This window comes from Micromonospora sp. NPDC049081, assembly GCF_040648835.1.
Classification (GTDB): Bacteria; Actinomycetota; Actinomycetes; order Mycobacteriales; family Micromonosporaceae; genus Micromonospora; species Micromonospora antibiotica.
Genome location: NZ_JBEZEK010000019.1, coordinates 57,217 through 113,342 on the forward strand (window position 1 = coordinate 57,217; position 56,126 = coordinate 113,342).

Annotated in this window: 53 protein-coding genes (1 of these 53 running past the window's edge); 24 read left to right on the forward strand and 29 right to left on the reverse strand. The window is 72.8% G+C overall.

Translation table 11 applies throughout. From position 1 onward, the window contains the following. Positions 1-167: 167 nt before the first annotated feature. Entirely contained in the window at positions 168-1,724 is a 1,557-nt protein-coding gene (locus tag AB0B63_RS23940) for an SLC13 family permease (RefSeq protein ID WP_219467539.1), read from the reverse strand. A gap of 48 nt (positions 1,725-1,772) precedes the next feature. After that, on the reverse strand, positions 1,773-3,326 hold the full coding sequence (locus AB0B63_RS23945) for a gluconokinase (RefSeq protein ID WP_357022379.1): 1,554 nt from the start codon (positions 3,324-3,326) through the stop codon (positions 1,773-1,775). 239 nt (positions 3,327-3,565) lie between these two features. Here AB0B63_RS23945 and AB0B63_RS23950 point away from each other — a divergent pair, with 239 nt between their 5' ends. Both AB0B63_RS23950 and yidD read left to right on the forward strand, forming a co-directional pair. Beyond that, a complete protein-coding gene (locus AB0B63_RS23950; protein ID WP_208569639.1) occupies positions 3,566-4,657 on the forward strand; it encodes a hypothetical protein in 1,092 nt (363 codons plus the stop codon). A gap of 109 nt (positions 4,658-4,766) precedes the next feature. Further along, a complete protein-coding gene (gene yidD, locus AB0B63_RS23955; RefSeq protein ID WP_357022383.1) occupies positions 4,767-5,153 on the forward strand; it encodes a membrane protein insertion efficiency factor YidD in 387 nt (128 codons plus the stop codon). A gap of 58 nt (positions 5,154-5,211) precedes the next feature. Here the strand turns inward: yidD and AB0B63_RS23960 are convergent, their stop codons facing one another. Continuing rightward, entirely contained in the window at positions 5,212-5,430 is a 219-nt protein-coding gene (locus tag AB0B63_RS23960) for a hypothetical protein (protein WP_255597905.1), read from the reverse strand. Between the two features lie 145 nt (positions 5,431-5,575). Between AB0B63_RS23960 and AB0B63_RS23965 the strand changes: the two genes are divergently transcribed. Together AB0B63_RS23965 and AB0B63_RS23970 are read left to right on the forward strand one after the other, a co-directional pair. After that, positions 5,576-6,301, forward strand: coding sequence for a TetR/AcrR family transcriptional regulator C-terminal domain-containing protein (locus tag AB0B63_RS23965; protein ID WP_357022386.1), 726 nt, complete (start codon positions 5,576-5,578; stop codon positions 6,299-6,301). Between the two features lie 95 nt (positions 6,302-6,396). Beyond that, the gene (locus AB0B63_RS23970) at positions 6,397-7,560 is read left to right on the forward strand and encodes a phosphotransferase (RefSeq protein WP_357022389.1); all 1,164 of its coding nucleotides are present in this window, start codon (positions 6,397-6,399) and stop codon (positions 7,558-7,560) included. 46 nt (positions 7,561-7,606) lie between these two features. On the opposite strand, the gene AB0B63_RS23975 is transcribed toward AB0B63_RS23970, so the two are convergent. Then, positions 7,607-7,975 carry a VOC family protein gene (locus AB0B63_RS23975; protein ID WP_208569635.1) on the reverse strand — a complete coding sequence of 123 codons (369 nt, stop codon included), beginning with the start codon at positions 7,973-7,975 and terminating at the stop codon, positions 7,607-7,609. A gap of 159 nt (positions 7,976-8,134) precedes the next feature. Between AB0B63_RS23975 and AB0B63_RS23980 the strand changes: the two genes are divergently transcribed. The 3 genes from AB0B63_RS23980 to AB0B63_RS23990 all read left to right on the forward strand — a co-directional run bounded on the left by AB0B63_RS23980 (position 8,135) and on the right by AB0B63_RS23990 (position 13,199). After that, the gene (locus AB0B63_RS23980; protein ID WP_357022393.1) at positions 8,135-12,436 is read left to right on the forward strand and encodes an AAA domain-containing protein; all 4,302 of its coding nucleotides are present in this window, start codon (positions 8,135-8,137) and stop codon (positions 12,434-12,436) included. 113 nt (positions 12,437-12,549) lie between these two features. Further along, positions 12,550-12,903: a type II toxin-antitoxin system RelE/ParE family toxin gene (locus AB0B63_RS23985; protein ID WP_357022396.1), complete on the forward strand. Its 354-nt coding sequence runs from the start codon at positions 12,550-12,552 to the stop codon at positions 12,901-12,903. Next, positions 12,900-13,199: a helix-turn-helix transcriptional regulator gene (locus AB0B63_RS23990; protein ID WP_357022398.1), complete on the forward strand. Its 300-nt coding sequence runs from the start codon at positions 12,900-12,902 to the stop codon at positions 13,197-13,199. Before AB0B63_RS23985 ends, AB0B63_RS23990 begins: the two co-directional genes overlap by 4 nt. 20 nt (positions 13,200-13,219) lie before the next feature. Here the strand turns inward: AB0B63_RS23990 and AB0B63_RS23995 are convergent, their stop codons facing one another. From AB0B63_RS23995 to AB0B63_RS24010, 4 genes are all read right to left on the reverse strand, one after another. Beyond that, the gene (locus AB0B63_RS23995) at positions 13,220-16,282 is read right to left on the reverse strand and encodes a DUF3427 domain-containing protein (RefSeq protein WP_357022401.1); all 3,063 of its coding nucleotides are present in this window, start codon (positions 16,280-16,282) and stop codon (positions 13,220-13,222) included. A gap of 268 nt (positions 16,283-16,550) precedes the next feature. Beyond that, positions 16,551-17,075: a hypothetical protein gene (locus tag AB0B63_RS24000; protein WP_357022404.1), complete on the reverse strand. Its 525-nt coding sequence runs from the start codon at positions 17,073-17,075 to the stop codon at positions 16,551-16,553. Positions 17,076-17,225: 150 nt separating this feature from the next. Next, positions 17,226-18,020 carry an inositol monophosphatase family protein gene (locus AB0B63_RS24005; RefSeq protein ID WP_357022407.1) on the reverse strand — a complete coding sequence of 265 codons (795 nt, stop codon included), beginning with the start codon at positions 18,018-18,020 and terminating at the stop codon, positions 17,226-17,228. After that, the gene (locus tag AB0B63_RS24010; RefSeq protein WP_357022410.1) at positions 18,017-18,838 is read right to left on the reverse strand and encodes a DUF5919 domain-containing protein; all 822 of its coding nucleotides are present in this window, start codon (positions 18,836-18,838) and stop codon (positions 18,017-18,019) included. The genes AB0B63_RS24005 and AB0B63_RS24010 overlap by 4 nt, the downstream gene beginning before the upstream one ends. Positions 18,839-19,202: 364 nt before the next feature. On the opposite strand from AB0B63_RS24010, the gene AB0B63_RS24015 reads away from it, so the two are divergent. From AB0B63_RS24015 to AB0B63_RS24025, 3 genes are read left to right on the forward strand one after another with little or no spacing between them, the layout of a single operon-like run. Then, positions 19,203-19,481, forward strand: a complete 279-nt coding sequence (locus AB0B63_RS24015) for a hypothetical protein (RefSeq protein ID WP_244253159.1) — start codon at positions 19,203-19,205, stop codon at positions 19,479-19,481. Then, positions 19,478-20,236, forward strand: coding sequence for an FAD-binding oxidoreductase (locus tag AB0B63_RS24020; RefSeq protein ID WP_357022415.1), 759 nt, complete (start codon positions 19,478-19,480; stop codon positions 20,234-20,236). Before AB0B63_RS24015 ends, AB0B63_RS24020 begins: the two co-directional genes overlap by 4 nt. Positions 20,237-20,260: 24 nt before the next feature. Then, on the forward strand, positions 20,261-21,265 hold the full coding sequence (locus AB0B63_RS24025) for a hypothetical protein (RefSeq protein WP_357022418.1): 1,005 nt from the start codon (positions 20,261-20,263) through the stop codon (positions 21,263-21,265). Positions 21,266-21,450: 185 nt separating this feature from the next. On the opposite strand, the gene AB0B63_RS24030 is transcribed toward AB0B63_RS24025, so the two are convergent. The 8 genes from AB0B63_RS24030 to AB0B63_RS24065 form a co-directional block, all read right to left on the reverse strand. Further along, the gene (locus tag AB0B63_RS24030) at positions 21,451-22,815 is read right to left on the reverse strand and encodes a hypothetical protein (protein WP_357022421.1); all 1,365 of its coding nucleotides are present in this window, start codon (positions 22,813-22,815) and stop codon (positions 21,451-21,453) included. Between the two features lie 3 nt (positions 22,816-22,818). After that, a complete protein-coding gene (locus tag AB0B63_RS24035) occupies positions 22,819-24,222 on the reverse strand; it encodes an OmpA family protein (RefSeq protein ID WP_357022424.1) in 1,404 nt (467 codons plus the stop codon). Continuing rightward, a complete protein-coding gene (locus tag AB0B63_RS24040; RefSeq protein WP_357022427.1) occupies positions 24,219-25,043 on the reverse strand; it encodes a hypothetical protein in 825 nt (274 codons plus the stop codon). Before AB0B63_RS24040 ends, AB0B63_RS24035 begins: the two co-directional genes overlap by 4 nt. An 11-nt stretch (positions 25,044-25,054) precedes the next feature. Further along, positions 25,055-27,370 (reverse strand): hypothetical protein, encoded by a 2,316-nt coding sequence (locus AB0B63_RS24045; RefSeq protein ID WP_357022430.1) that lies wholly within the window; start codon positions 27,368-27,370, stop codon positions 25,055-25,057. Continuing rightward, positions 27,367-28,185, reverse strand: coding sequence for a hypothetical protein (locus tag AB0B63_RS24050; protein WP_208569619.1), 819 nt, complete (start codon positions 28,183-28,185; stop codon positions 27,367-27,369). Before AB0B63_RS24050 ends, AB0B63_RS24045 begins: the two co-directional genes overlap by 4 nt. Before the next feature lie 84 nt (positions 28,186-28,269). After that, positions 28,270-28,974: a Crp/Fnr family transcriptional regulator gene (locus AB0B63_RS24055; protein WP_219467611.1), complete on the reverse strand. Its 705-nt coding sequence runs from the start codon at positions 28,972-28,974 to the stop codon at positions 28,270-28,272. A 61-nt stretch (positions 28,975-29,035) separates the two neighbouring features. Beyond that, a complete protein-coding gene (locus tag AB0B63_RS24060; protein WP_357022434.1) occupies positions 29,036-29,629 on the reverse strand; it encodes a Pycsar system effector family protein in 594 nt (197 codons plus the stop codon). Positions 29,630-29,703: 74 nt separating this feature from the next. Next, complete coding sequence (locus AB0B63_RS24065; protein ID WP_208569616.1) at positions 29,704-30,456, reverse strand: Crp/Fnr family transcriptional regulator; 753 nt, start codon at positions 30,454-30,456, stop codon at positions 29,704-29,706. Between the two features lie 573 nt (positions 30,457-31,029). Between AB0B63_RS24065 and AB0B63_RS24070 the strand changes: the two genes are divergently transcribed. Then, a complete protein-coding gene (locus tag AB0B63_RS24070) occupies positions 31,030-32,352 on the forward strand; it encodes an AAA family ATPase (RefSeq protein WP_208569615.1) in 1,323 nt (440 codons plus the stop codon). A 150-nt stretch (positions 32,353-32,502) separates the two neighbouring features. After that, complete coding sequence (locus tag AB0B63_RS24075) at positions 32,503-32,871, forward strand: globin (RefSeq protein ID WP_208569614.1); 369 nt, start codon at positions 32,503-32,505, stop codon at positions 32,869-32,871. 52 nt (positions 32,872-32,923) lie between these two features. Here the strand turns inward: AB0B63_RS24075 and AB0B63_RS24080 are convergent, their stop codons facing one another. The 5 genes from AB0B63_RS24080 to AB0B63_RS24100 all read right to left on the reverse strand — a co-directional run bounded on the left by AB0B63_RS24080 (position 32,924) and on the right by AB0B63_RS24100 (position 37,756). After that, complete coding sequence (locus AB0B63_RS24080) at positions 32,924-33,808, reverse strand: cellulose binding domain-containing protein (protein ID WP_357022438.1); 885 nt, start codon at positions 33,806-33,808, stop codon at positions 32,924-32,926. A 205-nt stretch (positions 33,809-34,013) separates the two neighbouring features. Continuing rightward, positions 34,014-34,865, reverse strand: coding sequence for an aldo/keto reductase (locus AB0B63_RS24085; protein WP_357022493.1), 852 nt, complete (start codon positions 34,863-34,865; stop codon positions 34,014-34,016). A gap of 163 nt (positions 34,866-35,028) precedes the next feature. After that, the gene (locus AB0B63_RS24090) at positions 35,029-36,225 is read right to left on the reverse strand and encodes an endonuclease (RefSeq protein WP_208569612.1); all 1,197 of its coding nucleotides are present in this window, start codon (positions 36,223-36,225) and stop codon (positions 35,029-35,031) included. A gap of 143 nt (positions 36,226-36,368) precedes the next feature. Next, the gene (locus AB0B63_RS24095) at positions 36,369-36,827 is read right to left on the reverse strand and encodes a Rho termination factor N-terminal domain-containing protein (RefSeq protein ID WP_208569611.1); all 459 of its coding nucleotides are present in this window, start codon (positions 36,825-36,827) and stop codon (positions 36,369-36,371) included. Beyond that, positions 36,824-37,756 carry an AAA family ATPase gene (locus tag AB0B63_RS24100; RefSeq protein WP_219467635.1) on the reverse strand — a complete coding sequence of 311 codons (933 nt, stop codon included), beginning with the start codon at positions 37,754-37,756 and terminating at the stop codon, positions 36,824-36,826. The genes AB0B63_RS24095 and AB0B63_RS24100 overlap by 4 nt, the downstream gene beginning before the upstream one ends. Before the next feature lie 59 nt (positions 37,757-37,815). Between AB0B63_RS24100 and AB0B63_RS24105 the strand changes: the two genes are divergently transcribed. After that, the gene (locus AB0B63_RS24105; protein ID WP_357022443.1) at positions 37,816-39,042 is read left to right on the forward strand and encodes a hypothetical protein; all 1,227 of its coding nucleotides are present in this window, start codon (positions 37,816-37,818) and stop codon (positions 39,040-39,042) included. On the opposite strand, the gene AB0B63_RS24110 is transcribed toward AB0B63_RS24105, so the two are convergent. The 4 genes from AB0B63_RS24110 to AB0B63_RS24125 are packed head-to-tail and all read right to left on the reverse strand — an operon-like array spanning position 38,930 to position 41,936. Next, on the reverse strand, positions 38,930-39,493 hold the full coding sequence (locus AB0B63_RS24110; RefSeq protein WP_208569608.1) for a heme-binding protein: 564 nt from the start codon (positions 39,491-39,493) through the stop codon (positions 38,930-38,932). The two genes, AB0B63_RS24105 and AB0B63_RS24110, sit on opposite strands and share 113 nt — an antisense overlap. Before the next feature lie 42 nt (positions 39,494-39,535). Beyond that, entirely contained in the window at positions 39,536-40,255 is a 720-nt protein-coding gene (locus AB0B63_RS24115) for a hypothetical protein (protein ID WP_357022446.1), read from the reverse strand. Between the two features lie 2 nt (positions 40,256-40,257). Then, positions 40,258-41,031 (reverse strand): ABC transporter permease, encoded by a 774-nt coding sequence (locus tag AB0B63_RS24120; RefSeq protein WP_357022496.1) that lies wholly within the window; start codon positions 41,029-41,031, stop codon positions 40,258-40,260. 5 nt (positions 41,032-41,036) lie between these two features. Next, on the reverse strand, positions 41,037-41,936 hold the full coding sequence (locus AB0B63_RS24125; RefSeq protein ID WP_357022448.1) for an ATP-binding cassette domain-containing protein: 900 nt from the start codon (positions 41,934-41,936) through the stop codon (positions 41,037-41,039). Between the two features lie 133 nt (positions 41,937-42,069). Here AB0B63_RS24125 and AB0B63_RS24130 point away from each other — a divergent pair, with 133 nt between their 5' ends. The 4 genes from AB0B63_RS24130 to AB0B63_RS24145 all read left to right on the forward strand — a co-directional run bounded on the left by AB0B63_RS24130 (position 42,070) and on the right by AB0B63_RS24145 (position 46,194). Next, positions 42,070-43,311, forward strand: coding sequence for a histidine kinase (locus AB0B63_RS24130; RefSeq protein ID WP_357022451.1), 1,242 nt, complete (start codon positions 42,070-42,072; stop codon positions 43,309-43,311). 115 nt (positions 43,312-43,426) lie between these two features. Beyond that, positions 43,427-44,116: a response regulator transcription factor gene (locus AB0B63_RS24135; RefSeq protein WP_357022454.1), complete on the forward strand. Its 690-nt coding sequence runs from the start codon at positions 43,427-43,429 to the stop codon at positions 44,114-44,116. Between the two features lie 70 nt (positions 44,117-44,186). Further along, positions 44,187-45,611: a DUF234 domain-containing protein gene (locus AB0B63_RS24140; protein ID WP_244253157.1), complete on the forward strand. Its 1,425-nt coding sequence runs from the start codon at positions 44,187-44,189 to the stop codon at positions 45,609-45,611. 145 nt (positions 45,612-45,756) lie between these two features. After that, positions 45,757-46,194: a hypothetical protein gene (locus AB0B63_RS24145; RefSeq protein ID WP_357022458.1), complete on the forward strand. Its 438-nt coding sequence runs from the start codon at positions 45,757-45,759 to the stop codon at positions 46,192-46,194. 92 nt (positions 46,195-46,286) lie between these two features. Here AB0B63_RS24145 and AB0B63_RS24150 read toward each other — a convergent pair whose 3' ends face one another. After that, the gene (locus AB0B63_RS24150) at positions 46,287-47,066 is read right to left on the reverse strand and encodes a D-Ala-D-Ala carboxypeptidase family metallohydrolase (protein ID WP_307799676.1); all 780 of its coding nucleotides are present in this window, start codon (positions 47,064-47,066) and stop codon (positions 46,287-46,289) included. Positions 47,067-47,378: 312 nt separating this feature from the next. Here AB0B63_RS24150 and AB0B63_RS24155 point away from each other — a divergent pair, with 312 nt between their 5' ends. Both AB0B63_RS24155 and AB0B63_RS24160 read left to right on the forward strand, forming a co-directional pair. Further along, a complete protein-coding gene (locus AB0B63_RS24155; RefSeq protein WP_357022499.1) occupies positions 47,379-48,020 on the forward strand; it encodes a hypothetical protein in 642 nt (213 codons plus the stop codon). Positions 48,021-48,063: 43 nt separating this feature from the next. Then, positions 48,064-48,528, forward strand: coding sequence for a PPOX class F420-dependent oxidoreductase (locus tag AB0B63_RS24160; protein ID WP_357022461.1), 465 nt, complete (start codon positions 48,064-48,066; stop codon positions 48,526-48,528). Positions 48,529-48,575: 47 nt separating this feature from the next. Here the strand turns inward: AB0B63_RS24160 and AB0B63_RS24165 are convergent, their stop codons facing one another. Continuing rightward, on the reverse strand, positions 48,576-49,808 hold the full coding sequence (locus tag AB0B63_RS24165; protein WP_357022464.1) for a serine hydrolase domain-containing protein: 1,233 nt from the start codon (positions 49,806-49,808) through the stop codon (positions 48,576-48,578). A gap of 77 nt (positions 49,809-49,885) precedes the next feature. Between AB0B63_RS24165 and AB0B63_RS24170 the strand changes: the two genes are divergently transcribed. The 3 genes from AB0B63_RS24170 to AB0B63_RS24180 all read left to right on the forward strand — a co-directional run bounded on the left by AB0B63_RS24170 (position 49,886) and on the right by AB0B63_RS24180 (position 52,110). Beyond that, entirely contained in the window at positions 49,886-50,479 is a 594-nt protein-coding gene (locus AB0B63_RS24170; RefSeq protein WP_357022468.1) for a pentapeptide repeat-containing protein, read from the forward strand. Between the two features lie 221 nt (positions 50,480-50,700). Continuing rightward, the gene (locus tag AB0B63_RS24175; RefSeq protein WP_357022471.1) at positions 50,701-51,597 is read left to right on the forward strand and encodes a hypothetical protein; all 897 of its coding nucleotides are present in this window, start codon (positions 50,701-50,703) and stop codon (positions 51,595-51,597) included. A 75-nt stretch (positions 51,598-51,672) separates the two neighbouring features. Beyond that, positions 51,673-52,110, forward strand: coding sequence for a nitroreductase family deazaflavin-dependent oxidoreductase (locus AB0B63_RS24180; RefSeq protein ID WP_208569599.1), 438 nt, complete (start codon positions 51,673-51,675; stop codon positions 52,108-52,110). Between the two features lie 162 nt (positions 52,111-52,272). Here AB0B63_RS24180 and AB0B63_RS24185 read toward each other — a convergent pair whose 3' ends face one another. After that, positions 52,273-52,998, reverse strand: coding sequence for an aquaporin (locus AB0B63_RS24185; RefSeq protein ID WP_208569598.1), 726 nt, complete (start codon positions 52,996-52,998; stop codon positions 52,273-52,275). A 238-nt stretch (positions 52,999-53,236) separates the two neighbouring features. Between AB0B63_RS24185 and AB0B63_RS24190 the strand changes: the two genes are divergently transcribed. Beyond that, positions 53,237-53,518 carry an iron-sulfur cluster biosynthesis family protein gene (locus AB0B63_RS24190; protein WP_208569597.1) on the forward strand — a complete coding sequence of 94 codons (282 nt, stop codon included), beginning with the start codon at positions 53,237-53,239 and terminating at the stop codon, positions 53,516-53,518. Between the two features lie 5 nt (positions 53,519-53,523). On the opposite strand, the gene AB0B63_RS24195 is transcribed toward AB0B63_RS24190, so the two are convergent. After that, positions 53,524-54,618: a beta family protein gene (locus AB0B63_RS24195; RefSeq protein WP_357022475.1), complete on the reverse strand. Its 1,095-nt coding sequence runs from the start codon at positions 54,616-54,618 to the stop codon at positions 53,524-53,526. A 202-nt stretch (positions 54,619-54,820) separates the two neighbouring features. On the opposite strand from AB0B63_RS24195, the gene AB0B63_RS24200 reads away from it, so the two are divergent. Further along, a protein-coding gene (locus tag AB0B63_RS24200; protein ID WP_357022478.1) for a cellulose binding domain-containing protein crosses the window boundary here: on the forward strand, positions 54,821-56,126 show its 5' portion. It continues 71 nt past the right edge of the window; the window shows 1,306 of its 1,377 coding nt (coding positions 1-1,306); the start codon lies at positions 54,821-54,823; its stop codon lies beyond the right edge, outside the window.

Below are 56,126 nucleotides of genomic sequence, written 5' to 3' on the forward strand. Positions count from 1 at the left end.
AGCCTGACCCGCCCCGCAACGACCCGGGCGCCTGACCCGCCCCGCAACGACCCGGGCGCCTGACCCGCCCCGCAACGACCCGGGCGCCTGACCCGCCCCGCAACGACCCGGGCGCCTGACCCGCACCGTCGCCGGCACCTGACCCGTCTCGTCGCCGGGTCGGGGTGTCACAGGAGCAGGTCGAGCAGGAGCACACCGGCGAAGCCGACCACCGAGATGATCGTCTCCAGCACCGACCAGCTCTTGATGGTCTGCCCCACGGTCAGCCCGAAGTACTCCTTGACCAGCCAGAAGCCGGCGTCGTTGACGTGCGAGAAGAACAGTGACCCGCAGCCCACGGCCAGCGCCAGCAGCGCCACCTCCGGCCGGTCCAGGGTGGCCGCCAGCGGGGCGACGATGCCGGCGGCGGTGATCGTGGCGACCGTCGCGGAGCCGGTGGCGACCCGGATGCCGACGGCGACCAGCCAGCCCAGCAGCAGCGGGGAGAGGTTGGCGTCCTTGGCCGCGTCGGCGACCAGGTCGCCCACCCCGGCGTCCACCAGCACCTGCTTGAAGCCGCCACCGGCGGCGACGATCAGCAGGATGCCGGCGATCGGCGGCAGCGAGCCGCCGAGCACCGAGGAGACCTGGCTGCGACTGAAGCCGGCCTGGTAGCCGAGGGTGAACATGGCGACGATCACCCCGGCCAGCAGGGCCACGATCGGGGTGCCGACGATGTCGAGGGCCTGTCGGGCGAAGGTCCCCTCGGTCAGGGCCAACTCGCCGACGGCGCGCAGCAGCATCAGCACCACCGGCAGCAGCACGGTGAGCACCGCCGGCCAGAACCTCGGGGCACGCCGGGCGGTCTCGGTGCCGCTGTCGTCGACCGGGGCGCCCGGCCGGCCGGTGCCCGGGTTGACCAGGTCGTCGTCGGTGAGTAGGTCGTCGTCGCCGGCCGGTCCCCGCCCGGCGTCCCGGCCGGCCGACTTCCGGTCGGGGCGGGCGTCGGGGCTGCCGGGTCCGCGCCGGCCACCGCCGGAGGTGGCCGGTTGCCGGGTGGGCAGCAGCGCGGCCGGGGCGGTGGCCGGCACGTACCGGGCGATGAAGTTGCCGAACACCGGGCCGGCGACGATCACGGTGGGGATGGCGATGATCAGGCCCAGCCCGAGGGTGAGCCCCAGGTCGGCGTTGAGCGAGGAGATCGCCACCAGCGGGCCGGGGTGCGGCGGGACGAGGCCGTGCAGCACCGACAGGCCGGCCAGCGCCGGAATGCCGATCTTCATCAGCGGTACGTCGGTCCGCAGCGAGACCAGCAGCACGATCGGCACCAGCAGCACCACGCCGACCTCGAAGAACAGCGGCAGGCCGATCAGCGCGGCGACCCCGGCCATGGCCCAGGGCAGGGCGGTGCCGGAGACCCGCCCGACGACCCGGTTGACGATGCCGTCGGCCCCGCCGGACTCGGCGAGCAGCCCACCGATCATCGCGCCGAGTGCGATCAACAGCCCCACCCCGCCGACGGTGGAGCCGACCCCGGCGCTGAACGACTCGATCATCGTGTCGGGGGCCATGGTGGCGACCACGCCCAGCACCGCGGCGCCGAGGATCAGCGCCAGGAAGGGGTGCACCTTGCCCCAGGCGATGAGCAGCACCACCGCGGCGATGCCCAGCAGGGCGGCCACGACGAGCTGGGCGTCACCGGCGCTGGTGGCCGGTTCCGCCGGTGCGGCGAGGAGAGTGAGCACGGTAATCACGACCTTCGGACGGTGTCCGACCCGGTGCGGTGCGGGCGGTCACATGGGTGCGGGGGTGGGCGGTGGCTCCGCCGGCAGGCTGGGGGCCAGCCGGCGCAGCGACGCGAAGGTGGGCACCAGCGCGTCGTACAGCTCGGAGTGCAGGGGGAGCAGGGCGGCGTAGGTGGCGGCGGAGGCCGGCTCGGGGCGTACCGTCTCGTCGATGCGGACCAGGTCGGCGGCGACGTCGATGGAGTCGATCAGGCCGAGCGCCTGCATGCCGAGCAGCGCCGCGCCGAAGCTGGAGCCCTCGTGGCCGGCGGGGAACCGCACCGGCATGCCGAGCGCGTCGGCGAGCATCTGCCGCCACAGTGGACTGCGGGCGAAGCCGCCGCTGGCCCGCACCTCGCGGACCTCGTTGCCGGCCGCCCGGACCGACGCCAGGACCAGGGCGAGCTGCTGGCACACCCCCTCCAACGCGGCCCGGACGAGATGCTCGCGGCGGTGCCCGTGGGTCAGCCCGACGTACGCCCCGCGCGGCAGCGCGCTCCAGTGCGGGGCCCGCTCGCTGAGCAGGTACGGCAGCATGATCAGCCCGCCGGAGCCGACCGGGGCGGTGGCGGCCAGCGCCAGCAGCTCCTCCTCACCGTGCTCGCCGAACTCGGGGGCGAGCGCGTCGCCGGCCCACTGGAGCACGATCCCGCCGTTGTTGATCGCCCCGCCGACGACCCACCGGTCCTCGGTGAGCGCATAGCAGAACACCCCACCGAGCGGGTCGACGGCGGGACGTTCGACGGCGACCCGCATCGCCCCGGAGGTGCCGATGGAGCAGGCGACGACGCCGGGGCGTACCGCGCCGAGACCCAGGTTGGCCAGCGGGCCGTCACCCGCGCCGACGACGAGCGGGGTGTCGGCGGGCAGGCCGGTGGCGATGGCGGCGCGGGCGGTCAGCCCCGGCAGCACGGTGGTGGTGGGGACGAGGCGGGGGAGCTGCTCCTCGGTGATCTGGGCGATCCGCAGCGCCTGCGCGTCCCAGGTGAGCTGGTGGATGTCCATCAGGCCGGTGGCCGAGGCGACCGAGTGGTCGGTGACCAGCGTGTCGGTCAGCCGCAGCAGCACGTAGTCCTTGATGCCGACCCAGTGGGCGACCCGTGCGTGCAGCGTCGGCTCCTGCTCGGCGTACCAGAGGAGTTTCGGCAGCGGGGCCATCGGGTGCACGGGGGTGCCGGTGCGCCGGTGCAGGGCGAGACCCCAGGGGGCGGCACGCAGCCGTTCGGCCTGACCGCTGGCCCGGGAGTCGGCCCAGGTCACCGACGGGGTGAGCGGTACGCCGTCCGGGTCGAGGCCGATCAGGCTGTGCATGGCGGTGCTGAACGACAGGCCGGCGATGCCGGTGCCCAGCTCGGTGACGACGGTGCGGATGGTCTCCACCACCGCGTCGAAGATGAGCTGGGGGTCCTGCTCGGCATAGCCGGGGTGCGGCTCGTCGAGGGGGTAGCCGACGGAGTGGCTGGCGAGCTGGTGGCCGTCGGTGTCGTACCCGACGGTCTTGGTGCTGGTGGTGCCGATGTCGACGCCGAGCACCACGCGGCGGCGCTGGTCCGGGCCGGTCACGGGTCCCCCTTGGCGTCGGCGGTGCGGGCGGTGCGGCCCGGCTGCGGCTGACGTTACCCACGCCGGCAGCACCCCGCACGGCGTCGGACCGGAAGGTGAGGCATCGTGCGGTGCGCCGCCCGGCGGGAAATCCATCCCCCGATCGGGTGGTAAATCGGCAATGCCGGGTCCGTCGGGCTTGTCCCTGCCGTTGAGCCGGGTGAACACCGGTTGGTGGCTCGCACGGCGGAGGGATCGGCGTGGCGATGACTGATTCGACGGGTTCCACCTGGCGCTACACCTGGGCTCGCCAGCAGAACGAACGACGGCGGCGGGTCTTCCGCACCGCCGAGCGGGCCTGGCGTCGCCGTGACGACGAACTGCGTCGGCTGCGGGCCCTCGCCGTCGGCCTGCGGGGCAGCGCGGCGGCCGGGGGTGGCCTGCCGCTGGCGTTGAGCCCCGGTGAGTCGGTGCTCTGGACGACGCCCGGCGTGCAGCTGGTCGAGCTGCGGCACACCACCGTGCTGCCCGCCCCCGACCTGGTCGTCGAGGCGGATCCGGGGCGGCTGCGCCACCGGTTGCCCGACGGGGTCCGGGTCACCGACGCCGGCATCGCGGTGGTCACCAACCGTCGGTTGGTCCTGGTCGGCGGGCGCGGCCGGCGCGACTGGGCGTACGGCAGGATGACCGGGTTGCTGCACGACCCGGCGGCCCCGGTGAGCCTGATCCAGGTCCTGGACCGGCGGCAGACCTCGGGTCTGCTGCTGCCGGCGGGTGTGGCGACCGAGTTCCGGTTCGTGCTGACCCTGGCCTTCGCCGACGCCATCGAGCAGCGGCCCGCCGTCCTCGCCCAGCTCGACGAGCTGATCGCCGCCCATGCCGAGGCCACGCCGTTCCGGCCGGAGATCGCCACTCCCGCGCAGGCCCGGATCAGCGCCCGGATCCCCGGTGGTCGGCGGACCGTCGCGGTGGCCGCCGCGCTGACCCTGGTGGTGCCAGCGGTGCTGGTCGAGTCGGACCCGCCGGCTTCCCCGGAGGTGGCGGCGGCGGCCACTGCCGCGCCCGGCCCCGTCCCGGCGCGGACCCGACCCCCGTCGCCGGTCCCGTCCCCGTCGGTGGTGCGGGAGCGACGCTGCGGGGCACCGGCCAACCCGATGGGGTACGACTACTGCGGCGGTGAGCGGGTGCGTAAGCCCGACCACCGGGTCTGCGACTGGTTCGACTGCGTGCCGCAGTTCTGGGCCGGGCGGGGTTACCTGGTGTCGTGCCGCGACGGCGCGGTCAGCCTGACCGGCGGCCAGCCGAAGCCCTGCGCCGGCCACGACGGGGTACGCCGCACCGTCCACCACTGATCCACCGGGGCTCCTCGCGGTTGGGGCGAAGTAGCGGTGTCAGGCCCGGGCCGGTACCGCTGCTCCGGCCCATCGGCCCCGACAGTGGGACTGGCGCGGCCGTCGCATCATGTACGGCGTGATCCATTTCAAGCGTAAGCAGCGCAAGAAGAAGCGCGACTGGTGCGATGCCGACTGCGACGGTTGCGACGGCTGTGACAGCCTGCCCTGCTGCGACTTCGGCCTGTTCTCCCTGCTGCTCACCCTCGGCGCGACCACGGCCCGGGTGAGCCGGGCACCGGTGGCCGACCGGGCGGGCCGGGCGGCGATCCTCGGTTACCGGCGGTGGTTGTCGCACCGCTGGCCGGGCCAGTGCCGCTACACCCCGACGTGCAGCGCCTACGGCCTGACCGCCGTCGAACGGCACGGCCTGGCCGTCGGTGGCCGGATGGCGGCGGACCGGCTGCGCCGCTGCCGGCCGGGCGTCCCGCGCGGCACCCACGACCCGGTCCGCTGACCGTCCGGTGGCCCCGCCGCCGACGGGCACCGGCTGCTGCTGACCAGCCCGGCCCGCCTCACGCCGTCACGTCGCGGTAGACCTCGACGTCGTAGATGAGCCGGACGGGTTCGCCGTTGGTGGTGCCCACGAAGACCGGTTCGCCGGCAGGGGTGCGCCCGCGCCGCCACACCTCGGCGCGGGCGGCATCCCGGGATTCGCGATGGACCTTCCCGGTCCGGTGCAGCTCCACCACCCGGCGGGCGGTCTGCCGGTCGCTGTCCAGCTGTATCCGCATCAGCGGCACGGGGTGCCACCGTCCCTCCTGGCATCGCCACTGCCCGCCGAGGGGTCCGGCGGGTCCGGCTCAGGCAGTTCCTCTAACACTGAACAGTTAACTTAACGACGTTAATTCAACTGAGCACTGTACTAGGCTGCTGCGGGTGGACGCGACTGAATTGAGTGGGGCTTCCGCCGGGCGGCACAGCGGCCGGTCCGATGCCAGGGCCGGCGCGGTCTGGCTGCGCGCGGAGCCGACCCGCAACCGCCGGGCCACCCCGCTGACCCGGGAACGGATCGTGACGGCGGCCGTCGCCCTGCTCGACCGGCACGGCATCGACGGGCTGACGATGCGCCGGTTGGCGGAACACCTGACGGTCACCCCGACCGCCCTCTACTGGCACGTCACGACGAAGGAGGACGTCCTCGACCTGGCCGTCGACCACATCTTCGGCGAGGTGCCACTGCCGGCAGCCGGCTCCGACTGGCGGGACGACGTACACCTGCTGACCTCGGGGTGGCGGGCGGCCATGCTCCGCCACCCCTGGGCGCCCGGCCTGATCGGCCGGCCGATGCTCGGCCCGCACGTCCTCGCCCGCACGGAGTTCCTCCAGTCGGCGCTGGTCCGCGCCGGCTTCACCGGCCTCGACCTGGCCGTCGTCACCCGACTGGTGGCCAACTACGTGATCGGCGCCGCGCTGACCGAAGCCACCTGGCACCAGACCGGCGACCCGGAGGTACGTGCCGAGGCCCGCCGGCACCTCGTGGCGAACGCCGCCAGCTACCCCACCCTCACCGCCTCCGGGCACCTCGACGATCGACAGTGGAGCGACGACGACCTCTTCCGCCGGGGCCTCGACGTCATCCTCGCCACCCGACCGGGCAGCTGACCGCAGCATCCCGGCCGTCGGCCGGACCACCGGCGGCATACGGACCGACGGTATTCGGCTCGCCTGTCGCGTGGACCGCCGCTACCGTCCGGGGCATGTCCCGCACCATCCGACTCGTCCTGGTCGACCCCGCCGGCCGCCTCCTCGGCGCACTGCCCGACTTCGACGTGCTGGTGCCCTGGTGGCATGACACGACGGCGGTCGTCGCGGGGGCCCGCGCCGCGTACGGCGTCGAGGTGACGGTGCTGCGGCTGCTCGCCGGGCAGCGCGGGCGGCCACCCGGGGGCCACGTCAGTTACCTGGCCGAGGTGGCCGCCCCGGTGCGCGTACCGCTGCTGCCGGCGGAGGCGGTGCAGCCGGCGGCGCATCCGCTGCGCGCGCCCTACGCGCAGCCGGGCGGGCCGGCGGCGAGCCTGGCCTGGGCCGCCGCACAGCTCGACCGGCTGGGTCGGCCGGCGACCGTGTCGGCCCAGGAGCGCACCTGGAACCTGTCGGCGGTATGGCGACTCGACGGGCCGCACGGCACCGCCTGGCTCAAACAGGTGCCGGTGTTCTTCCGGCACGAGGCGGCGGTGCTGCGGCTGCTCGCCGACGACCCGGCCACCCCGACGCTGCTCGCCGCCGACGACGGGGGGCGGATGCTGCTCGACCACGTGCCGGGGGAGGACCGCTACGGCGCCGACCCCGCCGAACGCGCCGCGATCGCCGTCGACCATCACGCCCTCCAGGTGCGCACGGTGCCCACCGTCGACGGGCTCGTCGCCGCCGGCGTGCCGGACCTGCGTGGTGCCGCCCTGGCCCGGTGGCTGCGCGCGAAGCTCGCCCCGCACCCCGCCGCCGACCCGCTCCTCGCCGGGCTGCAGGGGCGGCTCGACGAGGTGGCCCGGTGCGGGCTGCCCGACACCCTCGTGCACGGTGACCTGCACCCCGGCAACGTCCGCGCCGACGGGTCGCGGTACACCATCATCGACTGGGGCGACGCGTTCGTCGGTCACCCCGCCTTCGACATCCTGCGGCTGACCGAGCAGCTGCCCGCCGGGCCGGCCGCCGCCCTGGTGGCCGACTGGTGCGCACGCTGGCGGGCCGACGTGTCCGGCTGCCAGCCGGAACGGGCGGTGGCGCTGCTGCGGCCGGTGGCCTGGCTGCGGATGGCGGCGGTGTACGCGATGTTCCTCGCCGGCATCGAGCCGAGCGAGCGGATCTATCACGACCGGGACGTGCCGGAGAACCTGGCGCTGGCGGCGGCCGAGCCGGGCTGACCGGCAGCGCGTCGGGCCCGGTAGCCGTGGGTCGGGGGTGGACGCGTCACTCCGGCCGGTGGCAGACCGCCTCGACGTTGTTGCCGTCCGGGTCGCGGACGAACGCGCCGAAGTAGGTCGGGTGGTATTCCGGCCAGACCTTCGGGGCGTGCAGCACCTCGGCGCCGGCCGCCACCGCCGCGTCGTGGAACGCCCGGACGGCGGCCCGGTCGGCGGCGGTGAAGGCGATGTGCGCCTCGTGGGCCGGGCCGGACGTCGTGGTCGGACTGAGCCAGAAGTCGGGCCGCTCGACGCCGTAGCCGACCACGTCGCCGTACTCCAACAGCCGCCGGGCGCCCAGCGGGGCGAGGACGGCGTCGTAGAAGGCGAGGCTGGCGGGGATGTCGCGGGCCTGGATGCCCAGGTGGTCGAGCACGATGGTCTCCCTCGGGTGTGGTTGCCGGCCCAGGCTAGAACCGACCTCCGACAACGGACCACCGACACGGTCGCGGTCAGGAATGCCGACCGGAGGTCCCGTCCGGGAGGAATTCGCCGGTAGGGTGCCGGGGACCGCCACAGCCAGCAAAGGTGCCGCATGCTCCCCCGCGCCACGTCCGACACTGAACCGCCCGCGCTGATCCTGGAGCGCACCACCGCGCTGGTCGACTACCTGATGGCGGTCCGCGCCCAGCTGGAGAAACCGGTCCGGACGGTGCCCACGGCGGACGCGCTCTGGCAGCACGACCTGCCCGAGCACCCCGACTGCCAGGTGGGCGTCTCGGCCGACGGGGTGAGCTGGCTCCAGGTCGGCCTGCCGGCGGCACCCCGGCGACTGAAGACCCCCGTCGAGTTCGTCGCGCACCTCGCCGACACCCCGCCCTACCCGGCCGAGCCGAGGTTGGCCGGCGACGAGGAGACGGTCGCACGGCTGCGACCCCGCTTCGAGCAGTGGCGGGAGCAGGACTGGCGACCCTGGGCCGAGCAGGCCGCCCGCACCGACCGGGTACGCCAACTGCACCGCGCCCTGTTCGACCTGATGCACCGGGTCGACATGACCGCCGCCAGTCACGAACTCGTCTGGGGCCACGGCGTCATCCGCGTCGAGGTCGCCGGCCACCCGGTGCGGTACCCGCTGGTGGTGACCCCGGTCGCCGTCGAGTTCGACGCGGACCGGTCGGTCGTGCGGGTCGTACCGCAGGGGCCGGCCCGGTTGCAGACCGACCCGCTGACCGGCCTCGACGAGCGTTACCTGCGGCAACTGCTGGCCCTGGCCGGCGTCGGCGGGCAACTCGACCTCGACGTCTGGGCGGACCTCGACCGGCGGGAGTTCTTCGAGCGGGCGCTGCGCCGCCTCGGCCACGACCCGGTGCTGCGCGACGCCGACGCCCCCGCCCCCACCGGCGCGTACGTACACGACACCGGGGTGCTGTTCGTCCGGCCCCGGCAGCGGATGCTGCGCCGCTTCCTGGAGGAGCTGCGGGCCCGGCTGCTGGCCGGCGACACCACCGGCATCGGCGCGCTGGCCGCCATCCTCGCCCACGAGCCGAGCCGGCTGGAGATGCCGCAGGACCAGCCGCAACGGTGGCAGCCGCTGGGGGAGCGGCTGCTCATGCCGCTGCCCACCAACGAGGCGCAGGAGTCCATCGCCCGCCGGCTGGCCCAGCACCGCAACGTCGCCGTGCAGGGACCGCCCGGCACCGGCAAGACGCACACCATCCGCAACCTGATCTGCCACCTGATGGCACACGGCAAGCGGGTGCTGGTCGTCGCGCAGAAGGAGGACCCGCTGCGGGTGCTGCGCGACGGCCTGCCGGCCGAGATCCAACCGCTCTGCCTGGCGGTGCTCGGCCGCTCCGCCGACCAGTTGGTGCAGCTCCAACTCGCCGCCCGGGAACTCTCCGACCGGGGCGCCACCCTGGACCGTCGCGCCGAGCAGCAGCGGGTCGACCGGCTGCGCCGGCAACTGGAGGAGGCCGAACGGGACCTCGGGCTCGCCCTGGCCGGCCTGCGCGCGTTGGCCGAGCACGAGTCCGCCCGCTACGAGATCGACGGCATCCGGCTGTCCCCCGGCGACGTCGGGGTGTGGCTGCGTGAACGGGCCGACCGGTACGGCGACATCCCCGACCCGCTCGCCCCCGACCTGGACGCCCCGCTGACCGGCGAGGAGTTCAGCGAACTGCTCGACATCGCCCGGCGTACCCGGCGACCCGACCGGGCGCAGGCGCTGCGTCAGCTGCCGACGGCGGCCGACCTGCCGGCCGCCGAGGCGATCCGGGCCGACCGCCACGAGCTGGCCGCGACCCGACGCGAACTGGACCGGCTCGCCGACGCCGGGATGCTGATCGCCGAGGTGCGCGCCGTCGGGCAGCCCGCCATGGAGCAGCTCGGCGGGCAACTGCGGGAGGCGCTGACCCTGCTCACCGAGCGGGAGGGGGCGTGGACCGACCGGCTCGGCACCCTGCTGCAGGCCGACGCCAACTGGCGCATCCGGTGGGAGGACCACGTCGCCGCCAGCCAGCAGGCGCTCGCCGACCTGGCCACCGCCGCCCGGGTCATCGCCGGGCACGAGGTCACCGTCGCCGAGGTCCACCTGACCGAGCCGCGCCGGCTGCTGGCCCTGCTCGACGAGCTGCGGCAGCGGTTCGCCACCGGCAAGGGCGTCAGCAGGCTCTTCCAGGGCACCCTGGCCCGGATCGCCACCGAATGCCGGATCGACGGCGAGATGCTGCGCAGCGCCGACGACGTCGACATCGTGGTCGCGTACGTCACCCGGCGTCGGCTGCGGCAGGCGCTGGCCACCCGGTGGGCGGAGTGGCGGGCGTCGCTCGGGCTGCCCGCCGAGGTCGGCGACGAGCCGGAATACTGGACCGGCCAGCTGCTCACCGCCGCCGCGACCGCGCTGGACTGGGACCGGCGGCGCTGGCCGGCCCTGCTGGGCGCCGTCCGCCGGGTGCTGCCGCGCACCGAGCACACCATCGACGTACGCCGGCTGACCGCGCTGATCACCCTGCTCGGCCGGGCCACGGCGGTGTTCGCCCACGACGAGCTGGTGGCCGAGGAACACCGGCTCGACGCGTTGCTGCAACACGGCATGTCCGGCGTCGACGCCAGCGACCTGTGGCGGCTGCTCGACCACAGCTTCCAGGGCGACGTCGACGGCTGGGACGCCCTGCTCGACGAGGTGCGCCGGCTCGCCGCCCTGCGCCCCGAGGCGCAACGCCTCGCCCAGCTCACCGACCGGCTGCGACCCGTCGCCCCCGACTGGGCCGCCCAGATCGAGGACGGCACCGCCGTCGCCCTGCACGGCACCGGCGCGGACTGCCTCGACCGGTGGCGGTGGCGGCGGGCGCAGACCTGGTTCGACCAGGTCGTCGGCAGCGTCGACCCGGTGGCCCTGGGCCGGCGCGTGGACCGCACCCGGGAACGCATCCGCCAGCTCACCAGGGAACTCGTGGTCGCCTCCGCCTGGTTGGAGGTGTCGTTGGCGTTGGACGACCGGCGGCGGGCCGCCCTCGCCGACTGGACCACCGCGCTGCGCAAGATCGGCAAGGGGACCGGGAAGAACGCCGCCCAGTGGCAGGCCCACGCCCAGAAGGCGATGACCGCCGCCGTGGACGCCGTGCCGGTGTGGGTGATGTCCGTCGACCGGGCCATCGAACAGTTCGCCGGGGGCGCGCGCTTCGACGTCGTCATCGTCGACGAGGCGTCCCAGGCCGACCTGTTCGCGCTGCCGATCCTCAGCCTGGCCGAACGGGCCGTCGTGGTCGGCGACGACCAGCAGATCGGGCCGCAGCTCTCCTTCGTCGGCAGCGTCACCGGCCTGATCAACTCACACCTGGTCGACGTGCCGTCGGCCGAGCACTTCGACCCGGAGAGCAGCCTCTACGACCACGCCGTCCGCCGCTCACCCGAGCGGATCCTGCTCACCGAACACTTCCGGTCCGTGCCGGCGATCATCGGCTTCTCCAGCGACACCTACTACGGCGGCGAGATCGAACCGCTGCGCACCGACCGGCCCGCCGGCATCGGCGACCCCGTCGTCGCCGTGCACGTGCCCGAGGGCGTCCGCCAGGACCTGCCCACGTACGGCAACGTCAACGTCGCCGAGGCCGAAGCCCTCGTCGCCCGGGTCGCCACGATCGTCGCCGACCCGGCGTACGCGGGCCGCAGCATCGGGGTGGTCAGCCTGCTCAGCACCAGCGGGCAGGCCCTCTACCTGCTGGCCCGGCTGCGGGAGGAGATCGGCGAGGAGGAGATGGAACGCCGCCGGCTGCGCGTCGGCGACCCGTACACCTTCCAGGGCGACGAACGCGACGTGGTGCTGGTGTCGACGGTGGTCTCCCCGCACCAGGGGCCGGTCGCCGCGTTCACCAAACGCGACCACCACCGGCGGGTCAACGTCGCCGCCTCCCGGGCCCGCGACCAGCTCTGGGTGTTCCACTCCGTGCAACCCGACGACCTGCGCCCCGACGACGCCCGGGGTCTGCTGCTGCGCTACTGCCAGAACGTCACCACCGCCGAGGAGGCGTACGACAACCTGGAACAGCGCTGCGACAGCGACTTCGAACGCGAGGTGCTGCGACGCATGCTGCGCCGGGGGCTGCGGCCGTTGCCGCAGTTCCGGGTCGGCTCGTACCGGATCGACTTCGTGCTGCCCGCGCCGGACGGGCGGCGGCTCGCCATCGAGTGCGACGGGGACGCCTACCACGGGCCGGAGCAGTGGGAGAGCGACATGCGCCGGCAGGCGGTGCTGGAACGGGTCGGCAACTGCGTCTTCGTGCGCATCCGGGGGAGCGTGTTCAGCCGGGACCCGGACGCGGCGCTGGCACCGCTGTGGCAACGCATCGAGGAGCTGGATATCAGGGGGAGCCGGGTGGCGGAGGCGCCCTCCTGCTGAACGACCGCTTCCGGCTGACGCCTCTCCCGCACTCGCCGCCAAGCCGGACAACTGACGCGACACATGATCGCCGCTAAGGGTGTCTGATTACCTGGGGTAATAGCATCAACGCTATGGCTTGGGGTAGCGTGGAGCTGGAACCAGAAGTCCGAGACTGGCTGGAGGAACTGCCGAGCACAGACTTCGCCCGAGCGGCGTTTTATATTGATCTCCTTGCCAGTCGAGGTGTTCTCCTCGGCGAACCTCATACCAGGCAACTGGACGGCAAACTCAGAGAATTGCGCTTCTACCTGGAGCGCAGCGCGGTACGCCTGACGTACTGGATAGCTGCCGAGCGGAGGATCATCGTGCTGACGGTGTTCCGGAAGACGCGGATGCGGGAGGACCGGGAGATCCAGCGGGCTCGCCGGGCGCTTGAGCGGTGCATGGCGGATCGGCACACCGCGAACGAGGGGGCGGAACGATGAGTGATCGTGTCGACTGGAACGACCTGCGTGGCCGCCGGCTGGCCGAACCTGGAGCGGCTGAGGCGTACGAGGCGACCCGAATCGCCTACGAGCTGGGCCAGGAGGTTCGGCACCTGCGTGAGCGAAGTGGCTGGAGCCAGAGTCAGTTGGCGCGAGCTGCCGGGATGACGCAGTCCGCCGTGGCGCGGTTCGAGGCTGGCGGGACGATACCCACTCTGCCCGTCCTGGAGCGGCTGGCCGGCGCCCTCGATATGCGGCTCGATGTCAGGTTCACGCCGAACGTCGATGCGGCCTGAGTGATCCCGGGGGTACCCGGTCAGGCGGCGATGGTGCGGGCCGCCGCGTACAGGTCGGCGGGTAGCGGGGTCGCCAGCTCCCACACGATCCGCATCGGCCGTTCGCCGCTGTGCCGCTGGTAGGTCATCGGCCCGGCGTACAGGTAGGCGGGTGCGCCGAGGTCCCGGTCCGGCACCCGGGTCTCCCGGACGAACAGGTGCACCGTCGAGCCCAGCGCCGCGTGGTGGATGTACCGCTGCCCGGTGGGGGACGACTCCGAGGTGGTGCTCTGCGACTCCCACTGGAACAGCCGCTCGGTGATGGCCCGGTCGGCGTACATGGTGGTGGGGGAGTAGTGCTGCTCCGACTTGACCAGGGTGACGAAGAACAGGTCCGCCTGCTCGGCTTCCAACCATTTCACCCCTTCCCGTAGCGACCCGGGGTTGGCCATCCCGAACGCCGCGCACGCCTCGTTACGGCTGTACCGGGCGTGCACCCGCAGTACGCCGACGGGCGCGGTGACCCGGTGGATGCGCTCCCGCAGCACCTCGGCGACGTGGCGCAGTTCGGCGCAGCGGGCCGGTTCCGCCCACAGCCGTTCGAGGCGTTCCTCCTGGGCAGCCAGCGGCGCCTGCGGCCCCCACAGGTCGAAGTGCACCATGTTCCACAGCCGTCCGGCCTGCGGCGGGTCACCGGCGGCGACCCGGGCCAGCAGGTCGAGCCGGTCGACGTCGTCGAGGTGCAGCATCCGGCCGATGGCCCGACCCAATTCGCGGTCGGCCGGGCCGGGGGCCGAGGTGTCCAGGCCGGCGAGTCGCCGCAGCCCGGTCCACCCGCCGACAGAGGCCGACCGGTAGACGTCCTCCACCTCCAGGCCGGTCTCCCGCAGGAACTCGGCGAGGCTCACGTCGCCGAGTTGCCGCAGCTCGGCCACCAGGCCCTTCTTTGACGTGGGCAACGCGGTGCGCAGGTTGTCGAGCACGATCTCTTTGGCGACCCGGTCGAGCTGCACGTGGCAGCCGCTGGGCAGCGACGGGAAGTCCTGCTCGACGGCGGCTTTGACGGCCCGCCGGCTGACCCCGGTCAGCGCCCGCCAGCGCAGGTCGAACCGGAAGTTGGCGTGCTGCCCGCCGATGAAGTCGAGCACCGTCAGGCACGGCTTGTCGTCGTCGAGGCGCAGCCCACGGCCGAGCTGTTGCAGGAAGATGGTGGCGCTCTCGGTGGGCCGCAGCATCAGGATCGTGTCGACCATCGGCAGGTCGACACCCTCGTTGAACAGGTCGACGGTGAACAGCACCCGCAGCTTCCCGGCCTTGAACTCCCGCAGCAGCCAGTCACGCTCCGCGCGGTCCAACCGCGAGGTCACCGCCGCCGACGGTACGCCGTGCCGGGTGAACCAGTCGGCCATGAACTCGGCGTGCCCGATGCCCACGCAGAACCCGAGCGCCCGCATCCGGGCGGTGTCCACGGTGTCCCGGACAGCCCGGAGGATGATCCGCGCCCGTGCGTCGTCACCGGTGTAGACGCCGTCGAGATCCGCCAGGTCGTAACCCTGGCCGCGCCGCCAGCGCAGATGCGATAGATCAGTGTCGTCGTGCACCCCGAAATATTGGAACGGCGCGAGCAGTTGCCGCTCCAACGCCTCCCACAGGTGCAGCTCCACGGCCGCGCGGCCGTCGAACCACCGCCGCACGTCGCCACCGTCGGCCCGGTCGGGCGTCGCGGTGAGCCCCAGCAGTACGCGCGGCGCGAGCCGCTCCAACAGTCGGGCGTACGTTGGCGCTTCCGCGTGGTGGAACTCGTCGACGATCACCATGTCGTACGCCTGCGGGTCGATCTCCCGCCGGTGCAGCGACTGGATGGAGGCGAAGACGTGCGTCCAGTGCGTCGGCACCTGGCCGCCCACCAGGGTTTCGCCGAAGCTGCCGTCGCCCATGACCTGCCGGAACGTCGACAGGCTCTGCCGCAGGATCTGCTCCTGGTGGGCGACGAACAGCAGCGAGTCGACGGTCTTGTTTCTGTGAAGCCGCCGGTAGTCCAGGGCGGCGACGACCGTCTTGCCGGTGCCGGTCGCCATCACCACCAGGTTGCGGTGCCGGCCGTGCACCTGCCGCTCCGCGTCCAGGTCGGCCAGGATCTCCGCCTGGTACGGGTACGGCCGCACGTCCAGGTTGGCGATCTGCGTCGGCGAGTCCTCGCGCCGTTCCCCGCGCAGCGCGCGGCGCAGCCGTTCGGCGTCCCGCCCGGTGTCGTAGGTCTCGAACGCCGGGTCGCTCCAGTAGTCCTCGAAGGTGGCGGTGAACGTGTCGATGACGTGCGGCTGCTCGACGTTGGAGATCCGGACGTTCCACTCCACCCCGTCGACCAGCGCGGCCTTCGACAGGTTGCTCGACCCGACGTACGCGGTGGTCAGCCCGTGGTGGCGGCGGAACAGCCATGCCTTGGCGTGTAGTCGGGTGGTCCTGGTCTCGTAGGAGACCTTGATGTCGACCCCCAATTCGGCGAGCCGGTCGAGGGCGCGTTGGTCGGTCGCGCCCAGGTAGGTGGTGGTGATGACGCGTAGCTTGCCGCCGCGCTGGATCAGCTCACGGATGGCGGGTTCGACGATCCGCAGGCCGTACCACTTGATGAACGCGCAGAGCAGGTCGACCCGCTCCGCCGACGCCATCTCGTGAGTGACCTCGTGGCCGATGCGGGGCTGGTGCCTGCCGTTGACCAGCAGCGCGCCGGTGGAGAGCGGGGTGGTGGGGCGCTGCGGGAAGGTCGGTTGTGCCGGGGGTGTGGGTGGGGCGGCGATGGCGTGCAGGAGGTTTCTGGCGTCGGCGATCTGGTCGTGCTGGTCGGTCGCGGCGGGGCTGAGGGTGGCGATGGCCTCGGCGATCCGGTTGGTCAACTCGACCTGGTGGCGGAGCTTGTCCTCGCCGTTGGGGACGGCTTGCAGGGCACGGCTGATCAGGGCGGCGAGGTGCCGGGTGAGGGGGTGATGGGAGTCGGTGGGGTCCAGGGGCTGGTGCTGGACGTGAGTCGGGTCGAGGTGGTGGAGATGGGTGGCGAGCTGATCAGTTATCAGATTCTCGTAGGTACCTACCTCAAGATCCATCACTCGGGCAAGGTAGCGGTCGACATGGTTTCTCTGCATTGGCTGTCAGTTTTTTGACAGTTTAAGACTTCATCCAACTGAGGTCCCTATTGCTCTCGCTCGTCGTCGCCTGGTTGCCTCAGCAACTGGACTGACCAGCGAGAATCGCACCGCAATGCGAGTATGAGACCCGGCATTTCGGTCGGGATGGTTTTTCGTAGCCCAGTCCTGGTCCTCCAGGTGTAGCCAGGTTCGCTTGCCTGGATGTCCCCGATTTATTCAAGAATTTCCATCATCCCTCTATTGGTCGAGCCAACTCGATCCCATGGCGAGGTGATCCTTCGAACCGTGCTTCAAGCTGTTCGTTGCCGTAAATCGACTCGTACTGCACATGAATCCTGATCCGTTGCGTTACCGCTTCCCAAAAATCATCGTCTCTAGCTGGATCGTAAGACTCTACGGCAAGGATTATCAGTTCTCGGCCAACTGGAATGGGTTTGCCTCGGCGAAGGGATGTAAAATTAGGCCAGACTGCGAACGTGCCCCGCAGGGGGTCGACAGCCTGCTTCTCCCACGGCCCGACCTCTTCGCTGTCGAGATAAAGGGTAGCTTTTCGAATAATGGCCGGCCCGAGGCCGGCATTTTGGATCCGTATTCCTGTCAGGCCGCCGTCCGTCCGGAGGCAGTCCAGGCTCAGCAGCGGGCGAACCGATTGGAAGTTATGCCTTCGGCTCGCCCTTGCTTCGGTGATCGAGACTGCAAGTGAGGCGATGGCGATCACGGTCGCAGAAATTGCAGTGATCGAATTTGCGTCCACAGTTCTCCTGTTTGGAAGTGCGGGGCCACGTCATCAACTAGTAGGTGCCATCCTCCAAGCTACGTCGTTCGGGCAAGCTGGAATGATCGGAGCGCGCTCATGCCGCCGACCGTGCGCCGCGACGATGTGCGGAGGCTATGACGCCTCTGATCAGTCGTCCGAAGAGACTGCGCCGACCAGCGTCAGCATCTCCGCCACCAGGCGGGGAGTTAAGCCGAGGGTTACGGACGAGCGGGGGCAGTGCCCGCTTCCGTCTCGGTCCACAACGACAGCGCCCGCCTCCCGGGCGATTGCCGCTCCGGCCGTCATATCCCACGGATGGTTAGACAGGGTGAGCGCCGCATCGATCCGGCCTTCGGCCAGCCAGGCTAGATCCAGCGCGGCGGTCCCGGTCATCCGCACTCGCTGCACCGTCTCGGCCAACCGTGCTGTCAAAGCGAGACGCGCCCGGTTTTTGGTGGCAGCGCCCGACCCGACGGCATAGTCACCGATCGCTACGATCGCGTCGCGAAGCATGCTGGTTTCGCTCACCCGGATGGCTTTTCCGTCGACTGTCGCGCCGTTGCCCCGGGCGGCGACGTACCGGTTACCCAGGAAGGGCGCTTCGATGACGCCGAGGACCGCATCACTGCCGTGCAACAGCCCCAGCGACACCGCACACAGTGGGATGCCGCGTACGAAGTTGGCTGTCCCGTCGATCGGATCGAGCACCCACTGCATCTCGCCGGTTCCCTGGACCCCGTCTTCCTCGCCGAGGAAGCCGATCTCGGGGGTGGCGGCCTGGAGGAAAGCCCGAACCTCGCGCTCGATCTCGTAGTCGAGTTGCGACGCGAAGTCCCGCTCACCCTTGGCCGTGAGGGCACCGGGGGAGCGGTGCCGCATCATCTCCGCCGCCCGTGCCACTGCCTCCTCGGCCACCGGAAGCAGGTGTCGGTAGTCGTTCACAACTGCCGCCCTCGCTGCCATTGCGCCTCGAAGAACTGCTCGAAGATCGGATACAGGCAGGACCGGTCCTCCTGCCGCCTGACGACGAACGTCGGGGAATCGACCCCTCGACTCACCGGCAGGTACGGCTGGGCAACACAGAGGTCATCTGCCAAGACCACGTTGAAGCGGAGCGTGTCGTCGTAGACGGCCAGTTCCAGGTGGTCACGTAGTCCAACCGGCAGCCGCTCCCGGACCCGCATTAACGTCTCGATGTTCAGCTTGGTCAGGCCGGAGAGCTGACCTGGCGAGAATCCTTCCTCTGCCTCGCGTGCCTGGACGGCCGACCCTGCCGGATCGAGGAACAGGCAGCGGGCCCGTCCACCTGCGTCGAGAAGGTCACGCCACTGCCTGTCGGCGAAGCCCTGAGCAAGCAGGTTGAGCGAGAGTCCGACAGCCCGAACCATCGTTGCGCCACCCAAAAGATGGTCGGGTGAGATCCGGGTGGAGAACTCTGATCGGCTCGAAAAGACGGCGACGAGGTCACCGAGTTGTGTCGCATCGCTGACCGGCGGATCAGGCATATCGATGGTCGATGTTGCTGCTGCTCGCAGTGCGGCCGTGAAGCGGTCCCGTGCCTCCACCGGAGCCTTGCCGAGCATGGTGTCGAGGGCCGATTGCATCTCAGGGCGTGGCGTGACTCCAGCGCCGCCGGCTTCCCATTTGGACACCGTCCGTTCGGCCACGCCGAGATGTGACGCGAAGTCGCGGATGCTCATCCGGAGCGCGTGGCGGAGGGTTCTGCTCTCCCGACCGCTCCATCGCTGCACGGTCGTCATGGTGCCGCCTCAGCTCATGTCGAGGTAGGTCAACGTGCACTGTATCGACAGTTGGTGCAGCACGGTGACCGCGTAGGTGCAGTCCGTGGTCATGTTGTCAGTGGTGCCGTCTGACCAGGGTTGATGCATGGCCCGGGGCGGGTGCCGGGCTCCGGGGCGTGTCGACCCGTACGACGCGACCTCGTCCCCGCCCGCCCCGGCGCCCGTCACCCTCCCGCCGAGAAACAGGGGCCGCAGACACCATGAACACCGCCGCAACAGACCTCCCCGTCCGCGCCACCGACCAGGAGGAAGGAGCGCACACCCCGGCCCCGGGCCGGCTGTCCGATCGTGCGCAGGTCACGCCCGAGGGCGGTGCGCAGGCATGACCCCGGAGGAGATCGTCCACCGCTGGTTGCGGCTGGTGACGGCGGATGCGGAGCTGTCGCCGTACCTCATCGGGGTGGATCGGGTCCGGCTGGCCGCGCACCTGACGGCGAGCGTGACCGCCGCGCTCGCCGGGGAACCGGCGGACGCCTGGGGTGGGCTCGGCCTGTCCGAGGAGCAGCATCGGCGCATCGGCGACTACCTGGTGGGGGTGTGCTGGGCGGCCGACCTGCCCGACGGGCGGATCGCCCAGGTGCGTCGGGCGGTGACCCGGTGAGCGCCGCCGAGTTGGGGGCCGGTGACGGCGTGCCGGCGAGGGTGATCGGTCACGACCGGCCGTGCCCCGGCATCGCCATCCTGACCCTGCGCCCCTGGGTGCGGTTGCCGCACCGCCCCGGCCAGGCGGTTCCCGTCGAGACGCCACGGCATCCCGGTCGCTGGCGGTGGTACTGCCCGGCCAACGCACCCCGCCCCGACGGCACCGTCGAGCTGCACGTCCGCGCCGTGGCCGCCGGCACCGTCTCGGGCAGCCTCGTCCACGAGGTACGCCCCGGCGAGCTGCTGCACCTCGGCCCGCCCCGCGACACCGGCCTGCACCTGCGCGGCGGCGACCTGCTGCTGGTGGCCGGTGGCACCGGGCTGGCCCCGCTGCGCGCCCTGGTCGAGCAGGTCGCCGCCGCCCCCGACGGCCGCCGGGTCACGCTGGTCGTCGGCGCACGCACCTTCGTCGAGCTGTACGACGCCATCGCCCTCGACAAGCTCCAGTGCGCCCACGACTGGCTGACCATCGTGCCCGCGTTCTCCCACGACCCGCACGCGGAGTCGGCCGGGCGGGGTGACGCGCTCACGATCGCCCTCGACCACCTGCGCCCCGACCAGGTCGTCTACGTCTGCGGACCGCCTCCGATGCTGGCGGGTTCGCGGCTGCGGCTGCTCGCCGCCGGTGTGCCCGCCGACCGCATCCACCTGCCGCACCGGATTCCGGCGTCAGACCGTGGAGCGGGAGGGATTTTTCCGCAAACGTCTTCCTGACATTCCGGTCCTACGTTCCCCGTCATGACATTGAAGCCAACCCCCGGTCTGCGTCGTCGCGTCGGCGTCGCGGGAGCGGTCACCGCGCTCGTGACGACGAGTCTGACCGGGCTCGCTCAGCAGCCCGCCACCGCCACGCCCGGCCCGGTCGCCACCCACGCCGTGGCCGTCACCGCCGCCGAGCGGCAGGCGGTGCTGGCGTACTGGACGCCGCAGCGGATCGCGGCTCTGAAGACCCCGTCGGCGCAGGTGCCGCCCGTGGCGAAGCCCGACGGCGCACCCTGGACGCGGGCGGACGCCGTGTCGCGTACCGTCGGCAGGCTCTTCTTCACCGACCACGGCGAGGACACCAGCTGCACGGCGACCGTGCTGGACAGCGCCAACCGCAGCACGGTGGTGACCGCCGCGCACTGCGTCAACAACACCGACCTCCTCGGTGAGGACAACCAGTGGTCGGCCAACGTGCTGTTCGTCCCCGGCTACCGGGACGGCCGGGCGCCGTACGGCAGGTTCGTCGCCCGGCTGTCGGTGGTCTCCCCGACATGGCTGCTCAACGACCAGATCGAGAGCCTCTACGACTCGTACGACCAGGCGTTCGTGGTGCTCCACCCGGACGGCGACGGACGCCGGGTGCAGGACGCGGTCGGCGCTGCCCAGCGGATCGGCTACGACGTGCCGGGCGCGCGGGTGGTGCACCAGTTCGGCTACCCCCGGGCCAGCTCCGACGAGGCCCGCGAGGGGTTGCCCGAGTACACCGGTGAACGCCTCGCCTACTGCGTGGGCCCGGCGGTGGAGCAGCAGGCGACCGAGGAGTGGCCGGAGCCGCCCGGCCAGTGGGGCACCGCGTGCGTGATGGGCGGCGGCTCCAGCGGCGGCCCACGATTCGCGAACTTCGACCGGCACACCGGGCTCGGCACCGTCGTCGGCGACAACTCCCACGGCTACATCCCGGGGAAGCGTTACCTGGTGGGGCCGCAGTTCAGCACGGCGATCACCCGCCCACTCTTCCAGCAGGCGCAACACAGCTGATCCGGTGCGGTGGCCGGCCGGCAGGACCGCTCCCGGCAGTGATCCGGATCCCGCACCAGGAGCGCGGCGTGCGGGGGCCGGGGGCGGTGGGCGGCGCTGCCGGGTCGGCCCGCCGCCCACGACCTGACGGACCTGTACCCGCCCCGGTGCCGGCGGGGCACCCCCGCCGGCACCGGGAGTCACCGTCAGTGCTGACCGGTGGCCGGACCCCCATCAGTCGGGTCCGGCCAGGGGTCGACGGTGGCGGCGTCGAGCTGCGCGTTGAGCTGCTCGGTCAGGGCCGTCTGCTCCGCGCTGAGCATCTCGGGCCGGTGCCGGTCGAGCAGGTCCTGCGTCACCCGCAGCGTCTCCAGCCGCAGCGACGGGCCGGCCAGCCCCGCGAACAGGGCGCGGGTCGACGCGTCGGTGTCCGCGGAGGTGACGAAGCCGGGGGCGACCATACCGGTGAGTCCGTGCCGGGCCCGCCCTTCGGCGATCTCGGTCCAGGCGTCGGTCACGTGCCGCCAGACGCCGGTCACCGCGTCCTCCACCGCCAGGTGCAGCTCCTGCCAGGCCTTCTCGTGCTCGGCCAGCTGCTTCTCCGATCTGGCCTTGAGCCGGTCGTAGCGTCGCGTGACGTCCCGTCGGCGCAGGCCCACCCGCTTCGCCCGGTCGGCGGCGGGGTTGTGCGCGCCGGCCTTGAACGCGATGGCCGACACGCTGAGCAGCACCAGCAGACCGACCAGCGGCCACTTGAGGTCGGATTGGTGCGGGTCCAGGTGGCTGCCACGCAGCTTCGCCCACAACGCCAGCACCCCGACCACCAGCGTGGCGAAGCCCACCGGCAGCACCCAGCTCGGCCAGGGCAGCTCGCCCGGCTGCCGCTCCTCGTCCTCCGGGCGCCACATCACGAAGACCCGGCGGAGCAGGATGCGCCAGCCCAGCTGTCCCCGCCAGCGCCGCCGTTCGGCCCTGGCCCGGTGCCGGAACAGCGGCACCCCCAGCCAGTAGCCGGCGAGGGTGAGCGCCATGAAGATCCCGGCCCCCGGCAGGAACGCCACCCAGTATTCGACGGACCCGCCGCTGTCGAGGGCGTCGCGGAACGACTCGGCGAGGAAGACCGTGTCGTAGACCGCGCTGAGCAGGATCACCGTCCACACGAACGCCGGATGCTGCCAGCCCGGACGGTACCGCCGGTCCTCGACGCCGTCGGCGGCGTGGTCCGACTCCACCAGTCGTTCCTGGCGTGCCGCCGCGCCGAGTTCCCGCTCGGCGAGCAGCACCTCCAGCCGGTGCAACCCCAACTTCGCCCGGTGCCAGGCGTCGACCATCCGGTCGCCCGCCGTCTTCAACCGCTGGTGGTACGCCGTCAGCGCCTCCTCCGCGTCGGCCTTGGCCTGGACCAGGCGGGCCGACTCGGTGTGTGACAACTGGTCCGGCCGGTACGGCTCCGGAGTGGCGACCGGCTCGGCGAGCCGGGTCGCGCCGAGGGTCAACAGCGGGGGGCACTGCACTGAGGGGTAGCGGCGGCCGTTGCCGCTGTCGTGGTGGCGTACGAGATTGTCGGTCATCGCTCATCCGCTCTCTGTGCTGATCACGATTTCGACCCTTCGGTTGCGCTGCAGGCATTCCTCGTCCCAGGCGCCGCCCGGCCGCTGCTCGGTCAGGCAGATCCGGCCGGTCTCCCCGGCGCCCCTGGTGACCGGCGTGGGCAGCCCCAGGCCGTGCAGGACCGCCCCGACCGCTGCGGCCCGGCGTTCGGACAGGTCCTGGTTGTGGCGGTCGCTGCCCCGGGAGTCGGTGTAGCCGACGACCTCGACCCGGGTGACCCGGTCCTCGCCGATCTCCTTCCTGATCTGCCCGAGCCGGGCGATCCCGGCCGGCCCCACCTCGTCGGAGTCGGTGGCGAACAACGTGGCCGACGGCACCGGCCAGACGGTGCCGTCCGGCTCCGGCAGCGGCGGTCCCCCCTCGGGACGGAAACTGACCGGTGGGTCGGTGGGCGGCTGGCCGGCCCCGCCCCCCGTTCCCCCGGACCGCACGGGCACCGGGGCGGTGGAGACCTCGCAGGAGGCCGCCTGCGCCGCCGCGCAGAGCCGTCGCCAGTACTGCCGCAGCCAGGCCAGCTGCCCGGTCTCCGGAATCGGCTGGCCCTCGGCGGGATGCCCCACACCGAGCATCACCAGGTGGTTCCCGGCCAGCTCGGTGGGCCATCCGGCGCGCGCCGGACAGTCCCGGACGGCGGCTTCGATCATTGCCGCCCCACCGGCGGGGGCCCGGCTGAGGTCGGTGCAGCCGACGGTGCCCAACCCGTCCGTGGCGATCACCACCGTCCGGCGGGCCTCGCCGGCGGGGGCGGTCTGTCCACTGGCGACACCCAACGCGCCCAACACGTCGGTGCCGTCGGTACGGGCCGGCATCCGCGCCGCCTGGCTCACCGACCTGTGCAGGCAGGACCTGGTCTCGTCGCGTTCCAGCCGCTGGTTGTTGGGTCGGGTGCTGGTGGGTGCGGTCGCCCGGTCGCGGATCGCCCAGGCGACGGTGGACGCTGAGCCGTCGAAGGCGCCGATGGAGACCACGTCCCCACGGTCGACGGCGGCAGCCACCTGGGCGTCCACCTCCGCCGCCCAGTCCGGTGCCGACCCGGCCCCCCGGGTGGACGCCGAGACGTCCAGCAGCACGGCCGTGCGGCCCACGCCGGTCGGGGCCGCAGACCCGGCGGGGGTCACGCACGGGTCCGGCGGCTCTTCCTCGCCGCCGCATCCGGCACCGAGGCTGAGCGCCGCGACGGTGACCGCCGCCAGCGCGACCCGGCCGAGCGCCGTGCCCCTGCTGTGCCCGCTGCCCCGGCCGGCCTTCCCGACCGGGCCGGACCCGTCGAGCACGGCGAGCACGCCCGGCCCGTCGAGCATGCCCGGCCCGTCGATGCGGTCGGGGCCGTGGACGCGTTCGGGGCCGTCGGTGGGGTCGGGCCTCATGACTCGGCCCCGGATTCGACCGCCGCGATCGGGAAGCCGCCCTCGTCGAGGTGCATCTGCCGGCGCAGCGTCTGCAGGGCCGCGTCGTAGGCGCTGGCGAACTCGTAGAGGCCGACGTTCTCGTGGTCCTTGCTGGCCTGACGCAGCACGTCGACCAGCTGCACCGCGCTCGCCCGCCGGTGGTTGACCAGGCTGGTGACCACGGCCGAGACGGTCGGATCGGCGAGCTGCGCGGCGTACGCCACCATCGCGTCGTGGCCGAGGGTGTCGAACAGCTGCTGCCAGCGTCGCGCCACCTGCTCGAACCGGTCGGCGCGCAGCAGGGCCAGCGTGGTGTTCGCCTCGACGTCGAGTTTGCGCTGCTCGAACGGCAGCAGGTGGTCACGGACCCGGGGGTCGGGCAGCACCCGCACCTTGGCCCGGCACCGCACCATGCCGGCGGCGCCCCGGTAGCACCACTGCGGGTTGAGCGCCTCCTGGATCGCCTGCTCCGCCTCCACCGACTGGTAGGGCGAGAAGTTCCGCGCCACCTCCCAGATCCGCTCGCGGACGGTGTCCCGGGCGCTGGCGGTGAACTCACCCGCCTCGGCGACGAGGTCGTGGTAGGACAGGAAGGCGGACCACACCAGGGTGGTGTGCACCTGGAACTCGTAGACGTCACCCTGGCAGAGCGCGGTCAGCAGGGTGCTGTCGTCGGTCGGTTGGTAGGTGATCTCCTCGTCCCTGGTGACCTGCCCCCGTGGGGTGCCACGGAACCAGTCGACCAGCCGACGCCACAGACTGCGCCGGGCGACGGTACGGCCGGATGTCGGAATGCTCACGGGTTGCCTCCTCAGGTGGGCTGTGACGGATCGGTGGTGGCCCCGCCGACGGCGGCGGCGCCGGGCGGGGCGAGCAGGCGGCGGGCGGTGGCCGACTGCCGGGACCAGTCGCGCAGATAGAAGCGGCTGCGTCCGACCAGCCGGCCGACGAACACCGCGGAGAACAGGGCGACCAGCAGGTCGGCCAGCACCGGGTCCTCGTCGCCCAGTTGCAGCCACATGTGCAGCGTCTTCCAGGACCGGGGGGCGGTGGTCGGGTCGCCGAGCGCACCCCGCCAGAGCGCGGCCAGCTCAGCCGGCTCCGGGGTGAAGCCCTCGACGGCGGTGAGCAGCAGCGGCCACCCCTCGTGGGGGGCCGGACCGGCGAGCCGTCCCAGCAGGGTCATGCCCCGGGCGGCGTGGACCCGCAGCCGGTGCAGGTCCTCGTCGTTCCAGGCGACCAGCGTGCGCCAGGTCTCCTCGGGGGCGACGGGGTAGAGGTCCATCAGCGCCCGCGCCACCGAGGCGCTGCCGTTGAGGTCGTCCCGGCTGGCCAGGGTACGCAGCTCCCGCAGGGTGTCGGCGGGGGCGAGGCGGCCGATGCGGGTGCTGTAGACGCGGGCGGCGGTGTCGTGCAGCGCCGGGTTGGCGCTGCGTACCCAACTGAGCACCCGACCCTGGATGCGGGCGACGAGCCGGTCGTCGTACGCCGCGACGTGCAGCGCCCAGGCGGCGGCCTGCCGGCCGGTGCCCCGTTCGTCGGCCGCCCACTGCCGGAGCATCCCGTTGCAGACCTCGTCGAAGTCGTACGTGGCGAGCCAGCCGGTGATCTGTGCGGCCCGCCGCCTGACCTCGTCGCGGCGGGTGAAGACCAGCTCCTCCAACCAGACGAGCAGCGGCAACCGGACGCCGTCGAAGTCGTGCCACACCACGTCGAGGACGTCAAAGAGCAGGCGGGGATCGGCGAGCCGGGCCCGGCGGGGCTGCTCGCCGGTCTCGGCCGCCGCGAGGGGGGACTCACCGCCCCAGGCGTGCAGCATCTGCTCGACGCCGCCGTCGAACACCACCCGGAGCGGCCGTTCGGCACCGCTCTCCACCGCCTGGAGGATTCCCAGCAACAACTCGCTGGCGTCGAAGACGTCAGCCAACGGGAGGTCGTGCAGGGCCGCGTAGGCGAGCTGGAACGCCTGCCGGCGCGGGGCGGCCTGCGGGTCCTCCAGGACCTTCTCCGCGCTGTCCTGCTTGAGCAGGCGGGCGACGACGTCGCGGCGACGGCGACGCAGTCCGCCCAGGGCGATGCCCAGCTCCTCGTCGACCCCGCTCCAGCCGGCCAGCGACTGGGCGAGTTCGACGGTCTGCCGGGGGCGGGGGTGCGCGGCCAGCTCGGTGGCGATCCCTTCGTGCGCCACGCACCGGTCGATGAACTCCTCCCAGCAGTCGCCGTCGCACGCGGCGTAGCTGTCGGCGCAGCCCCGCTGCCGCAGCAGCAGCCGCCGCAGGTGCCGCCGGAGCACGTTCTCCGGCGGCGGCGGGGTGTAGTCGACGGTGTGCTGGGCGAGGGTCGGGTCGGCGGTGTCGCCGTGTCCGTCGAGGATCACCACGTAGGCCGAGTCGGTGCGGGCGAGCAACTCGAAGGCGCGCAGGGTGCCGATCGTCACCGCCTCGCTGGCGGGCAGCTCCAGCACCGTGCCGTGGTCCTTGAGCAGCAGCCCCTCCTGCCGGGCCAGCTGGGTGAGGGTCACCTCGGGGTCTTCGATGCCGACCACCCGGTCGAGCCCGACGACGTGCCGCAGCATCAGCTCGGCGGTGGTCCGCCGACCGGTGCCGACGCCGCCGCGCAGGACGACGACCCGCTTGTCCCGGAGGCGTTCGAGGGCGTCGTCGAAGCAGGCCACCATCACCGAGGTGTGCTCCGCCTCGAGCAGTTCGGCTTGGGTGCGCTGGGACCGCAGGAGGGTGATCCGACGCCCGTCGGAGAGCTGGATGTTGATGAGCATGGCGTGGTCGCCGTAGACGGTCTGCCCGACGTTGGAGAAGACCGGGTCGGGCCCGGTGCCGCCGCGCACCGGGTCGTCGGCGTGGTGCCAGCTCTCGTCCTTGCCGCCGGAGTCGCCGGGGACGGGCTTCGCGCCGGACGCGCGGATCTGGTTCATCCGGTTGCGGGCGTCGCCCTGCCCGGGGCCGGACGGGTCCGGCGCAGGGGAGCGACCGGGCTGTTCGGCCGGGGCCGGCGCGGCGGCCTCACCGGGGTCGGGCGACGACTTCTCCTCCGTGACGGGGTGGTCCGGCGTGCCGTCGCTCGCCGCGGTGTTCTTCTCGTCGCCGTTGGCGGGCGGGTCGGTGGTCATGCCGATCCTCCTCCCTTGCTGATCGGACCGTGGTTGGTCACGGTCGCGTGGTCGCCGTAGACGATCTGTCCCACGTTGTCGCCCTGCTGGCGGGCGTCGTGGTTGCGGTGGAGGCCGGCGGCCTGCCGGGCCAGGCGGGCCAGGTCCCGTGGGTCGCCGGCCGGCGCGGACGCGGACCGGTCGGGGGTCTGCGCCGTCGCGGGCCCGTCGACCGCCGCGCTGACCGCCGGCGGCGGCTGGGACGGCAGGTGGAGCCAGGCGTTGGCCTGGAACGTCTTGTCCGGCACCACCGCGCGGACGGACCGGAACATCCACGACTCCATGCCGAGGGCGTTGACCGGTACGACCCGGCGGTAGACCTCGTCGGAGACGACCGCCACCACGGGCGCGGCCGGCACCGCGACCGCCGCCTCCCGGCTGGCGCCGCAGTCGCGCAGTCGGGCCGCGTCCACGATCGCGTCGCCGCCCCGGGGCACGCCTGCGGTGTCGACGCTCACGTCTCCGCAGTCGATGCCGACCCGCAGCCGGAGCAGGTGGTCGGGGTGCTTGTTGCGGTTGTGGTCGAGGATCTCCTGTCGCAGCTGGGGCAGCAGACCGGCGAGGACCCAGGCGATCGGCACGTCGGCCGGAACGAGGATGAGTTCCCCGTCGCCGCGCTCGCGACGGATCCAGCGGCCCGGGTAGGGGCACCGGTGCTCGATCCGGCCGACTATCTGCTCCACCGTGGTCGCCAGATCGGACTGACGCGGGTATCCGCCCGCGCTGGAATTGACGATGTCCAACGAGACGACGGTCCAGTGTCGTGGAAGTTCCATGGCGATTGTTCGTCCTTTTCTACTGAGGGGTGGGCCGGTTTCGACTCTGCGGCGGGAATTGTGAAACCGGCTAGTTGATCTACATCAGGTGATGGGGTCGGCCGCCGAATCGGCGAACCGTCCCAACCCGACCTCGTCGACGATCACGATCGAGCCGTGCCGGGTCACCAGCAGGCCCAGGTGCGCCAACCGGCGCAACGCCCGGTGCACCGAGATCTGCGACGCGCCGACCAGTTGGGCCAGCTCCCGCTGGGTGGTGGGGGCGACCAGCTCGTCGTCCACCAGGACCGTCAGATCGGCCAGCACGGCGGCGACCCGGGTGGTCGTGTCGAACGACGCGGTGACGGTCCGCTTGTCAGCCGCCCGGAGCCGATCGGCCAGCAACCGGGCGAAGGACCGGTGTGCCGTCGGATGCCGCCGCAGGTAGTCGTCGAACGCCTCGGCCGGGATGCGGCGGACCACCACCGGCCCGACGGCGACCACCGAGGCCGACCGGGGACCGTCGTCGAGATAGGACAGCTCACCGACCAGGTCACCGGCGAACCGCAGCGCGATCCCCCGCGGCCCCTGCCGGCTGCCCTCGACCATGATCCGGGCCTGTCCGGTGGTCAGCAGCAGCAGGTGGCGACCCCGGTCACCCTGCCGCAACAGGGCGTGCGCGGACGGGAACTCCTGCCGCCCGCCGATGCGCAGCAGGGCGGCCCGGTCGGCATCGGACAGCCGGCCGGCGAAGCTCGTCCGCGACCACCAGGTGGACGTCCTGTTCGGTTCCTCGGTGTGGGAAGCCACCGGTCTCTCCTCTCCTCGGTCGGTCAGGTGTCGACGGGTCGGTCAGGTGTCGACGGGTCGGTCAGAGCAGCGCCAACGCGACCAGGACGGCGGCGAGCGCGATGAGCACCGTCCCGATGCGGACCCAGCGGTACTTGGTCATCACCAGCCGGCTGAGCCAGCAGAGCTGCGAGATCAGGCCCGGCATGGTGTCCTGTGCGGCCCGTTCGACGTACCGGCGGACCAGTGCCGGGTCGCGCAGCCGGTACACGTGCCCGAAGTACGCGACCTGCCGCACCTCGGCGGCGCCTGCCGTCCTCGGCAACAACGCCATGGCCAGGGCGAACAGGGCAACCGCGGCGCAGGCGCAACCCGACCACCAGGCCCAGGCCGCCGCGCCGGTCAACCGCCCCGGCGACCAGCGGGTGCCGGTCAGCACGGTCAGCATCGCCAGCACGACACCGCCCGACATGGTCAGCCACTGCGACGCCTTCGCGTCCGCCCGGCGCAGCTCCTCGCGGGCCTCGGCGATCAGCCGCTCCGCCAGCCGCAGCGCCGCCTGCCGGTCCCCCTCCGGCCGGCCGGGACGGTCGACGCCCCCGCCCGGGGCGGCGACGGCGGCGCGTACCCGTCGGTGCAGGACGCGGTCGTTGGGGACACGGGCTGCTCGGTACATGGGACTCCTCGGAACCGCAGGACTGCCGTCCCGATGAGGGTCCCGAAATCGGGCCCTGCGCTCGATGTCGAGCCCTACGGCTCGGATGTCGACATCGACACAGAACCGGCCAGGGACCGCAGCAGCTCCGGCTGCACCACCACGATCCGTCGCCGTCGGGTGAGCAGCACCTGCCGGTGCCGCAGCACCCGCAGCGTCCGGGCCACCACCTCCCGGGACACCCCGACGGACGCGGCGAGGTCCTGCTGGGTCAGCGGCAGGTCGAGCGCGATCCCCTCCGGCGTCGGCACACCGTGCCTGTCCAGCAGTTCCACCAGCAGGACGACCAGCCGGTGGTCGCCGTTGCTGGACCCGTACTCGACCCGCCGGCCGTCGGCCTCACGCAGGCTGGAGGCCAGGTGACGCAGCAGCGACAGGGCGACCTCGGGGTTGTCGGCCAGACAGCGGTGCAACCGTTCGGCGGTCAGCACCACGGCCCGGATCGGCGACAACCCGGTGACGGTGGCCAGCCGGGGTCGGGCGTCCACGGCGGACAGTTCACCGAGGATGTCGCCCGGTCCCCGGATGGCCAGCAGCGCCTCCCAACCCTGCCGTGAGGTGGAGGTGACCTTGACCCAGCCCTGCTCGATCAGCACCACGTGCCGGGACGGGTCGCCCTGGTGGAACAGCGTGGCGTTGGCCGGGTAGTCGTGCCGGGTGCCGGCCTGGGCCAGGGCGTGGCGGGCCTCGGGCGAGAGGCCGCCGAGAAAGCTGCCGGCCGGAGGGGAATGGGCGGGAACTGCGGCCGGGTCGCTGCTGGCAGAGTCGCTCCGAGAACGAGATGTCATGGGGAACGCTCTCCTCTTCGTGAATCGCGTGCTCCGCCTCGCCCGTCGACGTTGAATCGGGCAGTCCCGTGCACAGGACGCGGTGTGTGGTTCAGGTCCCGGGGCGGAAGAACGGGAAGGCGTCCTTTCTATCGTTGCCGTCAATAGCCTGTGATCCGCCGAATGGGTAAGCGGAGATGCGAAAGGGCGACCGCCGGTGGCAACTGTTCGGGGGCGGATCACACCGTTCGTGCCGCCGACGCCGACGTCGTCGCCGACCTCGGCGTCGCCCGGTGGGCGGACCGGAACAGTCCCGACGACACCGGCAGATCTGTCGACGTCGCTGGAATCGTGGAGAACGCGCCGGTCAGCCGGTCGCGCCGGGCCGGTGGCGTCCCGGTCGACAGCCCGGGCCCGGCCCGTCGCACCGGCCGCCGCCGGGAGCAGCCACGTCGCCCCACCGGCCTTTCCGATGCCGTGTCGGACACCGGACAAAACCGCCGTGTCGGAAAGGACCGTCCAACGCTGGCGGTCCGGCCGGCCGGTCGTACCCCTGCCGGTAGGGTCCAGACTCAGCAGGCAGGAGGGGAGCCGATGATCGGGCTTGAGGTGCCGCCCGCCGTCGAGGCGGAACAGGTCGTCGCGGCCGTCCTGGCCGACCTGCGTGCAGGCGACCACCGGGGCGTGGTGGTCGACTCCCCGCCCGGGGCCGGCAAGTCGACCCTCGTGGTGCGGGCCGCCGTCGAGCTGGCCGTCGCCGGTGAGCCGCTGATGATCGTGGCGCAGACCAACGAGCAGGTCGACGACCTCATCGACCGGCTCGCCACCAAAGCCCCCGAGCTGCGCATCGGCCGGCTGTCGGCGACCGACTACCGGCCGTCGGAGCGGGTCCGGGGCCACGACACGGTCCGGGTCGCGTCGAAGGTCGCCGACCTGGGCGACCCGGCCGTCACCATCGGTACGGCGGCGAAGTGGGCCACGGTCACCGCGGGCCAGTGGCCGTGGGCGATCGTCGACGAGGCGTACCAGATGCGGTCGGACGCGCTGCTGCGGGTGGCCGGGAGGTTCGAGCGGGCGCTGTTCGTCGGTGACCCCGGGCAGCTCGACCCGTTCTCCACCGTCGAGACGCTGCGCTGGACGGGCCTGAGCTGGGACCCGATGCAGGCGGCGGTGGCGGTGCTGCTGCGGCACAACCCGCAGCTGCCCGTGCACCGGCTGCCCGTGTCCTGGCGGCTACCGGCGTCGGCGGCCCCGGTGGTCGCGGCGGCGTTCTACCCGTTCACCGGGTTCCGTGCCGGCACCGGCCCGGCCGACCGGGCGTTGACGCTGACCCGACCCGGCCCTGGCGACGCGCTCGACGCGGCGGTGGAGCTGGCCGTCGGCACCGGCTGGGCGTTGCACGAGCTGCCGGCCCGGCACACCCTGCGTACCGACGCGGAGGCCGCCGCGGCGTGCGCCGCGCTCGCCCTGCGCGTGCTGCACCGGGGCGCGGTCGCGGTCTCCGAGCACGCGCCGGCCGGCACGCCGGTCACCGCCGACCGGATCGCCGTCGGCGCCGCGCACCGCGACCAGGCCGCCGCGATCCGCGCCCACCTCGGCCCGGAAGGGGCGGGCATCACCGTGGACACCGCCAACCGGCTCCAGGGCCGCGAGTACGACGTGACGATCGTGCTGCACCCGCTCTCCGGCCGGCGGGACGCGACGAACTTCCACCTGGAGTCCGGTCGGCTGTGCGTGCTGACCTCCCGGCACCGGCACGCCTGCATCGTGGTGGCCCGCGCCGGCATCGGTGAGCTGCTCGACGCCCACCCGTCGACGGAGTCGGTGCACCTGGACGTGCCGGTGAAGTTCCCCGACGGCTGGGCGGCCAACCAGACCACCCTGGCGTTCCTGGCGGACCACCGGGCGTCGACCTGAACCCGATGCGGTGCGCGCCGGGGTCGGGGCCGGTCTCGCCGGGGGTGACGACGCCCGACGGGACCGCTCCGGCCAGGTGACGACGCTGGCCGAAGTGGTCGTGCCTGCCCGGGATGAACTGAGCGTGCGCCGTGATCCGTACTGACGGGTGTGCGGACGACGGAGTTGGTCACCTGCCCCCGGAACGCGTTCGACTGGCTCGGCCCGGCCGGCGTACGGGCGGTGGTGATCCGCTGGCTGCGCCTGGTCGCGTCGGACGCCGAGCTGGCGCCGTACCTGATCGGGCTGGACCGGCCCTGGCTCGCCCGCCGGTTGACCGCCCTGCTGGCCGTGGCCCTCGGTGACCCCGGCGGGGACGGTGGGCGGGCGGCCGGCGGGGCGTGGCGGCGGCTCGGGTTGACCGACGAGCAGCACTGGCGGGTGCTGGACTACCTGGCCGCCGTGCTCTGCGGCCTCGGCCTGCCGGTCGACACGATCGTCGCGGCCCAGCGCGCCGTCGCCGGCGATGCCCGTGCGTGACGCATGCCGACGGTGGACGGCCGTCGGCGGGCAGGCGCACGCCTGACGGCGGTCAGCCCCAGTTGTCGCCGTACTCGCGGACCCCGTCGACGTCGAGGGTGATCCGGCTGTTGGGGGTCCACGCGCCGGTGGCCGCCTGCCAGCTCGGGTCGTCGCGTTCGTCGATCGCCGTCCAGTTCGGCCGGTGCAGCCGGAGCTGGATCGGCCCGGAGGAGGCCCCGGGGGCGAGGACGCCGGTGGTGAAGGTCAGCTCCACCCAGCCGGGGAAGGGGGTGCCGGGCACCGGGTAGACGGTCGGGGTCGGCGTCGGGCCGGGACCGGGCGGCGGCGCGGGCGGCGGAAAATACTGGAGGGTACGGCGGATGGTGGCGCAGCCCAGCGTCGCCCAGTCGCACTCGCTGCTCAGCGCCGCGTTGCCGTTCTCGAAGCGCAGGTGGTAGCGGACCCGCACGGTGGTCAGGTCCAGTGGTGCGGTGCCGGTGTTGGTGACGGCGAGCCGGAACTGGGCCTGGTTGTCGGTGGGTGCCCAGTCGAGGTTGAGATAGTCGACCTTCGCCCGCCCGTACGAGGTGCGCACGGTGGTGACCGCCGAGGTGTCGGAGTAGCCGCCGAGGGCGTACGCCTGGAGGGCGATCCGGTAGTCGGTGCCCGGGGCGAGGTCGGTGAGGGTGACGGCGTTGGTCTGCGTGCTGCCCAGTCCCCGGTAGGCGTTCGGCCCGATCGGCGAGCGCACGTCGTAGGTGATCGGGCCGCCTGGCTCGCCCTTCCACGTCGACGGGGTCCAGGTCAGACTGAGCCGGTGCGGGTCGTTGGCGACCACCACCGGTGCGCCGGGGGTGGTCAGTGCCGGGGTGTCGTCGGCGCGGGCGGCGCTGACCGCGACCAGGCTGACGAGCGCGGCGACGGTGGCGGTGGCGGTGACACGACGGGCACGCATACCCCGGATGGTACGGATATCGACGCACGTGCATCAATGACGGAGATGGTGCCGCTGATTCGCCAACGTCGTCAGCTCGACAGCGTCCGACCGCCCCCTGCCGTCCCGGCGGGGAGCGCCACCCGTTGCCGGGCACCACGGAGCGGGACCCTGGCCCGGGTCCCGCTCCGTGGTCGCGCCGCGTCAGGGCGGCGGAGGTGTTCGCTCAGGCGGGGATGTAGTCGAACTCGTCCGGGTTCGGGCCGGTCCGGCCCGACTCGCCCCGGTCCAGCCCGCTGAGCCGCTCCATCGCCGTGTCGTCCAGGGTGAAGTCGAAGATCCGGAAGTTCTCCTCGATCCGCTTCGGGGTGGTCGACTTCGGGAAGACGATGTCGCCGCGCTGCACGTGCCAGCGCAGCACCACCTGGGCGGGGGTGCGCCCCACCTGCTCGGCGACGTCGACGATCGTCGGGTCGTCGAGCACCCTGCCCTGGGCGATCGGCGACCACGCCTCGGTGAGGATGTTGTGCTCGCTGCCGTACGCGCGCACCTGCTCGTTGGTGAGGTACGGGTGCACCTCGATCTGGTTGACCGCCGGCACCACGTCCGCCTCGGCGGCCAGCCGCTCCAGGTGCGGCACCTGGAAGTTCGACACCCCGATCGAGCGGGCCCGGCCGTCGCGCTGGAACTCCTCCAACGTCTTCCAGGTGGAGACGAAGTCGCCGTCGTAGCGGGTCGGCAGCGGCCAGTGGATGAGGAACAGGTCGACGTGGTCCATCTTCAGCGCGGACAGCGTCGACTCGAACGCCCTGCGGGCGTCCTCGGGGTGGTGGAAGCCGTTGTTCAGCTTGCTGGTCACGAAGACCTCGCCCCGGTCCAGCCCGGAGGCGCGGACCGCCTCGCCGACCTCCGCCTCGTTGCCGTACATCTGGGCGGTGTCGATGTGCCGGTAGCCGACCTCCAGCGCCCGGCGCACCGCCTCGGCGGTGTCCTTCGGTTCGATCTGGTAGACCCCGAAGCCGAGCTGCGGGATGGTGTTGCCGTCGTTGAGGCTGATGTCGGGAACGGTGTGCGCCATGTCGGCTGTCTCTCCCATCGTCGTGTTCGCCCGGTTCGGCGCGTCGGTCGGCCGCCGGACCGCAGCCCGCACGCCCGCCGGGCGGGCGTGTCACGACGAGGGTGTACCCGGTCGGGCCGCGTCCTCACGGCCCGACCGGGGTGATCTGCGACAACCGGACCGTTCAGCCCCAGATCGCGGTGGCCCACTCCGGGTGGTCGACGAACGGGTTGCGGTTGCCCTGCCAGCGCTCGTAGATGCGCTGGTTGCGGCGCTGTTCGAAGGCGTCCGGCGGGTCCTGCCGGTGCCACTGGAGCAGCACCGGCAGCCGGCCCAGGTAGGGTGCGCTGCCGTTGGTGACGGAGTTGTTCATCTCCAGGTTCGGCCAGCCGTCGTCACCCTCGTACCGGATCGCCATATACATGATCATGCGGGCGACGTCGCCCTTGACCGCGTTGCGGGGCTCGAACGAGTCGGCGTCGGTGTAGCTGCCGGCGGCCTCGGCGACCGCGCTGCCACCGGTGTCGAAGTCCTTGTTGCCGCGCGCGGAGTTGACCGTCACGTCCTCCGGCCGCAGGTGGTGCACGTCGGTGCCCGGCCCGGTGGCGGTGCCGAAGTCACCGTGCGACTTGGCCCAGACGTGTTCCCGGTTCCAGTCGTTGGCCCCGCCGCCGTTGCTGCTCTTGCTCTGCGACCGTCCGCTGTAGAGCAGGATGACGTTGTTGGCGTTCGCCGGGTCCTGGTCGGTGTCCTTCAACGCCTCCCACACCTGGTCGTAGTTGAGCTTCGTCTGGGTCTTGATGATGGTGTGCAGGGAGGTGCGCAGCGCGCTGCCGCTCTTGCCGACCGCGCCGGCGTAGTACGTCGAGTCGTACGGCCCGGTGGAGCCGGTGGGCGCGGGGGTGGGGGAGGCGCTCGCGGTGGGCGTCGGCGTGCCGCCGCCACCGACGCTCATCGCGGTCGGGCTCTTCAACCCCCCGTGACTGAAGTACGCGGTCAGCGTCCCGGTCGCGGTGACCTGCCGGCCCCGCAGCGACGGGTTGGTCAACAGCCCGAACGTGCTGCGGTAGTCGGCGGTGATCTGGACGTAGAGCATCCGGCTGGTGCCGGTCTCGGTGGCCGTGTCGGCCAGGGCGATGGCGGTGTCGGCGGTGTAGCCGGAGGTGAGCACCGTGCTGGTGGCGGTAGGCTGGCCGATCACGTAGCCGGTGACCGTGGCGGTCCGGCCGTCCTGGGTGGCGAGGGCCTGCGCCACGGTCGACGTGGCCGCCGCGGACGCCGACGTGGCGGACACCGCCACCGGGACCGCCAGGGTGACGACGGCGATGAGCGCGGCGATCAGCCGCCCGGGTCGCGGGCGGGTGCTGCTCTTCATATCCATGCCCGGCGATGTTATCGGCCGGAACCCGACCGGCGGGAGGTCGACGAGGTGAATTCCCGGCCACCGCGAACCGTTGCGCGACAGGGTCCCGACAGGCGGGGCGACCGGCTCAGCGGGCGGGGTCCCGCCCGACGGCGACCAGCTCAGCGGGCACGGACGGCGGCGGAGGCGACGCGGAAACCGATGGTCCGCTCGACCAGCCGTTCCACCAGCTCCGCCTTGCGCAGGCCGCCCACCCCGCGCAACCCGAGGCGGGCGGCCAGCGCCCGCAGGTCCCGGATCGCCCAGGGCGTCAGGTACGCCGTACCGTCCCCGCGTCGTGCCATGGCGTCGAGCGCGGCCGACGCGGCGTCCAGGTCGACGCCCGACGGGGCGGGCTGCACCGGCGCGGTCGGCGACAGCGGCGTCGGGGCGGCCGGCCGGTCCGACGGGCCGTCGGCCGGTGCCACCGGGTCGCCGGCCGGCGTCACCGGGACGACGGCCAGCCGGGCCCGGCCCTGCGTCAGCGCGGCCACGTCGGCGGCCGACAGCCCGGCCAGCAGCTCACCCACCCGGGCCAGCACCCCGGCCGCGAGGTCCCCGCCGGGTGGCGTCCCGGTCACACCGTCACCTCACGGGGTTGCAGGTGGGCGATGAACTCCGTGGTGATCTGCCGCAGCTCCTCCTGAACCACCGGCGAGGTGACCCGGTGCCGCAGCACCACCGGCACCCCGCGCGGGGTGTTCCCGGCGAACAGGGTGATGTTCTCCCGCAGCGCGGTGGGAAAGACCGGCAGCCCCAGGGCGCGTACCTGGTCCAGGTAGCCCTGGTGGGCGGCGATGGGTCGCTGCGCGGTCAGCTGGATCATGGTGAAGACCACCCCGGCGATGTCCGGGGCCACCTTGTGGTGCCGGCGGCTGGTGGCGAACCGGCGGGCGTCGGCGTTGTAGCGGTCGACCAGCTCCCGGACGCTGCCGCAGAGGTGGTCGATGCCGAGGGTGGACAGGTAGTCGGCCTTCGCCGGGATGAGCAGGTGGTCGCTGGCGATGACGGCGGACTGGGTGACCACGTTGAAGTTCGGCGGGCAGTCGATCAGCACCAGGTCGTAGCCGTCGAGCGCCGCGTCGTGCAACCCCTCGGCCAGCGCGCCCCGGACCCGGAACAGCTCCCGGTCGTAGTCCTCCCCGTCGGCCACGCCCCGGGCCAGCGCCAGGTCGATGTCGGCCAGCCCGAGGTGCGAGGCGATCAGGTCCAGCCGGCCGGCCCCGGTCAGGTGCGCGTTGGCCGGGCCGGGGGAGACCACCAGCTCACCCAAAGTAACCGCCGGGGTGTCCCCGCGTAGCCCGTCGTACCAGCGTTTCACGGTGCGGCCGTCGCGCAGCCGCTCCCGCCAGTCGTCCGGGTCGTAGAAGCTGAACGTCAGGCTGGTCTGCGGATCGAGGTCGATCAGCAGCACCTTCATCCCCCGGTTCGCCAGTTCGGCACCGAGGTTGGCGGTCACGGTGGTCTTGCCCACCCCGCCCTTGTAGTTGATCACGGACACGACGTACACCGGCGGCACCTCCCCAGAGGGGGAACCGTAACCGTCCGGATGTCGTCTGACCATCCATGATGCCCACCCCGCCCGGTCACGCTCCGCGACCGGTCATCCGGCTCGCTGCCGTCGGCACCGGGCTCGCCGGCGTGGCCGTGGTCTGCTGGGCGGTCGGGATGACCCGCTGGCAACCGCTCACCGAACCGGCCGGCCCCTGGTCGGAGCGACTCCCCGGCGCGCACACCTACTGGGCCCGTGACCTGCGTTTCCTGGCGTTGGTGGCGGTCGTGTCCGGGCTGGTGCTGGCCGGCGGCGGCCGGCGCTCCTGGGCCCTGCCGGCCGTGCTGCTCGGCGGCGCCGCGCTGGTCGCCGACGTCGCCGTCGACCGGGCCGACCCCACCGGCCCCGGCGCGACCGTGCTGCTGGTCGCCGCCGGCTGGCTGGCCGTCGGGATCACCGCCACCCTCGGCGTACGCCGGGACGCGCAGACCGGTGTGGACGGTCCGGTCCACCGGGCGACCGGGGCCGACCCGGGAAACCCGCCCGGCGGGGCAGGAGTGGCGGCACCGGACAGTCGGGGAGGTCCGGCAGCGCGGCACCGGTCGGGCGTGGCCGGCCGGGACCGGACCATGCTGACCGGGATGGCCGTCGTGGCGGCGGTGTCGGCGCTGGTCGCGGTGCTGACCCGGTCGCCGACCGACCGGGAGCCCGCGCTCGGTCCGGCCACCCTGGTGACCGGCCTGCTCCTGCTGACGTTGACCGTGGCGGGCGCGCTGGCCGCCGTACCCGGGCGGGGTCGGGCCCGCAGCGCGGCGGGGTGCGGGATGGCCGCCGTCGGCGGGGTGGGTCTGCTGCTGGTCCGGCTCGTCGGGCCGGCCGACCGGCTGCTCCCGGCGGCGGTGCTCGGCGCGGTCCTGCTGGTGGGGGTGACGGCACTGACCCGGCCCGGTCCGGACGCCGTGCCGGCCTGGCGGCGGTACGCGGTGCTCGTCCCGGTGACCCTGGCCGCCCCACTGGCACTCTGGTACGTCGCGCTGCTGGTCAGTGCGGCTTTCCCGCTCGGCGCGTCGCTGACCGCGTTGGCCGGCAACAGCCCGGTCGGCGGCGGTGACCCGGACGTGCTTCCCGCACTGGCCGGCCTGTGCGCCGGCCTCGGCACCGCACTGCTGCTGACCCGGCCGCTGCCGGGGGTCACTCGACGACCGGCAGCACCACCTCGTTGTGCCGCAGGAACCACGGCTTCCACGGCGGGTCGAACCGGGCGTACCGGATCGCCCCCGACGGGGTCAGGCCGGCGTCGGTGACGGCCCGGCCCAGCGCGGTGGCCCGCTGATCGAAGGCCCGGTCGGTCCACCGCCCGGCGAACCGGACCGCTGCGGCCAACTGCTCCGGGATCTCCCGGACGGTGATCCGGGGGTCCTCCGGTTCGGGCACGGTGGCCGGGGTGAGTCGTGCGGGCAGCACGAACCACACCCGCCAGGCCCCGGGTCGGTCGCCCTCCTCCTGGACCACCGGCGCGGTCATCGCGATCTGCTCGGAGCCGGTCGCCGCCTGGACCACCGGCCCGTTCGTGCCCATCCGGCGGCGGGACCGGTTGGCCCCGGACAGATACGCGGCCAGCGGCCGGAACGCGGCGGTGCCGGCGGCGGCGAACCCGCCGTCGATGTGCAGTTCGGCGACCAGGTGGGCCGGGTACCGGCGCAGCTCGAAGCCGGGGTGCCGGCCCAGCACCCGGTACGGCTGCCGCTCGGTCATCGGACACGCTCCCGGTCGCGGGGGATCTTCTCCACCGCAACGCTACCGCCCGTGCGGCGTTTCCTCCCGGGGAAGCGGAACGGTCCGCCAGTACTGCCGTCTGCCCTCGTCCCGGACGACCACGCCGAGCCGGGCCAGTTCACCGCGCAGTTCCCGGGCGTCGCGCTGCCGGCCGGCCTCGACGGCCCGCTGCCGCGCGCCCAGCAGCGGGTCCGCCCCCGGCGGCAGTTCGGGCAGCCCCGCCACCCACCGGCGGTAGGTGTCCCGGTGCGGATCGCCGTCCTGCCACGGCCAACCGTGCTCACGGAAGGCGTCGCCCAGCCGTCGTCCGCTCAGGTCGGACCGTTCCCGGGCCAGTTCCGCACCGGCCGGGCCGAGCAGCACCAGCTCCTTGCGGTCGACGAAGACGGCGGTGACGGTGCCTCGGACCAGCTCGCGGTCGACGCCGTCGCGGCGTAACCGGACCCCGCCCCGGTCCACCGTGACGATCAACCGCTCCCGGGTGCCGACGTGGGCGAGGAGCAGCCCGGCCAGCATCCCGAGCAGCAGGCCCCCGACCAGTGCCCGCCGGTACGGCAGCCCGGCGACCAGTTCGAACCAGCCCTGCACCGGAGCCCAGGGCAGCCCGGCCACCCAGTCGGCGACCATGGGCAGCCGCCCGCCCAGGGCGCCGCCCAGCAGCGGGAAGCCGACCCACATCACCAGCAGATCCCCGAGGCCACCGCCGACCGTGGTCGGGGCGCCCGGCTCCCGTGCCCGCATGGTCAGTGCACCTCGCGCCGCAGTGTGCGCACCGTTCCGGCGGCGAGCGGCGCGACCACCCAGACCAGCAGGGACACCCCGAGCCGACCCCACTGCCCGGCGGTCACGTCCGGGCCGAGCAACGGCTCCATGGTGACCGAGGTGTCCAGCCAGCGGGCCGGGCCGTGCAGCGCCGCGATCATCGCGGACAGGATGCCCCACACGGTCGGCAGCAGCAGCGAGGTGACGATCGCCAGCGGGGTGTTGAGCAGCAGCAACCCGAACCCCGCGCCGATCAGCACGTTGATGACCTGGAACACGGCGGCGTGCCCGGCCAGTGCCGGGTCGAAGTTCCAGTCGCCCGCCCCGCCGGTGACCCCGGCCAGCAGGGTGCCGACGGCGGCGACGGCCAGGCTCACCAGCACCGACGCCAACGCGGCGAGCAGCACGGCGGCGAGCTTGGCGACGATCACCCGTTCCCGGCGCGGCACCAGGGCGAACGTGGTCAGTGCGGTGCGCTGGGACCACTCGGCGGTGATCGACAGGATGCCCAGCACCGGCAGCAGCAGCGCCACCGGCGCGAGCGACGCGGTGAAGAAGTTGGTGAAGGTCTGCGCGGTGTCGTCGACGAAGCGCAGTTGCAGCGCGACGATCGCGGCGGCGATCAGCCCGATCGAGGCCAGCAGCCAACGTCCGGCCCGGGTGTCGCCGAGTTTGCGCAGCTCCACCCCGATCAGCCGGGCCAGGGACGGGCCGGGGACCGCCCTGCGGACGGTGCCGGGGGGAGTGGTCGTCATGGTGGTCACTGCACGGCCTCCTTGGTGCTCGCGCCGGCGGTCAGGGTGAGGAAGAGCTGTTCCAGGCCACCGCCGCCGGCCGGCCGCAGCTCGGTGAGGACCAGCCCGGCGTCGGCGGCGGCCTGCCCGACGGCGTCGGATTCGGCGCGGACCACGCACCCGCCGTCGGCGTTGGCGGTGGCGTCCAGCCCGGCCCGGTCGAGGGTGAGCCGCAGGGCGTGCGGGTCGCGGGCCCGGACCAGGGTGCCCGCCCCGGCGAGCAGTTCGTCCTTGCCGCCCTGGGCGACGACCCGGCCGCCGCCGATCACCACCAGCCGGTCGGCGACTGCCTCCACCTCCCGCAGCAGGTGGGAGGAGAGCAGCACGGTGCCGCCCCGGTCGGCGAAGTCGCGCAGCAGGCCGCGCATCCAGAAGATCCCCTCCGGGTCCAGGCCGTTGGCCGGCTCGTCGAGGACCAGCACCCGGGGCTCGCCCAGCAGCGCCAGCGCCAGGCCGAGCCGCTGCCGCATCCCCAGCGAGTACGCCCCGACCCGCCGCTTCGCCGCCACCGCGTTCAGGCCCACCCGGTCGAGCACGGCGGGCACCCGGTCGGCGTCCACGCCCATGGTCCGGGCGGCCAGGGTCAGCGTCTCCCGCCCGCTGCGCCCGACGTGCTGCGCCGAGGCGTCCAGCAGCACACCCACCTCCCGGCCCGGGTTGGGTAGCTCCCGGTAGGGCCGGCCGGCGACGGTGGCGGTGCCGGAGCTCGGTCGGGTCAGCCCGCAGAGCATCCGCATGGTGGTGGACTTGCCCGCCCCGTTCGGGCCGAGGAAACCGGTCACCGTGCCGGGCTCGCAGCGGAAGGAGACGTCGTCGACGGCGGGGTGCGGGCCGTACCGCTTGGTGAGGTTCTTCACGGTGATCATGCCGTCGAGCCTGTCGCGACCACCCGGCCGGGCGCTGCGGCCGGCGGTCGAGTGTCACCCCTACCTAGGTCTACCGGCAGACCTCGACTTTGGTTGGTGTCCGGGCGGCCGGCCGGGTTTCTAGCATGGGTGGGTGAGTGCTGCCGTCGTACCCGATCATCCCTGGCTGCTGCCGGGGGCGCTGACGCCCGAGACGAGGGCATCCCGTCGTACGCCCCGGGACTGGCTGGTCGACACGGTGGCCTTCCTGCTCGCCGTCGGCTGGGCGCTGGTGGGCTTCGGCGACGCGGTGTCGCCCGACCCGCAGTTCGCCCACAACGCCGGGCCGCCCTGGCTGGTCGGGGTGGACCTGGCGGCGGGCCTGATCTTCTGCGCGGCCCTGTGGCTGCGCCGGCGCTGGCCGGTCGGGCTGGCCGTGGCCGGCCTGCCGCTGGCCCTGTTCTCGGTGACCGCCGGGGTGGCGCTGCTGGTCGTGGTGTTCACCGTGCTGGTCCACCGGCCGCTGCCGATCGGCGCGGCGCTGGTCGGCTTCCACCTGGCGGTCATCCCGCTCTACACCGTCGTACGCCCCGACCCGACGCTGCCCTACCTGGCGACGGTGGCCTGGACGGTGATGTTCGTCGGGATCGTGGTGGCGTGGGCGCTGTTCGTCCGGGCCCGCCGGCAGCTCGTGCTGTCGCTGCGCGACCGCGCCCACCGGGCCGAGGCCGAGCAGCAGCTCCGCATCGAACAGGCCCGGCAGCTGGAACGCAACCGGATCGCCCGGGAGATGCACGACGTGTTGGCGCACCGGATCTCGCTGCTCAGCCTGCACGCCGGGGCGTTGGAGTTCCGCCCGGACGCGTCACCGCAGGAGGTGGCGCGGGCGGCCGGGGTGATCCGGAGCAGTGCGCACGCCGCGCTACAGGACCTGCGTGAGGTGATCGGGGTGCTCCGCGCCGACACCTCCGGCGGCGACGCCGCACCGGAACGCCCCCAGCCCACCCTCGCCGACGTGCCCGCGCTGGTCGCCGAGTCCCGGGCCGCCGGGGTACGGGTCACCCTGGTCGACGAGGTCGCCGACCTGGCGGGGGTGCCGACGGCGGTGGGGCGCAGCGCGTACCGGATCGTGCAGGAGGGGCTGACCAACGCGCGCAAGCACGCCCCCGACACGGCGGTCGGTGTCCGGCTGGCCGGCGGGCCGGGGCGGGAGTTGGCCGTGGAGATCCGTAACCCCTGGCCGGTGGGCTCACCGGCTGCGGGCCTGCCCGGTGCCGGCACCGGGCTGGTCGGCATCGCCGAGCGGGTCAACCTGGCCGGTGGCCGGCTGACGCACGGCCGGGACGGCGCGACCGGCGACTTCCGGCTGGCCGCCCGGCTGCCGTGGCCGGCATGAGCCGCCCGGTTGCCGTGGTCGTCCCGGCCTGTCCGGTCGTCCTGGCCTGTCCGGTCGTCCCGGTGGGCACGGGCCGCCCGGTCGGGACTGCCGAGCGGGTGGCCGGTGGTGTCCGGTGACCGGCCTGCCGGACGGCGGCGACGGCCCGGTGCGGGTGTTGATCGTCGACGACGACGCGCTGGTCCGCGCCGGGCTGTCGATGATCCTCGGCGGGGTGCCGGACGTCCGGGTGGTCGGCGAGGCGGCCGACGGCGACGAGGTGCCCGCCGCCGTCGCCGCGTGCGCGCCCGACGTGGTGCTGATGGACATCCGGATGCCCCGGGTGGACGGGCTGGCCGCCACGGAGGCGCTGCGGGCGCTGCCGCACCCGCCGGAGGTGCTGGTGCTGACCACCTTCGACGCCGACGAGCAGGTGCTCCGGGCGTTGCGGGCGGGCGCGGGCGGTTTCCTGCTCAAGGACACCCCACCCGCCGAGATCGTCCGGGCGGTGCGGCGGGTGGCGGCCGGTGAGGCGACCCTGTCGCCGACGGTGACCCGCCAGCTGATCAGCCACCTGACCATCGGGTCGACGCCGGGAGCGGACCCGCGCCGGGACCGGGCGCTGCGGCTGCTGGCCGGGCTCACCGAGCGGGAACGGGAGGTCGCGGTGGCGCTCGGCCACGGCCGGAGCAACGCGGAGATCTCGGCGGAGCTGTTCATGAGCGTGGCGACGGTGAAGGCGTACGTGTCGCGGCTGCTGACCAAGCTGGCGCTCAACAACCGGGTCCAGGTGGCGCTGCTGGTGCACGACGCGGGCCTGGCCTGACGATCTGAAGCACTCAGATTTGATACCCTCATTTTTGGTGGTATCAAATCTGAACGCATCGGAGCGGGCTATGCACGGCTTCGTCGGGCGGGACCGGGAACTCGCCCTGCTCGACGGCATGCTGGCCAAGGTCGTCCGGGGCGGGCGGGCCGGCCGCCCCGGACGTGCGCTGCTGATGCGGGGGCGTCGTCGGGTCGGTAAGTCCCGGTTGGTCGAGGAGTTCGTCGACCGGGCCGGGATTCCCCACCTGTTCTTCACCGCATCCGCCCAGCCCACCGTGGCTGCCGATCTTGCCCTGTTCGTCGAGGCCGTGGTCGGGTCCAGCCTGCCCGGCGCGCAACTCTTCGCCGCCCAGCGCCCGAGCACCTGGGACGCCGCGCTCACCCTGCTGGCCGCCGCGTTGCCGACGGACCGGCCGGCCGTGGTGGTCCTCGACGAGCTGCCCTACCTGATCGCCACGGATCCCGGGTTGGAAGGCACCCTGCAGAAGGTGTTCGACCGGGAGTTGTCACGGCTACCGGTGCTGTTGATCGGCATTGGCTCCGACCTGGCGATGATGGAGGCGCTGAACGACTACGGGCGGCCCTTCCACCAGCGGGCGACGGAGCTGGTCGTGCCGCCGCTGAGCCCCACCGACGTCCGGGACATGCTCGGGGCGGCCCCCGCCGACGCCTTCGATGCCTATCTCGTCTCCGGCGGCCTACCGCTGATCCTCGACGAGTGGCCCGCCGGGGCCGGCCTCGCCGACTATCTCGCCGACGCGGTCACCGACCCGACCTCCGCCCTTCTGGTCAGTGCGGAACGGGCGCTGGCCGCCGAGTTTCCGACCCAGTCGCAGGCCGGTCTGGTGCTGCGGGCCATCGGTTCCGGTGAGCGCACCTTCTCCCTGATCGCGCGGGCTGCCGGTGACCTGCCCCAGGCCTCGCTCAGCCGCGCGCTGCGGTTGCTGGCCGACAAGCGCATCGTCGAGGTGGCCACCCCGCTGTCCATCCGCCCCTCCCGGGAGACCCGGTACACCGTCGCCGACCCGTACCTGCGCTTCTGGCTGACCTTCCTCGGCCCGTACCTGCCCGAGATCGAGCGCGGGCGGGGCGATCTCACCCTGGCCAGGATCCGCGCCTCCTGGACGTCCTGGCGGGGACGGGCGATCGAACCGGTGGTACGGGAGGCGGTGCGGCGACTGCCGGCCGGCTACCTGCCGGAGGACACCGGCGTGGTGGGCGGCTACTGGACCCGGTCCAACGACCCGGAGATCGACCTGGTCGGGGCGGACCGTGGCCCGGTCGCCCGGCGGATCACCGTCGTCGGCTCGGTGAAGTGGCTGGAGAACCGGCCCTTCGACGGGCACGATCTGGGTCGGCTCACCCTGCACCGGTCCCGGCTGCCCGGTGCCGACGAACAGGTGGCGCTGCTGGCGGTCGCCCGGGCCGGTGCGGTGGTGGACGGTGTGCAGGTGTTGACGCCGGAGGATCTGCTCACCGCCTGGGGGGATTGAACCGACGCCGGTCACCGCCCGTACCACTGCGCGAGGATGCGTTGCGGCGATTCAGCCGCAACTGCTGCCGAGCTGCGGGAGGCCTGCCGTGCGAGTTGGTGAGCAGTCGACGGACCCCATCGATCAGGTTCTGGGTGAGGTGCCGGTGCCCGTCTCGTTGACACCCGAGGACGTCCGGCTCGCGGTACGGGCGGTCGTGGTGCATGCCGCCGAGGAGTGGCCCAACGGGCCGCTGTGCCGCAACGACGGGTCGTCGTACCCGTGCCGGTTGCACCGTTGGGGACGACGGGTGCTGGAGAACCACGGGTTGAACGATCGTCAGATCGACGCGCTGATCCGGCACGGAAATCCGTTCGTGCACGTGCCCTTCCCGTTCACCTACACCACGCCCCGGCCCGGGACGGCACCGGCGCGGACCGCCCCGGCGGCGACCGGCTATCCGGCCCGTGGCCAGGTCGGCCGGCCCGGGACACCCGGGGCGCGGCCGTCCGCTGCGGGGATGCGGCCCGCGGTGCGTGGCGGCGTGCCGGGACGGCCGGCGACACCCCCCGCCGCCGCGCCGCGCTGGCCCCGGGCGAGCTGAGCGGTCAGGCCCGGCCGACGCCTCCGGTACCCCGATGCCGGTCCGGCCCCGATGATCCCGTGGGGCCGGGCCGGCATCGGCTGCCGCGCGGGTCAGCGGCTGACGCCACAGTCGGGCGCCGCCCAGCTGGTGCGGTTGGTCGACGTGTCGCGGTTGTTCTCCCGCCGGGAGTCGACGTGGACGTGGTCGTCGTGGCCGGCGTACCCGGGGCCGTAGATGCCGCTGAACCCGTGGTCACGGGAGGCGCGGGCCACCTCGCACAGTGACCTGCTCCCCGAGGTCAGGTCGGCGGCGTTGCCGTAGAGGTGCTGGCTGTCCGAGGCCCCGCCGACCTGCTTGTTGCAGCGGGAGTCGCGGAAGCCGCTGGTGACGTTGAGCGGCTTGTCACCCAGGCTGCGCCGCAGCGCCTCCAGTTTCCACATGGTGCGCACCGCGGTGGCCTTGGTGTCGGTGGCGGAGAGCGGGCCGCCGCTCCACCCGCCCTTGCCGCAGCCGTCGTCCAGCTCCCGGTAGCTGAAGTGGGCCGGCGTGCAGTCGTTGTCCTGGAGCTGGTAGAGCTTGGTGAAGGTCTGCTTGCCGGCGATGCCGTCGCTGCGCAGCCCGTACGCGCTCTGGAAGCGCTTGACCGCGGCGGCGGTCTCGGGGCCGAAGTCCCCGTCGATCCGGACGATTCCCCCTCGTCCCGCCCAACCGGCGACCCGGATCTGCAACTGGCGGACGTCGTCCCCGGAGCGACCCTGGTAGAGGTCGCGTTTCCAGGTGTAGCAGCCGTCGGCGTGGGCCGCTGGCGCGGCGGCCACCGTGGCGATCGCGGCTCCCGGCAGAGCCAGGGCGAACGCGACGAGTGCCCGCTTCACAGTGTTCTGGCGCACAGAAGTCCTCCCGATTGGAAGTGATTGGGGTGGTGAACAGGGCATCGCCCGGGACGTCCTGCGACCTCCACCCTGACAGCTGGCGAGCTGATTCGTGGTGATAAAGGAGAATTGTCCTCACGATTAGCGATACCTGGGTATTGCCTGTGAAATGCGGGGAATGGTAATTCGGTCAGGCCGTACCGACCGGGGACGGATTTCGCCACCAAGGCGAAGCCTGTCGAAACTGACCAGTCGGGCACCGAGGGCGATAGGGGTTCGTGACCGGGACCCGGTAACGTCGTCCCGGCCGGCGAGGTCGGGGAGGTGCACGTGGCGCGGGGCGGGGTCTTCTGTGTCGAGGGGCAGTGGCATCGCGACCTCAACGAGCGCGGCTCCGTGCTGCCCACCCTCGAACTGCTCGAACGCCTCGGCCGCATCCGCTACATCCACAAGGACGCCGCCACCCGCGACGAGCTGTTCTACTTCCTCGACCGCTGGCTGCTCAAGCAGTACGCCGATCACCGGGTCGGTTTCTTCGCCATGCACGGTGAGCCCAGCCGGCTCTGCCTCACCGACTGGGATTCCGTCGAGCTGTCCGATGTCGCCGAGCGGATGGCCGGCCGGGGTGAGGGCCGGCGGCTCTACTTCGGCAGCTGCTCGGTGCTGCGCGCCTCCGACGCCACGCTGCGCGACTTCCTCGACGTCACCGGCGCGGCCCTGATCTGCGGCTTCACCCGCGAGGTCGACTGGGTCGAGTCGGCCGCCTTCGAGACGGTGCTGCTCGACGTGCTCGCCAACGGCCAACGGCACAACGCCGCCGAGCTGCGGATGGGCTCGGCGCACTGGGCGCCGCTCGCGGCGTACCTCGGCTTCCGAGTCATCTATGCCAACGGCCGAGCCTGGCGGCCCACCGTCCGTCCCCGGGTCCCCGCCCAGCCGGCGGGGGGTCGGGTCACCGGTCGCCCCGGCTGACGCCACCGGGGCCACCGGGGGGCGGACCTGGTAGAACCGGGGGATGGCACGCAGCATCGCAACGAACACCCGGGTCGACCGGGACGCCCTGATCGAATTCGTCCGCCCCCGCCACCGGGTCCTGCTGATGACCACCCGGGCCGACGGCCGGCCGCAGTCCTCCCCGGTCGCCTGCGGGGTCGACGCCGCCGGGCGACTGGTCATCTCCAGCTACCCGCAGCGCGCCAAGGTCGCCAACATCCGCCGGGACCCGCGGGTCTCCGCCTGCGTGCTCTCCGACGACTGGGACGGCCCCTGGGTGCAGGTCGACGGCACGGCCGAGGTGCTCGACCTGCCCGACGCGCTGGACCCGCTGGTGGAGTACTTCCGCAGCATCTCCGGCGAGCACCCGGACTGGGACGAGTACCGGACGGCCATGGTGGCGCAGGGCAAGTCGCTGATCCGGGTCACCATCGGAAGCTGGGGCCCGATCGCCACCGGCGGCTTCCCGGCCAGCCTCGCCGACTGACCCCGCCGGCCCCGGGCCGGCACCGCCGTCGCCCGGCCCGGCGCGGCTCAGCCGACCAGGGCGGCGTAGACGAGCTGGCGCAGCTGGGAGCGCAACGGGTAGGTGCTCGACGGCATCAGCTGGGTGAACAGCAGGGCGGTGATCTCCTCGGCCGGGTCGACCCAGAACGCGGTGCTGGCCAGCCCACCCCAGTAGTACTCGCCGACGCTGCTCGGCACCTTGGCCGGGACCGGGTCCTGCACCACGGCGAAGCCCAGGCCGAAACCGATGCCGTCGAGCACCGTCTCGGCGAACCCCTGCGGCTGCAACGACGCCAGGTCACCGCCGCCGGGCAGGTGGTTGCGGGTCATGTAACGCACCGTGCGGGGCCCGAGCAGTCGTACGCCGTCCAGCTCGCCGCCGCGCAGCAGCAGCTGGGTGAACCGGTGGTAGTCGGCGGCGGTGGAGACCAGCCCGCCCCCGCCGGAGAAGCACTCCGGGCGGGTCAGCGCGGCGGCACCGAGCTGGTCGGCGCGGACCGCCCGGCCGGTGCCCGGGTGCGGGGTGTAGAGGGCGGCGAGCCGTTTGGCGTCGGCCGGGTCGACCCAGAACCGGGTGTCCGTCATGCCCAGCGGGGTGAGGACCCGCTCGGTGAGGAAGTCGGCCAGGCTCTGCCCGGAGAGCACCTCGATGAGCCGGCCGAGCACGTCGGTGGAGACCCCGTAGTTCCAGCCGGTGCCGGGCTGGAACAGCAGCGGCAGCTGCGCCATCCCGGTGCTCGCCCCGGCCAGGTCCAGCCCCGGCGGGACGCCGAGGTCGTAGCCGGCGGCCCGGTAGAGCGCGTCGACCACCGAGGTCTGCGCGAAGCCGTAGGTGAGCCCGGCGGTGTGGGTGAGCAGGTGCCACACCCGGATCGGCTCGACCGCCGGCACGGTGTACGGCTTGAGCGCCGAACCCCGGTCGAAGACCCGGACGTCGGCGAACTCCGGCAGCCAGCGGCTGATCGGGTCGGTCAGCTCGAACCGGCCCTCCTCCCACAGCATCATCGCCGCGACCGAGGTGATCGGCTTGGTCATCGAGTAGATCCGCCAGATGGTGTCCGGCTCGACCGGGCTGCCCGCCTCCACGTCGCGCAGCCCGTGGACCGAGGAGTGCGCCACCTCGCCGCGACGGGTGACGACGATCTGCCAACCGGCCAGCCGCCCGTCGTCGACGTACCGGCCGAAGTGTTCGTCGATGCGGGCCAGCCGGGCCGGGTCGAAGCCGGTACGGGCCGGGTCGGTGCTGGGTGCCACGCTCACCCGCCGAAACTACTAGCCGGTACGCGCCGGACGGAAGGTGCGGTGGTGGTGTCGGTGCTCGCACCTAGGGTGGGGTGGTGCCGCAGACCATCGAGGACGAGACGTTCCGCCATACCGACTGGTACGCCGAGGAGCTGGTCGACCGGCATTTCGTGCGGTGCGTCTTCACCGACGTCGACCTGACCGAGGCGGTCACCCGGGGCGCCTCGTTCACCGGGTGTGACTTCGGCGGGGTGTCGTTCAACTCCTCCCGGCACACCGACTCGGCCTTCGTCCGCTGCGGGTTCCGCCGGTGCAACCTGTTCGAGGCCGAGTTCACCGGTTGCAAGCTGGTCGGCAGCACGTTCGACCAGTGTGCGCTGCGTCCGTTGCGGGTGTCGGGCGGGGACTGGTCGTTCGTCGGGTTGCCCGGGGCCGACCTGCGGGGCGCGCAGTTCAGCGACGTCCGGATGCGGGAGGTCGACCTGTCCGGGGCGGACCTGACCGGCGCGACCCTGGCCCGGGTGGACCTCTCGGCGGCCCAGCTGCGCGCGGTGCGTCTCACCGGGGCCGATCTGCGGGGCAGCGACCTCACCGCGTTGGACCCGACGGCGGTCGAGCGGGCCGGCGCGGTGATCGACCCGGCCCAGGCGATGGTGCTGGCCGGGGCGCTGGGTTTCGAGATCCGCTGACGGCCCCCTATCGTTGATCTTCTGGCCATTTCGCGGCTGAGCTGGGGTTTCATATTAGGTAGGAAACTTTCCACGGCACGCACTTGGTAACAAACTGGAAACGCCCACCCGCTGGCATATGGCGCATGGCGGCCCTGGAATGAAAACGTGAGAACGCTCACGGCGCGACCGCACCCCCTCCCCGACCGGTCGCGGGCGTCGGGCTGGGGAGTGGGACACACGTGAACGACCAAGAGACCTGGCGGATCGGGCCGGGCCCGACGACGCGCATCGCCCAACGGCGGGAGGCCCGTCGCCGGCAACGCCGCCGCTGGGCGATCGGTTCGGTGGCCGGTCTGGCCTGCCTTGCGGTGCTGGTGACCTATCTGGGCCCGGACCCGGACCCGGCGGAGCCCGACCTGGTGCTGCCGGCCGGTGCGCCGACCCCGGCCGGTTATCCGACCGGGGCGACGGGGGTGGGCGTGTCGGGCGAGGCCGGGGTCGCCGCACCCGGCCTGCAGCCCCGGGAACGCACCCCGCCGCCGCCGAGCGAGCCGCCGACGCCGACGGCCACCCCGGCGGCGTCCCCGGCCGCGCCGACGCTGAGCGTCTCCCGGGCCGAGGTGCCCGCCGAGGTGGACCTGACCGCCCTGGGGGCCCGGGACTGGGTGCACTGGGGCCTCAACCGGCCGGAGACCCTGATCCGTAAGAACGGCGGCACCGGTGAGATCCGCGACGAGGGCGGCCGGGGCGCACGCGACCGGTACGACACCAATCCCGAGTTGTTCGGGTGGCGTGACGGTGCCGGGGTGCCGGCAGCCTCCGCCACCGCCACCGGTGTGTTCGTCTGCGGGGTCGGTAACGGGTTCGCGCTGGCCGTGACCGGCGACGGTGAACCGCGTACGGTGCACCTCTTCGCCGGGACCTGGATGGCCCAGGGTCGGTTGGACGTGCGGCTGTCCACCGGCGGCGCGACCCGCACGCTGCGGTTGGAGGACCCGCACACCACCCACACCGCCCAGTTCGTCATCCGGTACCGGGTGCCCCGGGGTGAACAGCTGCTGATCCGCTGGACCGTCGAGAAGACCTTCAACAGCAGTTGCGGCAACGTGAACCTCCAGGCGGCAGCGGTGCGTTGAGTCGTTCGCCCGCCTTTGGGGTTTATGTCGGGATAGCGTGGCCGGGTCGATGCCACGAGCTACCCGGAGGCGCAGATGTCGACCGACGAGCAGGTGCTGGACAGCCCCGAGGGCTGGGTCGCCGATCACATCCGGCGGTACGTCGCGACCGGCGGTGCCGAGGGGCACGAGTGGCAGCCGGGCGTCTACACGCTGCTGCTGACCACCCGGGGTCGGCGCAGCGGCAGGCTACGCCGCACGGCGCTCATCTACGGGCGGGACGGCGACGACTACCTGATCGTCGCCTCCCAGGGTGGTGCGCCCCAGCACCCCTCCTGGTATCTCAACCTGCTCGACGAACCCGACGCGCAGGTGCAGGTGGGCCCGGAGACGTTCGCCGTCCGGGCGCGGACCGCCGAGCCGGCGGAGCGGGCCCGGATGTGGCCGAGGATGACCGGCATCTGGCCGGCCTACAACGAATACCAGAGCAAGACCGACCGGGAGATCCCGGTGGTGGTGCTGCAACGGCGCTGACCGCCCGGGTGGCGTCCACCGGTCGGGCTCAGCCGGTCGGCTGACCCCGGTCGGGTGGCCCTGGTCGGGGTGGTCGTGGTCAGCTGACCCCGGTCGGGTGGCCCCGTTGGGGTGGCCCTGGTCGGGTGGCCCTGGCCGGGTGGCCCGGTGGGGTGGTCGGGGTCAGGTCGGGTCCGGCGCGGCCGGATCGGGCGCGTCGGGTTCGGCACGGAAGTGCCGGCTCGGCGCCACCAGCAGCGGGGCGGCCAGTGCGGCCAGCGCCCCACCGAGCAGCGGAAAGACGATGAACACCCACAGCTGCCGGAGCGCGGCACCGCCCTCGAACACGGCCGGACCGAACGACCGGGCCGGGTTGATCGAGGTGCCGTCCAGGGTGATTCCCACCAGCAGCACCGCCACCAGGGCCAGGCCGATCGCCAGACCGGCGAAGCCGGCGTGCTCGACCCGGCTCGTCACCACCAGCACCACCAGCACGAACAGGAACGTCAGGATGACCTCCAGCACCGCCGTGCCACCCCGGTTGATGTGCACCCCGTAACCGTTGGTGCCCAACGCTCCCGTCTGGTCCGCCACGCCACCCCAGCGGACCAGCCCCCAGATGACGAAGCCGGCCACCGTGGCCCCCACGAACTGCGCGATCCAGTACGCGACCGCGCCGACCACGGAGATCTTGCCGGAGAGCAGCACCCCCATCGTCACCGCCGGATTGAGGTGCGCGCCGGAGAGCGGGCCGATCGCGTACACCAACCCCACCAGCACGAACCCGAAGGCCAGCGCCACGGCCACCACGCCGCCCTGGAGTTGGGCGAAGACGGCGGTGCCCACCCCGGCGAGGACCAGCAGCAGGGTGCCGAGCAGTTCTGCGGCGTACCGTCGGGCAGCGTCCATGCGCTCAGGGTAGGAAAGATCAGGGGGCTGAGGAGCGGAAACGTGGATGTTCTGCGGATTCGCCGATAGCCGGCGCTCTATTTGACGAACCTCCGGGCGGCAGGCACCGTGGGTGGGGAGGGCAGCACGAAGACGCCCCGAATCACCCGGCGGGCACCGGTTCGCCGCAGGGAACCCGCACGTGTCGTCGCGCGACGTTCCGACCCTGATGATCCCGATGATCCCGAGGAGTCCCACCATGCTCACGATGACCGACAACGCCGTACTCGTGATCCGTGACCTCGCGGCCCAGCAGGACGTGGCCCAGGACGGCGGGCTGCGGATCGCCGCCGACACCGAGGCCGGTGCGCTCACCATCGAACTGGTGCCCGTGCCGGCGCAGGGCGATCAGGTCGTCGACACCGAGGGGGCCCGCATCTTCCTCGACCCCGACGCCGCCGAACTGCTCAACGACACCTCCGTGGACGCCTCCGTCGACGACGAGGGCGTGGTCCAGTTCGGCTTCACCGAGCAGGAGTGACCTGGTCAGCGGGCCCACCGGTGCTCCCCGCCGCGGTGCGGCCGGGTGAACCCGTCCCGGTCGTCGACGCCCGTCGGTGGGCCCCGACGACGCCCGTCGACCGGCCCGGTCAGCTCCGACAGCACGTGCGCCAGATGGTGTGACGTGCTCCATGCCGTCCAGTTCGCCGGTGACCCGGCCCCGGTGACCCGGCGGGCCCGCCGCAGCAACTCGTGGTCACCCCAGGAGAACCCCGCCCCGGCGGCCGGCCAGTGTGCGGCGGTGACCAGCGTGCGGCACAGGTCGGCGAACCGTTCGTCGCCCCGGCCACCCCGCCGCGACCAGCGGTAGATCCACCACCCGTCGTCGGTGGTGTACCGCACCGTCGGCAGCCGGTCGCCCGGCTCCACGTCGCCCGGCGGGGCGGGGACCACCCCGTAGTCGCCGTACCCGACGCCCAGGTCGGTCAGCCGACGCCAGAACAGCCAGTCCCAGCGGTCCACCCGGACCGGTTCGTCGGTGCGTAGCCGGGACAGCGACGGCGGCATCCCGCCGGCCGCCACGGTCACCGTGCGCCAGGCGTGCCGGCAGGCCCAGTCCACCACCCGGCGCACCCGGGGCTCGGCGACCCGCAGATCGGCGAGGCAGCACACGTCACCGGCGTCGACCAGCAGGTCACACTGCTCCGGGACCAGCCCGGTCCGCCGCCAGATCCGCTCCACCGCCGTCGTCGTGGCGTCCGGGCCGGCCCGGTCCCGGCCGATCCGCAGCCGGACCACCGCACCCCGGGCGTACGCCCGACAGGCCGCGCCGTGTGCCGCCAACCGCCGGTCGCCACAGGCCAACCCGACCACCGGCAGGACGGGCAGGTCCCACCGGGCCAGCTCGCCGGCCGGCCCGTCGGGCAGGGCGCAGACGTCGACGGCCGGCACCAGACCGGCGGGCAGCCGGCGCAGCAGATCGGGCAGGCCGGTATCGGTCGGGGACACGTCGAGGACCGGGGCGACCAGGGGAGCCGAGGCGCTGTCGAGATGACCCAGCGCCTCCAGCTCACCGCGTCTGCTGGTGAGGATGGGGCGGTAGACCGGTTCCGCCACCCGACCCCCGGGGGCGGGCACCATACCTCAATCTACCGGGCCGACCGGCCCTGCCACAGGGGTTGCCGGCAATCGTCCTGACGGATCGGCACCGTACCCGGGGCCCTCCACATCGGGCATTGACAGTGGCCGGTGCCGGTGGTGGCATGGGTGGGCGGTACGCCGGGCGTGGAAGGGCATCCGATCACCATGTCCCCGCTCCATCATGCCCGGAAGGCGTACCCCCATGACATCGTCGCGTCACCGTGCCGGCCTGCTCGCGGCGTTGACCGCCGTCGCGCTGCTGCTGGCCGTTCCGCTGCCCGCCCGTGCGCTCGCGGTGCCCGAGCCGAGCACCCCGGTCACCGGCAACGCCACCCACTTCGACGGCCTCGGTGCCCCGTACGGCGGCTGCGGCCTGCCCCAGGCGGAGCTGGACTCGCCGGACTTCGTCGCGCTCAACGCCTACGACCTGCCCGGCGACTACTCGTCGTACCCGCTGCGGCCGATCCCGGCCAGCCAGGCGGCGAAGATCGGGCTGTGGAACAACGGCCTCAACTGTGGTCGCTTCGTGCGGGTCACCATCGGCGACTACTGCACCGGCGTCAACGACGGCGCACCGGGTCAGCCGTTCTGCCGCAACGGTTCGTGGACCACGGACGCCTACAACGGGGCGACCCTGACCATGGTGGTGGCGGACAGTTGCGGCGACGGCAACGCCTGGTGCCGTGACGACCCCTACCACCTGGACCTCTCCACCGCCTCGCTCAACCGGTTCGTGCGCAACGGGACGCCGGTGGGGGACCTGAACCCCACTCACTGGAACAACCGGCACGTCTCCTGGTCGTTCGTGCCCGCGCCGGACTACTCCGGCGACATCAGGATCGGCTTCATGAAGGGCGCCCAGCGGTACTGGCCGGCGATCGCCGTCTCGCACCTGCCCAACGGCATCCACGGGGTGGAATACCTGGCCGGTGGGGTGTGGACGGCCGCCACGATGAACAGCGACATGGGACAGTCGTACGTGATCGGGGCGACCGCGTCCGGTGGCACCGACTTCCAGGTCCGGGTCCGCGACGCGGCCGGCACGCTGGTCAACAACGGTCGGGTCTACCGGTTCGCGCTGCCCGCCTCCTGCGGTGGGACGTGCTCGGCGGCGTACACCCGGGCCGACTACACCACCTCGGACGGGACGCCCCCGACCCCCACCGCGACGCCGACCGGCACCCCCACCGCGACGCCGACCGGCACCCCCACCGCGACGCCGACCGGCACCCCCACCGCGACGCCGACCGGCACGCCCACCGGCACGCCCGCGCCGGTGGCCGGTTGCTCGGCCGGATACCGGGTGACCGGCAACTGGTCGGGCGGCTTCCAGGCCGAGGTGACGGTGCGCAACGTCGGAAGCACCGCCATCACCGGCTGGACCACCGCGCTGACCTTCGCGGGGGCGCAGCAGATCGCCTCGTCCTGGAACGCCACGGTCAGTCAGTCCGGCCGGCAGGTCACCGCCATCAACGCCAACTACAACGGCAGCCTGCCCCCCGGCGCGA

Bases quoted from the DNA above. Each gene is read 5' to 3' on its own strand.
- AB0B63_RS24195 (WP_357022475.1), bottom strand. From the start codon at position 54,618: ATGGTGCCCGCCCCCGGGGGTCGGGTGGCGGAACCGGTCTACCGCCCC.
- AB0B63_RS24015 (WP_244253159.1), top strand. From the start codon at position 19,203: ATGACCCCGGAGGAGATCGTCCACCGCTGGTTGCGGCTGGTGACGGCG.
- AB0B63_RS24045 (WP_357022430.1), bottom strand. From the start codon at position 27,370: ATGACCACCGACCCGCCCGCCAACGGCGACGAGAAGAACACCGCGGCG.
- AB0B63_RS24070 (WP_208569615.1), top strand. From the start codon at position 31,030: ATGATCGGGCTTGAGGTGCCGCCCGCCGTCGAGGCGGAACAGGTCGTC.
- AB0B63_RS24085 (WP_357022493.1), bottom strand. From the start codon at position 34,865: ATGGCGCACACCGTTCCCGACATCAGCCTCAACGACGGCAACACCATC.
- AB0B63_RS24110 (WP_208569608.1), bottom strand. From the start codon at position 39,493: ATGACCGAGCGGCAGCCGTACCGGGTGCTGGGCCGGCACCCCGGCTTC.
- AB0B63_RS24115 (WP_357022446.1), bottom strand. From the start codon at position 40,255: ATGCGGGCACGGGAGCCGGGCGCCCCGACCACGGTCGGCGGTGGCCTC.
- AB0B63_RS24120 (WP_357022496.1), bottom strand. From the start codon at position 41,031: ATGACGACCACTCCCCCCGGCACCGTCCGCAGGGCGGTCCCCGGCCCG.
- AB0B63_RS24010 (WP_357022410.1), bottom strand. From the start codon at position 18,838: ATGACGACCGTGCAGCGATGGAGCGGTCGGGAGAGCAGAACCCTCCGC.
- AB0B63_RS23990 (WP_357022398.1), top strand. From the start codon at position 12,900: ATGAGTGATCGTGTCGACTGGAACGACCTGCGTGGCCGCCGGCTGGCC.
- AB0B63_RS24065 (WP_208569616.1), bottom strand. From the start codon at position 30,456: ATGACATCTCGTTCTCGGAGCGACTCTGCCAGCAGCGACCCGGCCGCA.
- AB0B63_RS24125 (WP_357022448.1), bottom strand. From the start codon at position 41,936: ATGATCACCGTGAAGAACCTCACCAAGCGGTACGGCCCGCACCCCGCC.
- yidD (WP_357022383.1), top strand. From the start codon at position 4,767: ATGTACGGCGTGATCCATTTCAAGCGTAAGCAGCGCAAGAAGAAGCGC.
- AB0B63_RS24180 (WP_208569599.1), top strand. From the start codon at position 51,673: ATGTCGACCGACGAGCAGGTGCTGGACAGCCCCGAGGGCTGGGTCGCC.
- AB0B63_RS24035 (WP_357022424.1), bottom strand. From the start codon at position 24,222: ATGAGGCCCGACCCCACCGACGGCCCCGAACGCGTCCACGGCCCCGAC.
- AB0B63_RS24105 (WP_357022443.1), top strand. From the start codon at position 37,816: ATGCCCACCCCGCCCGGTCACGCTCCGCGACCGGTCATCCGGCTCGCT.
- AB0B63_RS24160 (WP_357022461.1), top strand. From the start codon at position 48,064: ATGGCACGCAGCATCGCAACGAACACCCGGGTCGACCGGGACGCCCTG.
- AB0B63_RS24050 (WP_208569619.1), bottom strand. From the start codon at position 28,185: ATGGAACTTCCACGACACTGGACCGTCGTCTCGTTGGACATCGTCAAT.
- AB0B63_RS24060 (WP_357022434.1), bottom strand. From the start codon at position 29,629: ATGTACCGAGCAGCCCGTGTCCCCAACGACCGCGTCCTGCACCGACGG.
- AB0B63_RS23985 (WP_357022396.1), top strand. From the start codon at position 12,550: ATGGCTTGGGGTAGCGTGGAGCTGGAACCAGAAGTCCGAGACTGGCTG.
- AB0B63_RS24140 (WP_244253157.1), top strand. From the start codon at position 44,187: ATGCACGGCTTCGTCGGGCGGGACCGGGAACTCGCCCTGCTCGACGGC.
- AB0B63_RS24190 (WP_208569597.1), top strand. From the start codon at position 53,237: ATGCTCACGATGACCGACAACGCCGTACTCGTGATCCGTGACCTCGCG.
- AB0B63_RS24185 (WP_208569598.1), bottom strand. From the start codon at position 52,998: ATGGACGCTGCCCGACGGTACGCCGCAGAACTGCTCGGCACCCTGCTG.
- AB0B63_RS24030 (WP_357022421.1), bottom strand. From the start codon at position 22,815: ATGACCGACAATCTCGTACGCCACCACGACAGCGGCAACGGCCGCCGC.
- AB0B63_RS23970 (WP_357022389.1), top strand. From the start codon at position 6,397: ATGTCCCGCACCATCCGACTCGTCCTGGTCGACCCCGCCGGCCGCCTC.
- AB0B63_RS24080 (WP_357022438.1), bottom strand. From the start codon at position 33,808: ATGCGTGCCCGTCGTGTCACCGCCACCGCCACCGTCGCCGCGCTCGTC.
- AB0B63_RS23960 (WP_255597905.1), bottom strand. From the start codon at position 5,430: ATGCGGATACAGCTGGACAGCGACCGGCAGACCGCCCGCCGGGTGGTG.
- AB0B63_RS24025 (WP_357022418.1), top strand. From the start codon at position 20,261: ATGACATTGAAGCCAACCCCCGGTCTGCGTCGTCGCGTCGGCGTCGCG.
- AB0B63_RS23980 (WP_357022393.1), top strand. From the start codon at position 8,135: ATGCTCCCCCGCGCCACGTCCGACACTGAACCGCCCGCGCTGATCCTG.
- AB0B63_RS24090 (WP_208569612.1), bottom strand. From the start codon at position 36,225: ATGGATATGAAGAGCAGCACCCGCCCGCGACCCGGGCGGCTGATCGCC.